Here is a 57,671-nt window from a genome sequence, read left to right as displayed (position 1 = left end):
AGTTAGCGACAAAAGGAAATCATTATTTCTTTCATACAGCAGATGATTATCCATGGAAAATAAAAGGAGTGAATACACATGATTAACGAGTATCTTCGAGTTTTTAAAGCAAGAGGATGGATGAAGAGGAATATGCCTTTTTTGTACAGTTGGCATGCTTATGTAGGCTATGAACTAGATTTATATGAATCTTTTAAAAAGCCCATAACGATTGAAGAAGTTGCTTACAAAAAATCATTGCGAGAAGATTTACTTCAACGGTGGGTTGAAGTCGGTATCTCAATCAAGTATATGAAAGCTTTGTCGAAGGGGCGATTTAAAACGGTGAGAAGCTTTATGCTTCCTTCTAGCAAGAGTAACCCTCGTTCTACTGGTGTAATTTTAAAAGAAATGATGGAGCTTCATATCCCAACACTATTAAGCTATCCAGACATAATGAAAAAAAGCCAAAAACAAACATTCGATCATGATGAACATGGTGAAACGGTCGCTCAAACTTCGTCGCTGTTAGAACAATTAGCTTTACCTACACTTTCTCGCATGATAAAAAAACAAAATATTCAATCTTTAATTGATGTAGGTTGTGGACATGGTGGTTATTTACAGCGTTTAGCTGGTGAGTTTCCCGATGTTCAAATGATTGGTATAGAGTTAAATGATGATGTAGCGAAAGAAGCGATAAACCGCTGTAAAGATTTTAACAACATAGAAATTAAGTGCCAAGACGGTAACACTTGGACACCAGATGAAAAAGTCGATCTTGTGCTAGTCAATAATTTGCTCCATTATATTTCTTTAAACGATCGACAATCCTTGTTTCATCAGCTAAGTAGCTGGTTGCATGACAAAGGTGTGATTTCAGTGATTACTCCTATTCAAAACCCTAAGCACGGTAAGCAATTTTCCAGTGTATTTAATAGTTTTTTTACGGCATTCGATAACTTATACCCCGTGCCAACTGAAAAAGAGATTAATCAATTAGCTGCTCGTGCAGGCTTAACCGTAAAAGAATTCCGACCGCTTGTTAAAGAAGGTGGATGGTACCGTATCATGATGGAGAGATAAATCGCTTATCTATTTTTGATTACGGGCAAGCCGAAGTGCCCGTAATCAAAAACATCCAAAAACCTTACTTTTCAAATCTGTCTACAAAGTCTGCTAACGTACGAACCATGACGCCAGTTGCTCCTGCTGGACCTAATTCGTGAGCCGATGAAGTGGTGGCAGTACCTGCGATATCTAAGTGAACCCACGGTGTATCTTCTGCAAATTCCCCAATAAATGTTCCAGCCATAATCGCATGACCTTCACGACCAGGTGAATTATTTAAATCCGCTACTTTGCTATTGCGAACACGCTTTTTATCTTTTTCTGTAATTGGTAAACGCCAAATTGGTTCACCTGCTTCGGAACTTGCTTCTACTAGTTGCTCAAAAAGCTGCTCATTATTTGTCATTGCTCCTGTAATGTGTGTACCAAGCGCAATAATAACGCCACCTGTTAATGTTGCAACATCCACAAGATACTCTGCACCATGATGCTTGGCATACGTAATCGCATCAGCAAGTGCTAAGCGCCCTTCAGCATCCGTATTTAAGACTTCAATTGTTTTTCCACTCATTGCTGTAATCACATCATCTGGCTTTAATGCAGCGCCGCTAATCATATTGTCTGTCGATGGAATCACAGCGACTACGTTTTGTTTTGGACGAAGCTCACCGATAATTTCCATCGCACCTAATACAGATGCAGCGCCTCCCATATCTGTTTTCATCCCTACAATTCCATCCTTAGGCTTAATCGAATATCCGCCTGTATCAAAGGTAATTCCTTTTCCAATCAAACCAATGACATCTTCCCATTGATCTTTTCCTTGATATTTTAAGACAATCATTTTAGGAGGCTCCACAGATCCTTTATTAACCGCTAAAAATGCACCCATTCCTAGCTTTTCCATTTCATCTTTTTCTAAAATTTCATATTCAAATTCATATTTTCTAGCTAGCTCGACCGCATAGTTTGCCATATCTGTCGCTGTTAGCATATTACCTGGCAAATTGACCAGTGTACGTGCAGAATTGGTTGCTTTTCCATATGTATATCCTGTTGTTAAGTTGTTTAAAATAGCTTGTTCATCCGCCTCGGTTAACACGTCTACTTTCTCAAGATGCTTTTCTGGTTCATTTGATTTCTTTTTATAATCGGCAAACTGATACGTAGAAATAGGCTGTGCTTCCGCAAGTAAATGAGCTGCTTGCTCTACATCAATACGATCTGTTACAAAGGTATCTAATGCAATCGTCACTTCTTTTAACCGATCTTCTTTCAATGTTTTGAACAGCGTTCCTAATGACTCTTGAAGTGCTTCTGCTGTTAAGGCTTGTTTTTTTCCTAACCCAACAAAATATAAACGTTTTGCCCCTATTTTATGAAACGTATGTACTTTTGATATTTTTTTTAATTTAACGGATACGTCTCCTTCTTTAATAAGCATCATAATATGGCCGTTTAACTGTGCATCAATTTCACCTATTACTCCACTCAATTGCTGATTTTGATTAAAAACACCAACAACCAATCCTTCTGCTGGTTGATGAACTTCATAGTGATTTACGACTGAAAACATAAGAGAATCCTCCTTATTCTTCTAAATATAAGATTAAACTAGGTAACTCCGGCAACTGATCAATCTCTTCAAACGGAACCCTATCCACCTCTGCTGGCATCCGCTGAAGACATTGATCGATAAACCATTGGACTTCATTCACATTAATACCCCAGTAAGACGGCTCATACGATTTTAAGTAAACCTTTCCGGCCTTCATCATTGTACGTGCACCTTTTACATTTCCATATCCATAGTGATACAGAGCAACCGTCATTTGAAGCAAACCTTTTAAAAACAAATTCTGCTTATCCGTCATCCATATCTCTTCTAATAAGTCATGACAGGTATAATAGTCTCCTTCGTTGAATTTCACGAAGAACTCGTAATATTCAATCGGATAAAGGGGCAAGATGATTTCCTCCTAGACAATCATTCTTTATGACTATATGCTAAAAAGAGTACACATTTATCATAGCAAATTTCAAAATAATCTTATATATATAAATCTGCTTACGCAGACCTTTGAGAAAATGTTTAGGGAATTGTGGAATCAAGGGGTGTGAAATAGTCTCTTTTCCTAGAGGGGGAAACTAGGTTATTGTGTGATTGATCTATACATAACATAAATAAAGAGGTGTAAAACAAAAATGGATTTATTTAATAACTTTCCACTTTGGAGTGCGCTAATTGCCATCGCGTTTGCACAAATTGTTAAAGTACCTATTGAATTTATCGCAACGCGTAAATTAAACTGGGGATTAATTTTTAGTACAGGAGGAATGCCAAGCTCACATTCTGCAGCGGTTACATCCTTAACCACAGGAATTGGACTTATTGAGGGTGTTGATTCTCCTTTATTTGCTGTTTCAACTGTTTTTGCGGTCATTGTGATGTTTGATGCCACGGGCGTAAGACGTCATGCAGGAGAACAAGCAACGGTTTTGAACCGATTAGTTGAAGATTTCAATCGAGCAGTGGAAGAAGCAAAAATGTGGCCTACGCAAGCAGAAAGAGAAAAACAAGAAAAACTAAAAGAATTGTTAGGTCATCAACCTATTGAAGTATTCTTTGGGGCCATAACTGGAATTGCTGTAGCTTTCCTCGTTTATTTACTTTGGTACATGTAAAGACAAGTTATGATCATAAAAACAAAAAGCTCTTGTATGCAATATCCCTTGCCATTTATCGATTGATATGACTAGATTGCATAGGCAAGGGAATGTTGCATGCTGTATCAAGTGGGACGTTTTTCTTCCGACACCGCTTCGTTTTATTTAAGTTGTTGACGGAATACTTGCTGAGCTTTATCTTCATTAAGCATTGTTAATTCGTCTTCTGTTAAAGTACCCGTTCCCTTTTTCACTACATATACTTGTAACTCTTTTTTGCCCCAGCTTTCATACACATCACTTACCGTTTCATAGTACAAATCGAGTCGATTACCTTTTATGGCTCCGCCTTTGTCTGCCACAACTCCATAGCCGTATCCTGGAATAAATAAAATAGTGCCAATTGGAAAAACATTCAAATCTGCAGCAATTGTTGAATATAAATCTCGTTTTACTTTAACGCCCGAATAAGTAATTCCATACTCAGGATGACCTGGTTGTTTACCTGTTGATTCATACCCCGCTGTATAGCCAGTTGCTAAAACGTTATGTGCAGGATATTTCGACCAGTCATAAGCCTCTTCTAAGGTTGTAACACTCTCATTTACATCTAAAGAAGCAACCGTAGTCAGTTGACTTTCATTATACATCGCCATGCCATTCCAATAATGGACAGAACGATTGTATAAGAAAGAGAGTACCGTTTTCGCCTCTACTCCTGACACAGATTCATACGTCGTTAATAATGCTCCAACAAACAAAATACTCATCAATATTCTTCTTGTCACATTAATCATCATTGACCATTGGACAACTCCTCTCACGAATCTATTTGTTTCCAACAATGAAGCAAATTATTCGTGAGAGGTGCTTTTAATTCGGGCATTTGATTACAGTGATATGAAAAAAAACCACAGTTTTACATACTGTGGCATCCTTATTATTGTGCTATACTAATAAATTTTTTAAAACATACGATACCCTCTGGCGCGTAACAAACGGATGACAATACCCGACATAATTGCACCAGCTAATCCAGATAACAAAATAATTAAGTCTGCTGCTGAAATAGCTGCAAATCTGCTTCCTAAATGTGAAAATGAAGTTGCTGGATTTGTAAAATACTCAATAAACCTTATATCATCAATGATGAACACAAAGATAATAGGATAAATAATGGCCATAATCCAAGACATACGCAACAGCATATTTAATAAGAAACCGATACCAAAAAACAAAACAAAAAACAATAGAATAGAAATTAGTAAAACAGGTAAACTCATTTGCACGGCTTTCACCCCCTATACACACATTTTTAAGTGTACTGAAAGCAGAAAAAACCGTCAATATAAATCATTGGTACATCATTAATAGAACAATTTATACGATGTGTAGCCAAAATGATTGCCAGGATTTAAATCGTTATGTATTGGTAAAACCGCTAACGTTTGGTCAATAATTTGGTGAAGAAGTAAAGAGGAATCCGGACTTTCAAATAGTTCGTCCTTTGTCATAAACGCCACATGAGATAATTCTCGCTCTTGAATGACGATGTTTTCTGTCAATGGTTCCAATAAAAAAAGAACCATATTGTCACTAACTTCTCCTTTAATCACACCAGAGCGTAGACCAACGATACCTAAAGGATTTGCTTTAATCCCTGTTTCTTCATACACCTCTCTTACAACCGCTTGATCAATGGTTTCATCTTCGTTGACAAATCCAGCAGGAAATGACCATTTCCCCTTTAGCCCACCATATTTCTTCTTTACAACGAGATAGCGATTGTCCACTGTTTTGACAATACCAGCTACCGCTAACCATACATTTCCTCTTTTATGTTTCATTGTTTATCATCCCCTTTCTATTCACTGTATCATACCTGCACAGGGGGAGGTATCCTAACAATATGAACACAAAAAAAAGGCAATAGGATTGCTCCCACTGCCCTTTGATTAGCTATTAAAAGAAATTAAATTTTCCTTTTTTCATTACTAGACCTGCGCCACCTTGTAAGTAAAGAGCACGGTTGTCTACTACTTTCTTCATGAATGATGCGCTTGAACCGAATAACTTACGACCAAATACAACACCAATTGCATCGTCATGACCTAGTGAACATACAGTACCTTTTAAATCTGGTTTAAACTCTTGCATTTCACCTTGTCCACGTACTAATACTGCTAAGTTATGTGCACATGTTTCACCTTGTTGCATAGCAATTTGCGCAGTTGGTGGATATGGACGCTCAGTTTCTGGGTTAATCATTAATGAACAATCTCCAACGATAAATACGTTGTCTAATCCTGGAGCGCGTAACTGAGGGTCAACTTTCACACGACCACGCATGTTTTCAAAGCCTGCTTTTTCAATTAGATAACTTCCACGTACACCTGCAGCCCAGATAACCGTTGCAGCTTTGATTTCTTCTACTTGATCATCTTTTGCTACAATGATACCTTCTTCTGTTGCTTCTTTAATTGCTGTACCAATTTTAAATTCTACTCCCTTACGCTCAAGTTGTGTTACAGCATACTCAACTAATTCCGGATCAAAACCAGGTAGTGCAGTTGGAGCTGCTTCCACACAAATGACGCGTACTTTTTCACGAGGAATATCAAACTCTTTGCAAAGTTGTGGAACGCGGTTTGCTAATTCACCTACAAGCTCAATACCAGTGAATCCAGCACCACCAACAACAATTGTTAATAGCTCATCACGCTTTTCAACTTCATTGTTGTATGTTGCGAATACATAATCAATGTGCTCACGAATAAGACGTGCAGAATTAATGTTAGCAATCGAGAAGGCATGCTCTTTTAATCCTTTAATACCAAATGTTTCTGATTCATAGCCTAGTGCAACTACTAAGTAATCATATTCTAATTCGCTGTTTTCTAAGATTACACGCTTTTCTTCTGTCTTAACATCAACAACTGTATCTTGTACAAAGTTTACTTTGCTTGTATTAATTAAGTTTTTTACCGGAACGCGAGAACGATCATGATGTAGAGTTCCTGCAGAAACTTCATGTAACCACGTTGTCTCATAGTGGTAATCATTTTTATTTACAAGTGTAATATCCGCTTCACTTACACCTAATTTCTTTTGTAAGTTTACAGTAGTCATGATGCCGCCGTATCCAGCACCTAGAACAACAACCTTTGGCTTTCTCATTACGATGTCATCCACCTTTTCTTAGTTTATAGTTGCGAGGGATTATAAGTATAAAAACAATAATAATGTCATAATTGCAGAAATATCTTTTTGCTTAGTTTGAGCATGAAACTATGCTCCTATCCATCGCATAGCACAAATTTATATACTATAAGTTTGTGAATTACTTCACGTACTTTTGCATGAAAGTACATATTTTTGTTAGAAAAATGTCATAAAAAATTAACAATATGTCTATCAAACATCATATTCTTTTTTGCAAACTTTTTCAAGCCCTATTCCATGATTTGAAACGTTTAAAATTTTCATTCTTCTCCTAAAAATTCCCCTGTTGTTTGCAGGGTTAAACAAATTCTTATCGAAAAAACTATAATAAAGAAGCCTTATTTTTTAAAAGCAAGAGATGCAATCGTAATAGATGATAAATAAGGAAGCTTCCTAAACGTTTAAATTGCCTTATGTTATCATAAAGTAATAAACTATTTTATACATAATTATAGAGGTGATCATGTTGAGAGAAGATAAAAACGTATACGATATTACCATCATTGGGGGAGGACCTACTGGACTATTTACCGCTTTTTACGGTGGTATGAGACAGGCAAGTGTGAAAATCATTGAAAGCCTGCCGCAACTTGGTGGACAACTCTCCGCTCTTTATCCAGAAAAATACATTTATGATGTAGCTGGTTTTCCAAAGATTCGCGCACAAGAGCTTGTTGATAACTTAAAGGAACAAATGAAACAATTTAATCCTACTGTTTCCTTAGAACAAGCAGTAGAAAAAGTAGAAAAACAAGCTGACGGTGTATTTAAATTAACAACAAATGAAGAAATTCATTATTCAAAGACTATTATTATTACAGCCGGAAACGGTGCATTTCAACCAAGAAAAATTGAACTAGATAATGCTGTTCAGTTTGAGAAATCAAACCTTCACTATTTTGTAGATGATATGAATAAATTTAAAGGTAAAAAGGTATTAGTTTGTGGCGGTGGAGATTCTGCTGTTGATTGGGCATTAATGCTTGAGCCAATTGCTGAAAAAGTAATTCTTACGCATCGTCGAGACAAATTCCGTGCTCATGAGCATAGTGTAGAAAGCTTAAAGAACTCCGCTGTGGAGATTAAAACACCTTATATTCCTGTAGAGCTAATTGGTGACGACCGAATTACACAAGTAGTATTGGAAAACACAAAAGATGAGGAAAAAGAAGTGATCGATGTAGATGATGTCATTGTAAACTTTGGATTCGTCTCGTCATTAGGACCGATTAAAGAATGGGAATTAGACATTGAGAAAAATTCCATTGTCGTGAATACGAAGCAAGAAACCAATGTACCAGGTATTTACGCTGCTGGTGACATTTGCACATATGAAGGAAAAGTGAAATTAATCGTTGCTGGATTTGGTGAAGGCCCAACGGCTGTTAATAATGCGAAAGCTTACATTGATCCAAAAGCACGTCTACAGCCAATGCATAGTACTTCAATGTTTAGCTAATGAAAAAACTGTGTCAGAAGAATGATTTCTGACACAGTTTTTTTCATTTATTTAGTAAAGCAATAGGCTCTCTATTCGTAACTGTATCGCGTTCAATGATGCGATGTGGATAGATAAGATTAACCTTTCTTTCTCCTTTAATGAGCACTTCAAATGCCCTTCTTCCCATTTTATATAAAGGTTGTTCGATAGTTGTTAACGGTGGAATTGCTTTTTGGGCGGTAGCCGTATTATCATAACCAAGCAACGATATTTGCTCTGGAACTTTAATGCCCTGCTTATATAAATAAGATAATGCACCGATGGCCATTTCATCACTTGCACAAAAAACAGCTGTTAAATGTTTCTGATGGCTTAATAGTTGTTGCATGCATTCTATCCCACTTTGAAATCCAAAATCACCATATGCAACAGCATTCTCTGTAAAGGGTAGCCCAGAATCAATTAACGCTTGTCGATATCCATGTACACGAGGAGTTGTTGTCATCTTGTCGCTTCTTGTACCTGAAATCATTCCGATATGTATATGCCCTTTGTCAAGAAGATATGTTACTGCTTCATAAGAAGCCTTAAAGTCGTCTACTTTAATACACGGGATATCGTAATTTGATTGAGTTGCAACCAAAACAACTGGGATATTCATTCTTGTTAACATGTCATAATATTCTTTTGTAATATATTCACTAACAATGATAATCCCATCTACTTGCTTTTCTCGTAATGTCTGCAAATACTTCATTGTTCGAGTACCATCTTTATCTGTTTTACAAATGATAACGCTATGATCAAATTCATGTGCAACATCTTCGATTCCAGCTAATATTTCACTAGCAAACAAATCAGAAACCTTTGGGAGTAGAACACCCATTGTGTTTGTTTTCTTGCTAATCAACCCTCTCGCAATAGCGTTTGGCTGATAACCAAGTTCATCAATGACTTTCACTACTTTTTGTTTCGTTTCTTCTGAATAGCCCGGCAGATTATTTAGAATTCGAGATACTGTTGCAACAGATACATTTGCTTGTTTTGCTACGTCCTTAATTGTCACCGACATACCAGATCAGCTCTCCCTGTAAACGTTTTCTATGCCTAATTTTACCATTATATAAAAGCGCTTTCAATACTATCCTAATTAAAAAAGCCTGCGTACTTTAAGACCGTACACAGGCTTCGTATTAACACTCTTCGGGCTTCCCGGCATTTGTCGCCGTACGGAACGAAGAGCCACAACCACAGTTGGCAATGGCGTTTGGATTATCGATGGTAAAACCGCCACCTAGCATAGACTGTTTGTAGTCGATTTTCACATCTCGTAAAATAGGGGCACTTTCTTTGTCTACTAATACGTTAATGCCATGCTGTTCAAATAACATATCCTCATCTTGAACTTCATGATCAAAACCCATTCCATATGACAAGCCACTACAGCCGCCACCTTTAATCGTTACGCGCAGATACGCGTTCTCCTCACCATGTTCTTTCATCATATCTTTTATTTGAAAGCTTGCTGCTTCTGTAATTGTTAGGATAGCTTCACTCATATGATCAACCTCCTTCTTATCATTTTAGTATACTCTTGAATCGTAAAAGTCACAAATGATGTGATTTCATTAATAATAGTATTCACCTTTACAAATGATTTCAGCAGGACCTGTCATTAAAACAGCTCCTTCGTTCGTCCATGTGATGGTTAAATCTCCTCCAGCTAAGTGGACGATTGTTGGGATATCACGCTTCGTGTAATGATTTAAAACCGAAGCCACAACCGCTGCACAAGCACCTGTTCCACATGCTTGTGTAACTCCTGAGCCTCTTTCCCATACGCGGAAATGTAGCTCTTGCTCGTTTACCACTTCAACAAATTCAACATTTACCCCATCAGGAAAACGCTCATCTTTTTCTACAATTGGACCAAGTGTGGTTAATGGTGCTTCTTCAATTTGATCAACATAAAAAATAACATGTGGATTTCCCATGGACACCGTTGTAATTTCATAGGTTTGATTTGCAAATACTGCTTGCTCAGACACAATCATATCCTGATTTTCACCAATCATTGGAATCTCTGCGCGTGATAAACGCGGCTGGCCCATATCAACTGTCACTTGATCGACGACTTCATCCTTCACATGTACCTCTGCTTGTACAACCCCTGATAGTGTTTCAATTGAAAATCTATTTTCTTCTACTAGCTTATGCTCATACGCGTATTTGGCAACGCATCGTAACCCATTTCCACAATTCTTTGCCTCAGAACCATCATTATTAAATACACGCATTTTTACATCAGCTACATTTGAAGGACAAATCAGAATTAATCCATCTGATCCGATACCCGTATATACATTTGCAACCTTTATTGCTAAAGATGGTAATTCCTCTTCTTTAATTTTTTCTTTAAACATATTTACATAAATGTAGCTGTTCCCTAAGCCATGCATCTTTGTAAACTGAAAGCTTTTCATCTCATCACCTATTCGTTTTACTTTTCTATAAATTTGTTAAGTATAGTATAAAATGATTCTCAAACGTACACAATGATAACATCCCCCGTTTTTGACTCCTTGATTATATTGTATCGAGGAGTTTTTTGTTGTGTTCTCCTTTCTACACACTAAAGAGAGTGAAGACATACAACTCTCAAAAAATCCGCTAACTATCTATAACTTTATTACCAAAAAGATGTATAATTAAAATAGTCTTTTAAGACTATCACCAGGCTATTAATCCTAATTTTGAGGAGGATATTAAAAATGGAACCTCTCACCCCTCTTTATGATAAAACAATCACATGTGCGCTATGCAAAAAAGAGTATACGACTAAAAAAATCCGCTCACGCTTTGTTCGTCCTATTAAATATGACACTGATTTTTTTACTTTTTATGAAAATGCACATTTAAATCCACTGTTCTATCATGTACATGTTTGTCCAACATGCGGATACTCTGCCACAGAAGATTTCTCTCCATCTTTTCTCCTAAACACTGATTTGGAGTTAAAGGAAAAAGTGAGTGCTCATTGGATTGAACAAGACTACGGACAAGAGCGTACGATTGAAGATGCAATTAAAGCTTACAAGCTTGCTCTTTTTTGCTCCGTTATCAAAAAGGAAAAGCATATAACCATCGCTAGTATATTGCTTCGATTATCATGGCTCTATCGAATAAATGAAGATAGTAAACGTGAAGCACATTTCATGAAGTATGCTCTACATCACTATGAAGAATCTTACCTTGTTGATGATTCCCGAGATAGTCAAATGAGCATTGTAAAGATGTTATATATGATTGGTGAGCTTTATTTACGATTAGATAATGAACAACAAGCTACGTTTTATTTTTCTCAAATCATTCAAAAGCATGGACAGCACTCTGACCAGAAAATTATTTCAATGACAAGAGAACGATGGTACGAATTAAGAGAACGAAATAAAAAAAGAGCATAACAAAAGCGGCAGACAAAAGAACATTATCTTTCATTCTGCCGCTTCATTTATGAATGTAAAGTGAATCATGACTCATAGCCTGTCCTAAAAAAAGCGCCTTTTCATTAAGTTTAACCAAACAGAGATTAAAACATAGGATTTTCTTCGAGATGAATATAGATATTGTCAACTAACTCATCTGGTGTTTCACCCATTACAATTTCTCCATTGACAAGTGCAAAGAGTGACTGTGCGCACTTCCCACAATAACCAAGGCAGCCATATTCAATAATGTCTAAATTAGAGTCTTTTTCTAGCTTTTCTAAAGCTTTTTGAGATCCACTTGCTAAATTGCTAATACAAAACTCAATAATTGGCTTAATCAAATTTCTCACCTCGCTACTTAATTTTAATCTAACTTGTTTCAATACATACGTCAAATACAAAAACTGACGTGCGCTTTCATAAGTTTATGTCGAAATTATGTTGAAACATATTGTGGTTTTACACTAATTTAGTTATACTTTTAGGTACATAATCACTAATCATGTCACCACAAAATGCTATTTTAATAAAATATGCTACTTCATAGAAAGTGCTTACATTAAGCTTCTATACATGAAGTTCTTTCTATTTATAAAGAGATAGAGAAAAATAAAAGTACGAAGCTAAAGGAGAAATCCAAATGAAGAACCTTGTTATTCTAGGCGGTGGATACGGTGGGATGCGTATCTTACATAGACTTTTTCCAACTCAATTACCCAATGATATTCAAGTAACACTTGTTGATAAGGCTCCTTATCATTCTCTTAAAACAGAGTTTTATGCATTAGCAGCTGGTACAATTTCAGATCAGCATGTGCGCGTCGCTTTTCCAGAACACCCTCAATTATCAATCCGTTACGGCAGTGTCACACATGTCGACTTAGATGAAAAGAAAGTTCACCTAGAAAACGAAGATCCTATCCTGTATGACGACCTAGTTATCGGTCTAGGCTGCGAAGATAAATATCACAATGTTCCAGGAGCGCCAGAACATACGCACAGTATTCAATCAATTGATTCTTCAAGAAGAACCTATCAAATGCTTAATAACTTACCTGCTCATGCAACCGTTTCGATTGTTGGTGCAGGGCTAAGTGGTGTAGAACTAGCAAGTGAATTACATGAAAGTCGCCCTGACTTAAAAGTAAAGTTATTCGATCGAGGTAACTTAATTTTATCAGCATTTCCTGAGCGTTTAAGTAATTATGTTCAAGGATGGTTTACTTCTCATGGAATTGAAGTGATTAACAAAGCCAACATAACAAGAGTCGAAGAAAATATCCTTTATAATCATGATAATCCTATCCATAGTGATGTAATTGTGTGGACAGCTGGCATTCAACCAAATAAAGTTGTTCGTGATTTAGATGTGGAAAAAGACCTTCAAGGTCGCGTTATTTTAACAAAGCATCATCATTTACCAAATGATGAACATGTCTACGTAGTGGGAGATTGTGCAAGCTTACCACATGCACCTAGTGCTCAATTAGCAGAAGGTCAAGCAGAGCAAATTGTGCAAGTTTTGATGAAACGCTGGAATAACGAACCTCTTCCCGAAGAGCTTCCAACAATTAAGTTAAAAGGCGTGTTAGGATCCCTTGGTAAAAAGCATGGTTTTGGACTTGTTAATGATCGAGCAATTACAGGGCGCGTAGCTCGTCTTTTAAAATCAGGTATTCTTTGGATGTACAAATACCATAATGGATAAATGTAAACCAAAGGAGGCTATCCAATTTAACTGGATAGCCTCTTTTACTCTATAACACGATATGATGGTTTAAATTAGAATACTTGCTCTACTTCTACAACACCTGGTACTTCTTCTAAAAGCGCACGTTCAATACCAGCTTTTAATGTAATTGTAGAACTTGGGCAGCTACCACAAGCACCAAGTAGACGTAATTTTACAATCCCATCCTCGATATCTACTAATTCACAATCTCCACCATCACGTAATAAGAATGGACGAAGTTTATCTAATACTTCTTGTACTTGTTCTTTCATTTCGATTTCTGTCATGTTTATCGACTCCTTTCTTTATATTTATTATAAACTGTCTTCTTAAAAAAATCTATTCATCTATACCCGGTAATGTTCCCCTCTTTAATCAAGAACGTATTGTGCAGCTTATTAAGATGAGATTCGTTCCTATTTTGCAAATGATTTTAGAGAGTACTCTGCTTAATGGATAATGTATAATGAATATAAGGGGGAGATCACGATGGTTGCACCACAAGTAGAGATTTGTATTTACGGAGCGGATGTTATTTGCGCTAGCTGTGTTAATCTACCTTCTTCTAAAGATACGTATGAATGGTTAGAAGCTGCTTTAGCAAGGAAGTTCCCAAACCAATCCTTTCATATTACGTATGTGGACATTTACAATCCACCAGAAGATGAGAATAAACAACAATTTTCTCAACGAGTCATTGAGGAAGAGATGTTTTATCCAGTTGTTGTGATTAACGGAACCGTCGTTGGCGAAGGAAATCCTAAGTTAAAAAGCGTGTACAATGAATTAGAAAAATACGGTTTTTCTTCTGCAAACACCTAACGTAAAAAAGGATTAAGATGTGGCTGAAGGTATCTCAAAAAGGGCAATTCCTTTCTTTTGAGATATCCTCAGCCCCCATTCTGTGAATTAGTTACATGTTGTGATGGCTTCTTTGTGAACTTGCACGCCACGATGGTCAATTGTTAACACATCTACTTCACAATGAGGAACGATTTTGCGCAGTGAGTTCACAATACGTTCGCCGTCTCCCTTACGAGCTAAACACAAAATGCTTGGTCCTGCCCCGCTTAGTGCCACTCCATATGCTCCTATCTTTTTTGCTTCTTCTCTTACAATCGGTAATTCTGCCACTAAAGACATTCGATAAGGCTCATGATACAAATCTTTTTCCATTAACGTACCGACTAACGGCCAATTCCCTTTCATTAGTGCAGCAACTAACATATTACCTACCGCTCCTGCTTCTACTGCCTCCTGATAGGAAAGCTGCTTTGGTAACACATCACGCGCATCCGTTGTTTTTAATTCGTATTTAGGAATAACCATCACAACATCTACGTCTGCATAAGGAACTTGTGTGATATATGTATCGTCTTTATGGTGATATCCAACAACAATTCCTCCATATAAGGATGGACTCACATTGTCAGGGTGTCCCTCCATCACACTTGCGATTCTCAACTTTTCATCTATCGAAAGATTTAATTGACATAGTAAACTGGCTAACTCTATACCCGCTACAATCGCTGATGCACTACTTCCTAATCCTCGAGCTAATGGGATATCACTACTTACATACACTTTCGCTGCTGGAAGATTCACTTTGTATGAAGTAGCAACTTCTAGCGCTACTTCATACATCAAATTATCTTTTCCTGTTGGAATCGATTCAACTTCCTCTGATTGGGGGATAAACACCCACTCGTCCGCTAACTCTATCTTCAATGTTAAATATCTTGATAATGCCATACCAATAGAGTCAAACCCTGGCCCAATGTTAGCAGAGCTTGCAGGGACTTTAATGATGGCTCTTTCGCTACCTAGCATGATGCCACAACACCTTGAATATGTTCAAACACCTTTTGATCATCGTTCGGTAATACCGTTGGAGACACCTCATTCACATCAATGGCAACGTTAGGGTCTTTTAAACCATTACCCGTTAATACGGCCACAACCGTCGAACCTTGTGGAATCTTTCCTGACTTTACATCTTTTAAAACGCCAGCGATAGATGCACAAGAGCCTGGCTCGGCGAATACACCTTCACTTTTAGCGATTAGACGATATGCTTCAATGATTTCTTCATCTGTTACTTCATCAATCTTGCCTTGTGATTCATTGGCTGCTTGAACCGCATACTCCCAACTTGCTGGATTGCCGATGCGAATGGCTGTCGCAATCGTTTCAGGATTTTCAATGACTTCGCCACGAACAATTGCCGCTGCTCCTTCTGCTTCAAATCCGTGCATTTTAGGAAGACCTGTTTGATGATGGTCATTGTATTCTTTAAAACCTTTCCAGTAAGCTGTAATGTTGCCTGCATTTCCTACAGGGATTGCTAGAACATCTGGCGCTTTACCTAATTGATCACATACTTCAAAAGCTGCCGTTTTTTGGCCTTCAATTCGATAAGGATTCACAGAGTTTACTAGCGTTACAGGTGCTGTTTCACTTAATTTACGTACCATCGCTAATGCTTGATCAAAGTTTCCTTCAATCGCTACAATTTCAGCACCATACATAACTGCTTGAGCAAGCTTACCCATTGCAATTTTGCCGTTTGGAATAACGATAATACAGCGCATACCTGCTCGTGAAGCATAAGCTGCCGCTGCTGCTGACGTATTCCCTGTTGAAGCGCAAATTACTGTATGACTGCCCTCTTCTTTTGCTTTTGCTACAGCCATAACCATCCCACGGTCTTTGAATGAACCTGTTGGGTTTGTACCTTCTACTTTTACGTGTAGATTGATTCCTAGCTGCTTTGACAAGTTGGCTAAATGAATGAGAGGTGTATTCCCTTCATGTAAAGTCAGCATCGGTGTTTGTTCTGTGACTGGTAAATACTCTTTATACTGAGCTAATAAGCCTTTCCACATCATACTTCTCCCACTCCCTCAACTCGGTAACTACTTTTTACACTTTCTACAATGGATAAATCTCGTAACTGCTGAACAATTTCTTCATAATCTTTTAATGATGATTTATGCGTAACAACTACAATTTCAGCTAATTCACTATTTTTCACTGGTAACTGAATGATTTTTTCAAAACTTACACCTCTTTCAGAGAACAGTGATGTTAATGTTGCAAATGCACCAACTTGATCTTTTACGTGAATACGTAAGAAATATTTTGAATACACATCTTTTGCTTCTTTTAGTTGCTTTGGATATTGTGGTGTAACGGCGCTTTTCCCGTTCACACCTAGACGCATATTTTTCATAACTCCAACTAAATCAGACACAACCGCTGTTGCTGTTGGAAGGCTACCTGCACCTGGTCCATAAAACATCGTTTCACCTACTGCTTCTCCGTACACATACACAGCATTGTATTCATCATTTACAGAAGCAAGCGGATGTGCGTTTGCTAGTAACGTTGGCTCTACGCTTACTTCGACGTTTTCACCATCTCGATGTGCATACCCAATTAATTTCATTGTATAGCCTAATTGCTTACTATATTGTAAGTCTTCTTCTGTGACATTCGTGATTCCTTGAACCCGTACATCATCCAAGTCAATTTTCATCGAGAAGCCTAACGTTGATAGAATCGCCATTTTTCGTGCTGCATCTAATCCTTCTACATCGGCTGTTGGATCGGATTCTGCATATCCTAAATCTTGCGCTTCTTTTAATACTTCTTCATATGCACTACCTTCGTTCATCATCTTCGTTAAAATGAAGTTTGTTGTTCCATTTACAATCCCCATCATTTTTGTAATACGATCTGATGCTAATCCTTCTACTAAACTACGAAGAATTGGAATGCCTCCGGCTACACTTGCTTCATAAAACAAGTCACACCCACTTTCAGAAGCGACTGTTAGTAATTCCGATCCGTATAAAGCCATTAAATCTTTATTTGCTGTTACAACGTGCTTTTTATTTCGTAACGCCGTTAAGATATAATCTCTTGTATGTTCAATGCCACCCATTACTTCAATAACAACGTCTACATCCGGATTATGTAAAATGTCTTCTACATTAGTTGTTAGCTTTTCAGAAGGGATGTCTACACCCCTTGCCTTAGATAAGTCCTTTACAAGTACTTTTTGGACTTCTACTGGACACCCAACTTGATGCATTAATTTGTCTTGATGATTTTCAATAATTTTTACAACACCACTTCCAACCGTTCCTAGACCTAATAAACCAATCTTGATGCTATTTGCCATGTTATCCACCCCTGTGTATTTTATACGTAAACAAATGTTTTCTTATAGAGGACATTATAGAACCTCTTCTGTTTTTTTACAAGACCCTTCTTTTTTGAAAAGTATCTTATAACTGCTGTAGACTACGGTATATCAAGATAGTTTAAAATTTTAAAAATATTTTATTTATTATCATACCATGCTTCTTTCCTCTTTTTAACAGAAAAAAGACATTTTCAGCAATTGAAAATGCCTTTTACAAATCTTTAACAATTTTGTGAAAGTAATTCTTTATTCACAATGGTTTTGGGATCTTGATTTTGTAACAAGCGAATAATGTTCTCAACGCATAATTTCATCATAACCGTGCGCGTCTCAATACTCGCACTCCCGATATGAGGAAGCGCTACAACGTTTGATAATGATAGTAACGGGTGATCAACATCTATTGGTTCTTTTGTAAAAACATCTAATCCTGCAGCTGCAATGTCACCTGTTTGAAGTGCTTCAACGAGAGCTTCCTCATCTACGACAGCACCACGTGAAGCATTAACAAAAATGGCTGAGGATTTCATCTTTTGAAACGCTTGTTTGTTGAATAGATGCTTTGTTTCGTTCGTCAAAGGTGTTAAGCAAACCACATAATCTGACTTTGTTAATAAGTCATCGAACGAACAATACGTTGCGTTTAATTGTTGTTCTGCTACTTCATTACGACTGCGGTTATGATATAAAATTTCCATCTCAAAACCCGTTGCACGTTTGGCTAGCGCCTGCCCGATTTTCCCCATCCCTACGATACCAATCGTTTTATGGTGAATATCATGCCCTGCCAATAAATAAGGACTCCAGCCTTGCCATTTACCTTCTTTTACGTAATTTGCAGATTCAATAAGACGTCTTGCCGTTGCCATTAATAAACCAAATGTTAAATCTGCTGTCGTATCTGACAACACATCTGGTGTATTGCAAATGACAATGTTTCGCTTCGTCGCAACTGGAACGTCAATATTATCAAATCCTACGGCTAAGTTTGCAATAACCTTTAAGTGAGGAGAAGCATCTAATAATGATTCATCAATGGTATCTGATAGCATCGTTAACAGTGCTGTTGCACGGTTTGCCTTCTCACGTAATAACTGAGCTGGAACAGGCTCTTCCTCCTTATTCCACATCTCGACTTCCGCTACATCCATTAAAGGCTTTACTAATTCATCTGGTAATTTTCGTGTAATGAATACATATGGTTTCATTTGTTCTTCCCACCTCGTTGTCAAAAGTAAGCGTGTACATGACAACATTGTACCATAGATGAATATCTTACTTATCGTTAACTGCTTAACCATGTCAGTTCTGGAATGTTATAACGTGTAGCGGTAATGCCCACAAATGAATAAAATTGCTTTAGAAATTGCTCGTATGCATTAGAGTGCTGTAAGATGCTTTCTAGCTGCTTAAAATACCCGTGTTGAACGTTTTTATCTCGGCTACTATAATACCCTTCAATCACCTCAAAATAATGAACAGGGAATAATAATCGAGCGTATAAAAGTCTCCAAGCAAAGGAAGATAGTGGGCTCACCGTTTCATATTCACTTAAGAACTCATGAATGGTTTGCTTATGAATACGGTGATTATGTTTCATATAATTTGCCCTAATGTATTCAGCTAGGTCTCGACTAGGGTGATCAAATACCCAATCAATTGGCAATTTGTAATAATAATTTTCGCCCCAAGTTTGAGCGGTAAATCGATGATGACAAATCGTGGCGGTATCGATAGTACGTGGTAAATCATCGATTTCTGTATCGACTAAGTACTGAATCGCATTCTCTGTCAATCCTACATAGTAAGGGAATGACTCAATAAACTTCTTTTCCATTTCATGATTCGGATGTTCTTGTACTTTGCTATACCAAAATTTCTCCATCTGATCGAGCCGCGTTTCCCACATTGACTTCCACTGCCCTAAACGCTTACACTTTTCAACTTCATAAGGAAGCATTCGTCCTCTTTGGTGAAACAAAGCAAGCTCTTTACCAATATTAGAGGATGAAACTGGATTGAAAATAGGACAGCGACACACGATAAAGCGCTGATCATCCGTTTCAGTAACTCCTGTACCTTGCTGGTTAGCCATAAGAGTAGCTACTTGTCGGTCACCTTGCGTCATTAAAAATTGGCTCATTTGATGTAACTCCGTTAGCTCTTCTTGTTCCATATTTCGCACATTAATAATAGTATATAGTATATTTCGGTACTGAAACCCTTTATGCTGGCCAATCGTCATTAATTCTGTTGGACGTACCCCGTAGTGTTCATAAATGGTCTCTAACATATCCATCCCTCTTTCTTTTATTTCATAAAATTATATGTAAAGTAGCATGGATACTTGTCATAATCTTTCCCCTTTTAAGAATACAGTAGAATTACACACTTTATTTCCAACTGATATTTTGCATGAGATCATCCTTATGATTTAAGCAATCTTAGTAATACTAATAGAAAGAAGCCAGCCATGTAGAAGACATTAACTAAAACATGATGAAATTAGGTGAAATCATTTGGAGAAAAAAAATGAGATGAGTGCAGTAGAAAAGAAAGCAAGACAATGGTTACAGGAAAGAGGTGTCACCATCCAAGATATCGCAGATCTTGTCTATTATTTGCAACAAAAATACCACCCAAACCTAGACATGAAAGAATGCATACACAACGTTGAACGAGTGATTGCTAAACGAGAAGTACAAAATGCCATTTTAACTGGCATTCAGCTAGATGTATTAACAGAAAAAGGATTAATTGAAGAGCCACTTCAGTCCATTTTATCAGCAGATGAAGGGTTATATGGCATTGATGAAATCTTGGCTTTATCCATTGTGAATGTCTACGGATCAATTGGATTTACAAACTATGGATATGTAGACAAACAAAAGCCAGGAATTTTAGAGAAATTAAACTCTAAGTCCTCTGGTGCTTGTCACACGTTTCTTGATGATATCGTTGGGGCCATTGCTGCAGCTGCTTCGAGTCGACTCGCTCACCGCGCAGCTAATGTTGAATAGTGAAACGAGAGCAATAAAAAATCCTCTGCCCATCCATTTATGGATAAGCAAAGGATTTTTTATGGTTTAAACACCGTTTAGCTTCATTTTCAAATACGAGAAATCCATTCTTTTAATGAGTCGACAACATATGTTGGTTTTTCTTTGTATCCAGTTAACAACTCTTTTGTTGTCACACCAGTATGGACAAGTAATGTATCTAATCCTGCTCTCATACCAGCCAAAATATCTGTGTCATAGTTGTCACCAACCATTAATGTTTCTTCTTTTGGCGTCCCTAACACTTGTAAAGCTTGCTCCATAATAATACTTTCAGGCTTTCCAATAAAAACGGGATTGGTTTGAGTTGATACGGTAACCACCGATGTAATTGAACCATTTCCTGGTAGCAATCCTCTCTCCGTCGGAATGGCAATATCTCCGTTTGTAGATACGAAAAATGCACCATTGCGTACATTCAAGCATGCTTTTGCCAATTTTTCATACGTAATCGTTTGATCCAGACCTACTACGACAAAATCTGTACCCTCATCTTCAATCGTCAATCCCTTTTCTGTAAGAGCATGACGAATGCCATCTCCACCAATGACATATGCAGAGCCATTTGGCTTACGATCATGTAAATAGTTTGCGGTTGCTTGACTCGTTGTAAAGACTTGTTGTTCTGTTGCTGGAATCCCAAATGTTTCAAGCTTCATCGCTACTTGCTCTGGTGTTTTCGTTGAATTGTTTGTAACAAATAAATAAGGAATTTGTTTTTCTTTTAATGCTATGACAAAATCTCGTGCTTCTTGAATTAGTTCCGTTCCTTTATACATCGTTCCATCAAGATCAATTAAATAACCTTTATATTGCTTCACCAAATTGGCCTCCTTCAATAGCATGTATCTTCCCTTATCATAACCAAAACCTTTTTATTATGTATGTAACACGATAAAAAGGGGCTGACTATCTTATTGAAAGTCAGTCCCCTATTACTTGCGTATCATAGCTTATTTCTTTAGAAAAAACAACCATTGTGCTTGTTAGTTGCGAAAAGCTGAAACAGGTCCTAATTCATTTTCAAGGTAAGCCCTTACACGGTTAGGAAAGTCTTTTATGACATCAGAATGACTCTCCATACATTGTTGAACTTCTTTGTGATTAATCTCTAGATAATCTTGAACTAACTGCTTGCGTAGCCCAATAATTTCTTTTAACGGTGCATCCTGCTCTTTCGTGACCACTTTCTCATCGACTAAAATATCAATGATGTCTTCATAACTGCCAGGATCACGCATAATAAACCCGTCAATCATCGCATTCCCTACATCTAATATGGATTCAATCATTAAATGAGAAAGGCGTTCTAGGCTCTTTTTTTCCAACGTACTTTCCCAGTGATTTTGTGTAGAGAACAACTCCATATTCGTTTCTAGAAATTTAAGTATCGCTTCAATTTTTTCACGATCTACAAAATACATGATGAGGTTCCTCCTTGTTTAGCTTATGTCTATCTTAGCATGTTTTAAATGAGAATTTATAATTAATCATGTTGGTTTCAGTAACTGTTTGATATGATAAAAACAAAAGCAAGCAGGAGGCGTTTTTTAATGAGTGAGCGTTTTTATTTATATGATGACCTTGTAGATACAAAAACAAGGTTCGTAAGCTTTGTTGGAGAAAGGCAACGGTTTGATTTAGCCATCATTCAATCAGATCGTTATTATGGAAAACATCTTGTACTAGATATTCAAGGCGGACGATTTGCTATCATTGGTCAAGATGATTTAGAAGAACCTGGTTATTTAGAATATGCTTATAAGCTAGATGAAGAAGATGCACAAGAACTTCGTGAATTTTTATATGAAATTGTTTAAATAAGCCAAAATAAAAAGCAAGAAGAAGGACAAAATGTCTTTCTACCTTGCTTTTTTTATTTATGTACTTTTCGCAATACGAAATGCGAACAGCCAAAATTACAGTATTCCTGTAAATAATCTTGTAGCGTACTAATTTTTGTATCATATGTCGCTTTTTGATTTTGATCGTCAAAAAAGCCACGAAGTCTTAGTTGATTGTAACCCCAATCTCCAACAATGTAATCGTATCGGGCCAATACATCAATATAACGCCCTCTAAAAGCTTCTTCATTGAACCCTTCTTTTTCTTCTTTTACGATTTCATAGCAAGTGCTACCTACACAAATCATTGTCGTCACCTCGTTTCTTCAAATTTACCATACCATAATTATGATGCTTAAACCATCAATTAACAGGAAAAATTTCAGACAATCTCTGCACTCTATATAATAGAGGAGGTGCTTTTCATGCACAAATATATGCTCATAGCAATGCTAACAATGAGTATGCTTATTACAGGTTGTCAAGGTCAAGATAATGCGAATGAGAACGACGGTCAAGCCCTATACGAGAGCGGAAACACCATTAACGTTTCCGAAACAAATGACATGTATAATCGCGATGAAAAGAAAAACAATCGTTACGGTTACGTACGACATCAGAAAAGCCCTGTTGCTAATGAAAATCAAATGGCGCAAAATATTGCAACCTTTGATCGCGAGCAGGCAGCTGATTCTATTAGTCGCTTAAGCACGGCAATTCCAACTGTAGACGATGTAGCTGTTTTAGTAACAGACGAAGAAGTGTTAATTGCTTACAAAGCTGATACAAAGAACCGAAATGAAACAGCCGATCAAGTGAAGCGAACAGCTATGTCTGTTGTGCCTCGCTATTATCACGTATATGTTTCTGATAACTCAACTCATTTTGCTGATATTGAACGGTTTAGTCAAGTAGATATTCGAGATAAAAATATCCAAAGCTCAATCGATCAAACAATTAAAGAAATGCTTCAATCTCCTCAAGGCCGAAAAATGACGGATGGGGAAGATGCAAACGGTGAAGGTCAAAACGAATTGAATGAGCCAATGACGGACGATCGTGATAAAGCGTCGACAAGAAAAAATATGATGGAATAAACGTAAGATATAAAAAGGTTGACTCACAATGCGTGGTCAACCTTTTTATTATTATGAAGTTTTACTATCTACATCATTCTTTTTAGCAGCGTTTACTTGCTCATCTGCATGGTAAGATGAACGAACTAGTGGACCTGCCTCTACGTGACTAAATCCTTTACTTAACGCAATTTCTTTTAGCTCGTCAAACTCTTTTGGATGATAATATTTTTGAACTTTCAAATGTTTCTTTGTTGGCTGTAAATACTGACCAATTGTCATAATATCAACATTATTAGCACGTAAGTCATCCATTGTTTCAATAATTTCTTCTTTTGTTTCTCCTAAGCCAAGCATGATACTTGATTTAGTAGGGATCGTCGGTTGCATTTCTTTCGCACGACGTAAAAATTCTAACGAACGATCGTATTTTGCACGAGCACGAACGCGTGGTGTTAAACTACGAACTGTCTCGATGTTATGATTTAAAATATCTGGCTTTGCATCCATCACCATACGTAAATTTTCTTCGACTCCACCCATATCAGAAGGAAGAACCTCAATTGTTGTAAATGGATTTTTACGACGAATTGCACGTACTGTTTCAGCTAGCACACCTGCTCCACCATCTTTTAAATCGTCACGTGCTACTACCGTAATAACTGCGTGCTTTAAGTTCATTAATTGAACAGAATCTGCTACTCGTTCTGGCTCTTCCCAGTCTAGTTCTGTAGGTAGACCTGTTTTTACCGCACAGAAACGACATGCGCGTGTGCAAACTTCCCCTAATATCATAAACGTTGCTGTACGACGAACAGCCCAACATTCATGAATATTTGGACACCTAGCTTCCTCACAAACGGTATGTAAGTTCTTTTCACGCATCATTTTCTTTAAGCCAGTGTAATTTTCATTTGTATTTAATTTGATTTTTAGCCAATCAGGTTTACGAACATGTTCTTCTTTTGTTGCCATCTCCATCAACTCCATACATTCACAAAATGTCGATAACCTCTATACGAATACTTTGTGTTTAAGATTACACGTCACTACATGTCACTTTATCATATAAAACTTATTTTCGACAAGTTCCCTGCTTTTTATTTCCTGTATTTTCTATGTTATACAACTTCCAATGAATCGTACACACCTTATCGTTCTAAATGGATTTTTTCCATTTTTTTATATTTATGAATTTTTTCATCTATCGCCAAACTAACAGTACGAATATGCTCGAGAGGAGGAGACTTTGTTGCGTTCATTTATTTTACTAACTTTTGTTAGTGTATTCTTATTTAGTAATATGCCGCACTCTTATGCGAGTGAAACGAAACAAGACGAAGTCCAAATTAATAAACGAAGAATGGAATTATTTCATCATATGGAATCAGTTACTCATATTCCTTGGTACTACTTTGCTGGAATTGATCAATATGAACGTAGTACACGTCGGGCTCGAAAAGATCTACCTAAAGAAAGAGGCGCGATTTCTATTTACTATGAAGATGAAAAATGGTCAGGCCCTCTAAATCCAACAAGACAAGATACAAACCCGATAACAATTGCTTTATTTGGAGGTCTTGGAAAAGATGGAAATGGTGATGGAAAAGCAGATATAAACGATGACGAAGATTTACTATTCACAATAGCTAATTACCTTCAAACCTTCGGCGTTACACACGCTCAAATTAAAATTGGAATATGGGACTACTATAAAAGGAGTCGAACCGTCGATGCTGTATTAGGAAATGCGAAGCTATTTAAAACATACGGAAGGTTAGACCTTCAAGAAAAGGCATTTCCTGTTCCTATTCGTTCGAACCATAGTTATCGAAGCACATGGGGAGATGCTCGAGGTTGGGGAGGTCGTCGCGTTCATGAAGGTACTGATATCTTTGCTGATTATGGTGTACCCGTTCGTGCAACATGCTATGGAGTATTAGAAATTAAAGGCTGGAATCGATATGGTGGTTGGCGGATTGGAATTCGAGACATTAATAATACGTATCATTATTTAGCTCATTTAAGCGGGTTTTCAAAAGGACTACAAGTAGGTCAAATTGTAGAGCCCGGTATGATTATTGGAGGCGTAGGAAGTTCAGGATATGGACCACCTGGCACATCGGGAAAATTCCCTCCTCACCTTCACTATGGTATGTATAAAGATAATGGCAGGATTGAATGGTCATTTGATCCGTATCCACACCTAAGAAACTGGGAGAGATTGGATCGAATGAAGTTGAACAAGAAGAAGTAAACTGTTAAACAAACGTTTGATTAACTTGCCAAGAATGTGTCAACAGAGGCAAAAAACAGCTTAATTGATAAATTCTCAAAAAAAAGAAACGAAGCATTTGCTCCGTTTCTTTTTTTATTACGCTTTGCTTGCTCTTGCCTTCTTAACAGCATGAACAATACTTGCTGCTAATCCGCCCCATATAACGACCATCCCGACTACCATCATTACTAATGCGCTTGCTTCCATTAGCTTGAAACCTCCTTATCGTTAGATGGTAATTCAATTGTTTCTTTTTTCCATCCTTTTAATGAGAATAACACCCCGATAACGATTGCTCCGATGGCTACTGCCCAACCAGACGCAATAACGAATGACGTATCATAACCGCCATAATTTTCTGAAATATTAGTGCGGATATTATCAAACATCATGTATCCTAAAACGACTGGTGTAACAAACGCTAAGCAGATTTTCCACCAAGCACCTAGCATAATGTCTGATACAGAGTTTGCATGCTCTTGAAGATTTTTCAATTCTTTTAATACCCAAGCTACAACAATAACTTCTATTAAGCCAGCTAATGCTACTCCAAAGTTATTAATGAAATAGTCTGCTACGTCTAAGAAATATAATCCACCTTGTGTAGCAAATAAAACCGAAATAACTGCTGATAATCCTCCACCGACTACTACCGCTTTTGTACGAGACACGTTAAATTTATCTTGAACACCTGCTACGAATGTTTCTACAATTGAGATGAGTGAACTTAAACCAGCTAAAACAAGTGACCCAAAGAATAAGAATCCAAAGAATTGGTTAAATGCTGGGAATTCATTAATGATTTGAGGGAAAACAACGAACGCTAATCCCACACCACCTGTTACCACTTCATCAACGTTAACGCCTTGTTGAACCGCCATGAATCCTAGTACACTAAATACTCCAATACCTGCTAGTAATTCGAACGCTGAGTTACCGAAACCTGTAATAAATGCGTTGTTTGTAATATCAGATTTCTTTGGTAAATAACTTGAGTACGTAACCATGATTGCAAATGCAATGGATAAGCTAAAGAAAATTTGTCCGTAAGCCGCTACCCATACTTTTCCACTTGCTATAGCATTCCAATCTGGTTTAAAGAATGCATTTAAGCCTTCAACGGCCCCATCTAATGTTAAAGCACGAATAACAATGATTAAGAATAAAACGATAAGTGTTGGTAAGAAAATTTTATTGGCAATTTCAATTCCCTTTTTAATTCCTTTGAATAATACGCCTAACGTAATGATCCAAACTAAGATAAGTGGAATAAATACGCCTGGTACAAGACTACCTGTCTGCCCTGGAACTTCAGCTAATTTTAAATAGTCACCAAATAAGAATCCCTCTGTATCTGATCCCCACTTTAAATTCAGTGAGAAGACGGAGTATGACATAGCCCATGCGATAATAGCTGCATAATAAACAGAAATTATAAACGATATAGCAACCTGCCACCAACCTAACCATTCTGTTTTTCGATTTAATCTCGCAAAAGAAAGTGGTGCAGAACCTCGATATTTATGACCAATGGTAAATTCCATGATTAACAATGGAATCCCTGCTGTTAATAATGCGAATAGATACGGTAAGAAGAATGCTCCCCCTCCGTTTTCATAAGCCGTAGCTGGAAAGCGCCAGATGTTTCCTAATCCAATCGCTGATCCTGCTGCAGCTAAAATAAAGCCTGCTCTTGTCCCCCACTGTGGGCGATTTTCCATTTGTATTTCCCCCTTTTATTTCTTTTCCAACGTAGTCTTTGTTTATTGTTGGAAATTTTTATACTTTTCTGATAATTTAGTTTATTATATCATATAGACAGTATAGCTAGTCTTATTCCTTCTGTCAAAACAAACTTTTCCAAAAAGTTAAACAAACTTACATTTACATAGAAAAAGCACCTATGTAATCACATAGATGCTTTTTTCTTTACGCTGTTTGTTGTAACTCGTCCGTATTTCCTTTCTTGCGGACAATAAAGACAAATAGTGCTAATAATACAATCGTTGTCACGAAACCAATGACTGTGCTACCAGTAAACCCTAAAACAAGGTAACCAATAACAGCAATAACAGCCGAAGATATCGCATATGGTAGCTGTGTAATCACATGGTCAATATGATGACTTCCTGCCCCAGTAGAAGATAAAATCGTTGTATCTGAAATTGGTGAACAGTGATCTCCGAATACAGCTCCTGCTAATACAGCTGATAACACTGGCAATAAAAGAGTAATATCAGTAGCCGCTGCAATGTCCCCTGCGATTGGAAGCATAATCCCAAATGTTCCCCATGATGTTCCAGTAGAGAAAGCCATCACACCAGCTACTACAAATAAAATGGCTGGTAAGAAGGCAATATTCACATTTGAGCTTTCTACAACCCCTGCTAAATATTCACCTGTTTTTAATTGACTAATTAAATCAACAATTGTCCAAGCCATCACAAGAATATAAATCGCTGGTAACATTGACTTAATTCCAGCATAAATACCTTTTGGTAAGATACCCATTGTAACGGCAGATGTTTTTTGCGTCTGAATCATAAATAAAATAAGCGTTACAAGTAATCCTAAAGATCCACCATATACAAGTGAAGTTGGAACATCTGTATTTTCAAACATCGTAAAGATGGTTACAGCACCCTCTGTTGCTTTATACCCCGTCCACATCATGGCTGAGATTGTTCCAACTGCTAAAGCAATAATAGGTAACGCTAAATCTAGCACACGACCTTTATCACTCGTTGGAAGATCGTCTTTCAATTCACCGGCTACTTCACCTTTTGATGAGTCTACGACTTCACCTGTTTTTACTGCTCGCTCTTCATGGATACGCATGCTACCAAGATTAATATTGTAAATACTTACAGCAAACACAAGCAGAAGTGACACAAATACATAAAAGTTCATTGGAATCATCTGTACAAATGCAGAGAAAGGAGAATACTCGGTTACTCCATGTGTTGCTAAAATCGATCCAATAACAGTAATGATGTAGGCACCCCAGCTTGAAAACGGTGCAATCACACATACAGGAGCAGATGTTGAATCAATTAAATAAGCAAGCTTCGCACGAGAAATACGTTGACGATCCGTTAATGGCTTACTTACTTGACCTACTGCTAATGCATTAAAATAATCATCAATAAAAATAATAACACCAAGCATAGCGGTAGTTAAGTGAGCACCTCTTCTTGTTTTGACACGCTTTAACGCCCACTCACCAAATGCTCGACTTCCACCAGAAATTGAAATAAATGCAGTAATAACACCTAAAATAAGTAAAAAGAGCAAAATATATAAATTATACGTATTTAGTTCGCCATCTGCGTAAAAAATGGCAGAAAAAGCACCCCATACTTTTTGTAATGATGCTCCTATTGCAAACTCCGTTAACACAAGAGCTGCCGTTAAGATTCCTACGCCTAAAGATAGAAGTACACGACGCGTGAGAACCACCATGATGATTGCTAACAATGGTGGTAAAAGAGAATAGATTGTTCCTTCCATTTCATTAACCTCCTTTAGTTCTAAACTTGTCTTTCATAAAAGGGTTACTTTAAGCGTACGAGATAACATGAAAAATTAGTATAAAAAAACGCAAAAAAGAGTAATGATAGAAAATAACTATCATTACTCTTTTGTAATGTTATGTTATCCTCCATCACGATCAGTAGCCCTCCATTATGAAAACAAGCATTTCTTTCATAATGACAGTGTTACCCTTATTCAAGGTAACCCCAGCGAATATCAATCCGACAATTGATGTTCACTTCGGCAAAAAACCCTTTCTACTATGGTCAACGTTGTCATCCTCACATAGCATACTCATGTTTTTCGCAGCCTCTACCTCATCGATCCGATAAGGTGATGGTATTAAATTAAAATGAATATAGTTCATTATATCTATGATTGTTCGTTTTATCAACCATTATTTAATTGCTCTTTTTTGGAAGTTGAATCGATGGACTTGAGTTAGCTCCTCGATTATAAAAATCGGGCACTTCACCTTGAATAGCTTGCATAACAATTGGAATATCTGTCGTAACGGTTGTCATTCTTGTTGAAAAAGGAATAATGACTTGCACGTTTACTTCTACATGAATCACAACTTTATAAACAACATTATTAATCCCATACTCTTCAATCAATTCTTTTACATCTGAATTCACATAACCAATTGCGTGAAATTTAACAGGAACAAGAGGTCCTAAGTTCCCTAATAAAGCATTATTTGTCGCTTGACCTAGTGGAACTTGATAAATAATCCCTTTCTCTCTTAACGTTTCATCCGTTTCAATTTCAACATCCATGGGAAGGTCTAGTGTATCAACTTCACCTTTCTCAACAGCTCTTAAGTTAGCTTGAACAAGATTAGTCGTTTGAGCTAAAGCTCGACTAACCATTGGGGCGTTAATACTCATCGATGTGACTTTTCCATTTGCATCTGTCTCTATGTTAACTAGTTCATTTACATCTAAGTCTTCTGTAATTTGTTTATTGACAGCTTTGTTAATAACTAGCGTAGCAATTCGCTTTGTTTGAGCTTCAGCATAATTCATCAAAGTGGGTTCAATTCCTTTATTAATAAACCAAAGTCCGGATGCAGTTGAAAAGATAAAAAAAACAAAGGTTAATAAAAAGACATACCGGAATGGCAAAGGACCTTTTCTGAATAGTCTGCGACGACGTTTAGGCACAAAAAATCCCTCCTTACAAGCTATATGTATGCATGTAAATAGAGGGTTAACGCTTTTTTGTTTACTTTTTTCTTAAATTGTTGTCTCCGACGCTGTAACAAGAATATCCATGTGCTCTTTTAAGTCTAAATCATAGGGTTCATGTAACTCATTTTCATTCTCTTCTAAAATCCTGACAATTGGGCGGTCACTTATTCCTTTATTTTGCCCAACTACAACCCCTTTGCGCCCATCGTTTAACGTCACTCCTAAGCCGATAGGATAAATAATAATGGCTTTACGAAATGCCTCAACCATATCACGATCAAAGTGTGTACCTGCTCCTGCATATAAAATTTCAAGCGCTTCATGTGGCAATAAAGCTTTTCGATACACACGATGGGAGGTAACCGCATCATACACGTCAGCAATCGCTAGTATCTTGCTGAAATAATGAATTTGTTCTCCTTTTAATCCATATGGATATCCTGTCCCATCTAAGCGTTCATGGTGCTGTTGTGCACAATAAGCAGAAATGATGGATACAGTAGGCATCGCTTTTAATAGGTCAAAACCATATGTTGTATGTTTTTTAACCATCGCAAACTCTTCATTCGTTAGCTTTCCTGGCTTATTTAGAATTTCGTTTGGAATAAACATTTTCCCAACATCATGAAGCATACCACCGACGCCTAGCTTCTCTAATTCTTTTTGAGACAATCGTAATTCTATTCCAAGCGCAAGTGCGTATAACGTAACATTAACAGAATGAGAAAACACATAATTATCATACACGTATACATCTGTTAATAACGAAAGAACATCGTCATCACTTGTAAGGTCTTTCACAAATTCATCGCTAATACGAGTAATCTCTTTTACTGATTGTTCAAAAAGAGAAATTTGTTTACGTCCACTAGGTTGATTTTTCAATTTTAAAAATGAGTCTTGAACCGTATTTATCGCTCGATTGCGCACTTCTGATATAACCGACGCATGAAACGTGATGTCCTTCATTCGCTCATCTTGAATATATACAAAAGAAATCCCTAAGAGCTTCAAACGTTTAATGATAGTAGTGGTCAACATAATTCCTTGATTCACAAGTACATTTCCCTGTTCATTATAAATAGGTTTACCTAAAAAGACTCCTGGCTTTAAAAATTCAACAGCAACTAATTTCATGGTAACTCCTTTTGTAAATTTATCATTGTCCGGCTGAAGACGCCACGTCAACCGTTAAATACGTGAGGATAGTAGTATCTAAAGACTCTTTGTAAAACTTGTCTAACATCACTTTTTAAAATAAGAAAGGTAACAATCACTTCCACCTTTCTTATTTTAAAAAGTTAACGCCTATTTTTCATTTAAAATTGAAGGCATTGGTTGAATACCTGACTTTAGCAAGCATTACCTAACAAATAGTCACTCAATATATGAAATCATTTGATACATACAAATCGTAAAGACACCTTAAGTCATCTTTAAAAGCGCATCTCTTCCTCGCATACCTGCAAAAATCCCTAAATCCTCTGCTTCAACTGTTACAGATTCTAAGGGAGCATCCAGTAACTGTTCAATTGTTCTTACACCAACCGCTCTACCTGCAACAATTTTACGATCTCTTAACTTTTCATTTAACAGCCCAACATCTAGTGCTCCACACATGATGTACCCTTTGTCAGACGAAACCGTAAGTAGTGTTGTTTTTGGTAATAATACAGTTACAGCTGTAAAAGGCTGTCCTTCAATTATTATCGGTGTTACTGTAACCACGTGGTCCCACTCCTTTCCCTATCAACTTATGACAGAGAATAAAAAGAGTGATTGTACATCTCAATTTATTAAGTAATCCCTTCGTAAATCAAACGGAAGCCAACTACTATTAAAATGATACGGAATAAGTGGATAACCGTTTTACTTTTCAATCTCGTGTTTAACCATGCTCCTGCTTGACCTCCAACCCACGCTCCAGGTATTAAAAAGAGAGCAAAACTCCAATCAATGTTCCCCATCGTCATATGGGCAATAGAGCTTAAGATGGAAGAAAGAAAAATCATGAACATTGACGTCGCAACCGCGACATGAGCTGGGAAAGCAAAGAGTAAAATCATCGCTGGTACCATTAGGGAGCCACCACCAATGCCGAATAGACCAGAAGAAAATCCGACAATAAATGAAATGACAATGGCAGTAATAGGGTGGAAGCCATAAATATGCGTCACGCCTTCTTTATCTTTATATTCACGTTGAAAAGGAAAATGATTACGCTTTTTCCTCGGCTTCAACTTATCACGAAACATAAGGATAATTGATGTAAAAATGACGAAAAGACCGAAGTAAATTGAAAATGAGTCTACTTTTAAATAACTATTCACGTAGGCTCCTATTATACCTCCAGGCCCACTTCCAATAAAAAAGAGCAATCCGCTTCTGTAATCTACTTTTTTATGCTTCATATACATTAAAGTAGATGAAAGACCTGTAAAAATAATAACAAGCAAAGAGGTTCCGACAGCAACTTGAGGAGACACTTCACTTATTAACACAGTGTATGACCCAAAAAATAGTAACGCTGGAACGACGATAATTCCTCCACCAAGCCCTACTAAGCTACCAATTGTACCTCCAATTAGACCAATAAGTATCAAAACAAACCATTCCATTTTCTCACCCCTTTTCGAACTTTAGCCGCGCATGACGAAATGGCTTATGCTCTCGTTAACATGCGAACAGCTAAAAATAACAAAGCAAATCCTCCTGTAAATAAAAGAAGTGATAAAATGAGCATCACCATTTTTTTTCGTTTAAAGCCTAAAAGAAGCAGCAAAAAGCCAATAAAAAACAAGGCTAAAATCCCCATTAAAGGAGCTGTCATGTTGTTTCCCCACCTTTTCACAATACGTTCGTTCCGCTTATCTAGTAAGGTAAACAAACTAAGTATTATTCTCTTTGTAACCAATTATTTTACTTATAAGCCTTCAAAAAAATCGAGCTGCTTTGGAGCTAACCCTTCATACTCTAAACCTAATAGCTGAATCATTTGCTTTGCATTATCCACGGCATCTCCGCCTGAATTGTTGTTAAACAAAAGATAAATATCTTTTGTCTGCTTTTGTAAAGCTGTTAATCGTTCCTTCCATTCCATCAGTTCTTTCTCGTTATATCGATATAAAAATCGAACTTCACGCCAATTTCCTTCAGCTGGCTTATTCCACCCATGAACATTACGTCCGTGAAATCGAATCAATGTTTTCTCTTTATCTGTTGGATGAAGCACAATAGGAACAGAGCCTTCTCCTGCTTGAGGCTCATCACAAATACCATGAATCCAGTTTTCTTGTTCCATAAAAGTTAATGTACGGTCATAAAATGTTGGTGAAAACCATGTCTGATTGCGAAACTCTAATGCGACCGGAAAATCACGCAACTTTTCTCTACTATATCGCAAATAGTGAACGTTTTCTTTTGTACAATCAAACCAAGGTGGCGTTTGAAATAAAATCATCCCAAGTTTTTTTGCGCGCACGTATGGTTGGATTGATTCAATAAAGGCTTCAAACATGTCATCTTTGCTTTTATAAAAGCTTTGTTCACGTTGATGTCCAGTCATCCCTTGATAAGCCTTCACGATAAACTGAAAGGAATCAGGGGTTTGTCCTATCCACTTTTCTGCGTTTGATGTAGGTTGAATGGCGTAAAATGAAGCATCTACTTCCACAATAGGAAAATGACCTGCGTATATCGCTAGTTTGTCCCTTGCCGGCACACCTTGCTCATACAATACATCATGATCTCCCCATCCTGTCACACCTATATATATCAACTTGATCACCTCAATAAAACTTAATAGGTATACAATCTGTAAAATCGCTCATCCATTTTACGAATCTTTTAAACAAAACACATATCCTTATTATAATCACTTTCTTCTGTTTTTGGTAATTGTTACATACATTTTTAATTAGTTTGAAAATTGAACATAAAAAAAAGAAGGTATAGGGAGAAATAAAGCATCTCCTACCTTCTTTTTTATTTATCCGATTGAACCTTCCATCTCGAACTTGATTAAACGGTTCATTTCAACCGCATATTCCATTGGAAGTTCTTTCGTGAATGGCTCGATGAAGCCCATAACGATCATTTCAGTTGCTTCTTCTTCTGAAATTCCACGGCTCATTAAATAGAATAACTGCTCTTCTGATACTTTCGATACTTTCGCTTCATGCTCAAGTGAAATGTTATCATTTAAGATTTCATTGTAAGGAATTGTATCAGATGTTGATTTGTTATCCATAATTAATGTGTCACACTCAATGTTTGAGCGAGCTCCGTCTGCTTTGCGGCCAAAGTGAACGATACCACGGTATGTTACTTTACCACCTTGCTTAGAGATTGATTTCGACACAATTGTTGAAGATGTGTTTGGTGCTAAATGAATCATTTTTGCACCTGCATCTTGGTGCTGACCTTTACCTGCAAGAGCAATAGAAAGAGTCATACCACGAGCGCCTTCACCTTTTAAGATAACGGCTGGGTATTTCATCGTTAGTTTTGAACCGATGTTTCCATCAATCCATTCCATCGTTGCATTCGCTTCACAGACCGCACGCTTTGTTACAAGGTTATAGACGTTGTTTGCCCAGTTTTGAATCGTTGTGTAACGGCAGTATGCATCTTTTTTAATGATGATTTCTACAACCGCACTGTGTAACGAGTTCGTTGTATAAACTGGTGCTGTACATCCTTCTACGTAATGAACGTGTGCACCTTCATCTACGATAATCAGTGTACGCTCAAATTGCCCCATATTTTCAGAGTTAATACGGAAGTATGCTTGTAATGGTGTATCTACTTTTATACCTTTTGGTACATAGATGAATGATCCACCAGACCATACAGCCGAGTTTAATGCTGAGAACTTGTTGTCTGTTGGTGGAATTACTTTCGCCCAGTGCTCACGGAAAATATCTTCGTTTTCTTTTAATGCTGTATCTGTATCTTTAAAGACAATTCCTTGTGCTTCAAGATCTTCTTTCATGTTGTGATACACAACTTCAGACTCGTACTGAGCAGATACACCCGCAAGATATTTTTGCTCCGCTTCTGGGATACCCAGCTTATCAAACGTTTGCTTGATTTCTTCTGGTACCTCATCCCATGAACGCTCAGACTTCTCTGATGGTTTTACGTAGTACGTAATCTCATCAAAGTTTAGACTAGCTAAATCGCCACCCCATTGTGGCATTGGCATCTTGTAGAAATGTTCTAGTGATTTCAAACGGAAGTCAAGCATCCACTGAGGCTCTTCCTTCATGCGTGAAATTTCTTCTACAATCTCTTTTGTTAAACCGCGTTTTGAACGGAAAATGGATACGTCTTTATCGGAGAAACCATATTTGTAATCGCCGATTTCTGGCATTTTTTTAGCCATTCTTAATACCCCCTACGTAATAGGATTGGGAATGAACAAAGGCCTTTACTCAGCCTCTGGCTGATTCTTTAGGCCTTTTTCCATCGCTTTCCAAGCTAATGTTGCACATTTTATACGTGCTGGAAACTTTGCTACACCTTGAAGTGCTTCAATGTCTCCTAAGTCTATGCTATCATCATAATCTTTACCCTGCATCATATCTGAGAAGATTTGAGACATTTGTAAAGCAAGTTCAATTTCTTGACCTTTAATTGCTTGTGTCATCATTGATGCAGAAGACATTGAGATTGAACATCCTTCACCTTCAAACTTCGCATCAACTACTTTTCCATCTTCAACTTTCAATGCTAGCTGAATACGGTCACCACAAGTTGGATTATTCATATTAATCGTCACTGTGTCCTCTGATAGAACCCCGCGATTTCGCGGATTTTTATAGTGGTCCATAATGACTTGACGATAAAGAGTATCAAGGTTGTTATTAAAAGACATTTGAAAAATACTCCTTCGTTTTGATTAATGCAGAAACAAACTGATCAATCTCTTCTTCTGTATTATACAGATAAAAGCTTGCACGAGCGGTTGCAGAAACCTCTAAATATTTCATTAATGGCTGAGCACAATGGTGACCTGCACGAACGGCTATACCTTGTGCATCTAACACTGTCGCTACATCATGAGGATGAACATCTTCAATGTTAAATGTTACGAGTCCTGCACGCTCTTTTGGTCCATAAATTGTCATACCTTCAATTGTACTCATACGCTCTAATGCGTATTGAGCCAATTTATGCTCATGCGCTTCAATATTTTCGAGCCCTATACCCTCAAGAAAGTCAATGGCTGCTCCTAAACCAATTGCACCCGCAATGATTGGCGTCCCACCCTCAAATTTCCAAGGTAGCTCTTTCCACGTTGAGTCATATAGGTTTACGAAATCAATCATTTCGCCACCAAACTCAACAGGCTCCATCTTTTCAAGCAATGCTTTCTTTCCATACAATACCCCAATACCAGTCGGCCCACACATTTTGTGACCAGAAAACACGAAGAAGTCACAATCTAAATCTTGTACATCAATCTTCATATGTGGTGCACTTTGTGCGCCGTCGACAACCATAACCGCACCATTCTCATGGGCAATTTTAGCAATCTCTTTAATTGGGTTAATTGCACCTAACACGTTTGATACCTGCATAACAGATACAATTTTTGTATTTGGTGTAATCGTGCTTTTAACATCTTCTAACGAAAGTGCATGATCTTCTGTTAAAGAGATGTATTTTAACGTCGCGCCAGTTTGTTTTGCAATTTGTTGCCAAGGAATAATGTTACTGTGATGTTCCATATACGTAATCACAATTTCATCACCCGGCTGCAAGTTTGCACGTCCATAACTAGCTGCAATTGTATTTAGCGCTGTTGTTGTTCCTCTTGTAAAGATGACTTCCTCCGTTGATGACGCGTTAATGAACTTTCGAACCTTTTCACGTGCTCCTTCATACCCGTCAGTCGCTTTTGTACCAAGAGTATGAACGCCACGGTGGACGTTCGAATTATACTCTCGATAATAGTTATCTAACGCTTCAATAACAGGAAGTGGCTTTTGAGATGTTGCAGCACTATCAAGGTATACCAATTTATGCCCATTAACTTCTTGATCCAAAATCGGGAAAAGTTGACGAACATCTTGGATATTCATTACTTAACTTTCCTTTCAATTAGCTCCGTTAACTGCTTTTTCACTGTGTCAATAGGTAATTCATTAACCACTGGTGCTAAGAATCCATGAATGACTAGGCGCTCTGCCTCAGTTTGTGAAATCCCACGACTCATTAAGTAGTAAAGCTGAAGTGGATCTACACGACCTACTGATGCAGCATGTCCTGCCGTTACATCATCTTCATCAATAAGAAGAATTGGGTTCGCATCTCCACGTGCTTTTTCACTTAACATTAATACGCGAGATTCTTGCTCAGCGTTTGATTTTGATGCACCATGCTCAATTTTACCGATACCGTTAAAGATTGAAGATGCACTATCTTTCATAACACCATGCTTTAGAATGTAACCTTCTGAATTTTTACCGTAGTGAACAACACTTGTTGTTAAGTTTTGCTTTTGCTCTCCACGACCTACTGTTACAGTTTTCGTGTCACCATATGAACCATCACCCATTAAGTACGTGATGTTTTCAGAAATCGTATTTCCTTCATTCATTAAGCCAAGCGCCCACTCAATGCGACCATCTTTGCCAGCTACACCACGACGGTTTACGTACGTTGTTGTACCTTCTGCTAAGTAGTCTACTGCACCAAATGTTACTTTTGCATTTGCATTAGCAAACACTTCTGTAATGATGTTTACAACACCTTCTGATTGTTGAGAAGTCGCAATGTAGTTCTCTACATACGTTACTTCACTGTTATCTTCAGCTACAACAATTACATGGTTAAATAGCGCCGCTTCTTCATCTTCACGCACGAATACAGCTTGAAGTGGTTCTTTTACTTCTACGTTTTTCGGAACGTATACAAATACCCCACCGTTCATTAATGCTGCATGAAGAGCAGTTAAGCGATGCTCATCAACTTTTACTCCGTCTTTCATGAAGTATTTTTGAACAAGGTCGCTATGCTCTTTAGCTGCAGTGCGAATATTAGTGAATATAACACCTTTATCTTTTAACTCTTGAGATAAAACGCTATATGCTGGCGCTTGATCACGTTGTACATACAGATTGTTTGCTTCTTCTGTATTAATAAGTGCCTTTACCACTTCAGGTAGCTCATCAATTGAACTCACTGTTTTTGCATCTGCCATATGCTTAGCAAATGACGTAAAGTTCCACTTTAAAATGTTTGTTTTATCTGGCTTTGGTAGTGAAAGACCATCCGCCTTCGCAAGAGCTTGTAAGCGAAGATTTAAAAGCCAGTTTGGTTCTGCAGCCTCTTTTGAAAAGTTGCTAACATACTCCTGATCAAATGGTAGTTTCGTATCGATAGTCATACAAATCCTCCTAACGCTTACGCTTCTTGCCCTACAGTTTCGTCTTCAATACCTAATTCTTTCTTAATCCAGTCATAACCTTCTGCTTCAAGACGTTGCGCTAATTCAGGTCCACCTGATTTTACAACGCGACCTTGCATCATTACGTGTACATAATCTGGTGTGATGTAATTTAATAGACGTTGGTAGTGAGTGATAATTAAGCAACCAAAGTCTTCTCCGCGCATTTCGTTAATGCCTTTAGATACAACTTTTAACGCATCGATATCTAAACCAGAGTCAATTTCATCTAAAATTGCAATTTTAGGCTCTAACATCATTAATTGAAGAATTTCATTACGCTTCTTTTCTCCACCTGAGAAACCTTCATTTAAATAACGCTGTGCCATGTCTTGGTCCATCTCTAAGAAGTCCATGTTCTTATCTAATTGACGAATGAATTTCATTAATGAAATTTCTTCGCCTTCTTCACGACGTGCGTTGATTGCTGAACGTAAAAAATCCGCATTCGTTACACCACTAATTTCACTTGGGTATTGCATTGCTAAGAAAAGACCTACACGAGCGCGCTCGTCTACTTCCATTTCTAATACATCTTCCCCGTCAAATGTGATGCTTCCTTTTGTTACTTCATACTTAGGGTGTCCCATGATTGCTGAAGAAAGTGTTGATTTACCAGTACCGTTTGGCCCCATGATTGCATGGATTTCGCCGCCCTTAACTTCTAAATTTACACCTTTAAGGATTTCTTTACCTTCAATCGCAACATGAAGATCTTTAATTGTTAAAGTTGAACCTGCCATGTTAAAACCTCCAGTTATATACGTATATACTCAATAAGTTGGATATACCTACATGATTTTAATAATTCTCATTTTATTCTCATTACAATCTTATACTAAATGAAAGATGATAGCAACCTTTTGGAACAGTAAAGTACGAGTATATGTCATACGCTATCAAGTGAATCTAAAATCGATAAAAGTAGCACATATGTATGCACTAAAAAAGAAAGCTAGCTTCATCTTCTTTTTAGCAATTAACATAATTTTACTGATATTGAAATCAAGATGCAAATCAGCTCCATTTACATACAATAAAAGCGGTTTAGGGAAACCAATCTAAAAATCACTTATTTAAGTAACTAAAGCATACTCTACGTCTGTGATATATAAACTGAAGGTTGAACATCCCATTGTGTAGCCATTCCTCATTAAAATACCCTGTACTTTATCCATTGATTTAATGGATTGAAGTAACAGGGCATTCTTATGGATTATACGTACTGATTAATGCGTTGGGTGATCAAGCTCTTGGATACATTCTTGTACAAGTGTAACAGCTTGACTCATCGCAGCTCCTCCACCAAACGCAGCAGCCACACCGCAAGCTTCTAGAATCTCTTGTTCACTTGCCCCTTGGTCTAAACAACCTTTTGTGTGATAAATCATACAGTATTCATCTTGCGCAACTAAGCTAATGCCAAGCGCAATTAACTGCTTTTCCCTTTTAGATAGTTGACCTTCTTCAAAGCATGCTTCTGTAAATGCATTAAATGTTTTTGCAACTTCAGGTAACTTCTCAGTAAAATTGCCGATTCCTGCCTTATAATCATGTAACGCCTGATCTGTTGAATTACGTGGCTCTTGTTGCATACGTAACGTCATCTCCCATCATGTTAAAATTTCAACGTTAGTATGCGTAGTTATTTATCAATCTATGATACGTTCGTGCAGAAAAATGAGCCTGATCACATAGGAATCAGGCTCACTTATTATTGTTCAAAGTTATTTAGATGCTGGAAGGACTGCGCCTTTGTATTCTTCTTTAATGAACTCTTGAATTTCTTTTGAATTTAGCACTTCCACTAATGCTTTAATTTCTTCACGCTCTTCGTCACCTTTACGAGTTGCAATTACGTTTACATAAGGATTGTCCTCTGCAGACTCAACCGCAATTGGGTCTTTCGCTGGGTCTAAATCTGCATCTAACGCATAGTTGGCATTAATTAAAATCGCGTCACCTTCGTTGTTTTGGTAAGCTTGAGGAAGAAGACCTGCTTCAACGTCTGCTTTAAAGTTTAAGTTTTTAGGATTCTCAGCAATATCATCAACTGTTGCTTTCGTTTTATCAACGCCTTCTTTTAGCTTAATAACGCCTTTTTCTTCTAGCATTGATAAAATACGCCCGTGGTCAGCGACTGAGTTACTCATAATCACTGTACCGCCTTCTGGTAAATCTTCTAAGCTTTTATGTTTGCTTGAATACACACCGATTGGCTCAATATGAATACCACCAGCGTTAACAAAATCATAGTTGTTTTCTTTCATTTGCGCTTCTAAATATGGAACGTGTTGGAAATAGTTTGCGTCAATTTCACCGTCTGCTAACGCTTTGTTTGGGAAAATGTAATCCTGGAACGGTTTGATTTCCATTTCGATGCCTTTTTCCTCTAAAAGCGGCTGTGCTTCTTCTAAAATTTCAGCATGCGGTACGTTTGAAGCACCCACAATAATTTTTTTATCTTCACCAGATGCTCCGTTACCGTCGCCTCCCGTACCACAAGCCGTTAAACCTACTACTAATGCAGATGATGCTGCAATTGTTGTTAACCATTTTTTCATTGTTTAAATCCCCCTGGTTGTTTTATCGTTTATCAATTCGAGATGTGACCATATCACCAATAAATTGGATAATAAATACGATTACTAAAATTAAAATTGTCGCTAAAATTGTTACATCATTATTGTTTCGTTGAAATCCTTCTAAATATGCAAGGTTTCCTAATCCACCAGCACCGACTACACCAGCCATTGCTGTGTAACCGACTAGTGCAATCGCTGTAACTGTAATACCTGAAGCCAATGCAGGCATCGACTCTGGAAGTAATACTTTAAAAATGATAGTGCTTGTTTTCGCACCCATTGATTTGGCTGCTTCAATGACACCTTTATCAATTTCTCTTAAACCAATCTCAACCATACGTGCGTAAAATGGTGCGGCTCCAATAATTAAGGCTGGAAGAGCTGCATCTGCACCAAGCATCGTGCCTACTATTACTTTCGTGAATGGGATAAGCAGGATAATCAAAATGATAAATGGAATAGATCGGAAAATATTGACCAATGCAGCAGTTACAACATTCACAAATTTATTTTCCCATAATTGGCCTTTTGACGTTAAAAAAAGTAAAAGTCCTAACGCAATTCCGAAAATAAACGTAGCTAACACTGAAATACTTGTCATATACAACGTTTCAACAGTTGCATCCCACATCCGATCTAGTTTTACATTAGGAAATAGCTGCTCAAGCATTCGCCATCACCTCCACTTCCACTTGCTGATCACGTATAAATGAGATGGCTTGTTGAACCACTTCTTTATCACCATCAATATGAATAAATAATGTTCCATAAGACCCTGTTTGAGTATGCGAAATTTTACCTTGTAAAATATTAATTGTTACATCAAACTTTTTTAATATACTTGTCATAAGTGGTTGTTCTGCCTTATCACCTACGAACGTTAATTGAATAATTTGACCACTAGGATACAGTTCTAGTACATGCTCCATTGTTTCAAATGTTTCTTCAGGCTCTGTCACTTGTTGAACAAAGCGTTTTGTAATTGGCTGTTTCGGTTTTCTAAATACATCAAGTACGTTCCCTTGTTCCACTACAAGTCCATTTTCCATAACCGCCACACGATGACAAATCTTACGAATGACATGCATTTCGTGCGTGATAAGTACAATGGTTAACCCTAATTTTTCATTGATATCAACCAACAGCTCTAAAATAGAGTCTGTCGTTTGTGGATCAAGTGCAGATGTCGCTTCATCACACAATAACACTTTTGGATTATTCGCTAGCGCTCGTGCAATCCCGACACGTTGCTTTTGTCCACCACTTAATTGAGAAGGGTACGCATTTTCTCTCCCCTCAAGTCCTACTAACTTAATAAGTTCATCTACTCTTTTTGCTCGCTCTGCTTTTGACATCCCTGTAATTTCAAGTGGAAATGCGATGTTTTCACGAACAGTACGGGACCACAACAAGTTAAAATGCTGAAAAATCATGCTAATTTCTTGTCGAGCTTTTCGTAGCTTTTCTCCTCGGATATTTCCAATGTCATTTCCAGCTACCTCTACCGTTCCTTTTGTTGGTGTTTCTAATCCATTTAGCAAACGAATCAATGAACTTTTACCCGCTCCACTGTATCCGATAATCCCAAATATTTCTCCTTGGTTAATAGTTAAATCGATATTATTAACAGCTGTAACCGTTCCGCTTTTTGCTTCGTATATTTTTGTAACACCTTTTAACGTAATCATGATGTCTCACCTTCTTTTTTCTAAAATCACTTTACATTTACTGTACCCTTAAGCAAATGTGTTTTATTATCTTTTGAGATATAAAAAAACCTTTCTGCACAGATAAGCAGAAAGGTTTAACATTCTATTCCTTTCTCTCATCTCTCAAAGCATATGCTTTGCAGGAATTGGCACCATTTCAGCTATGCTGACGGTTGCCGGGCTTCACAGGGCTCAGTCCCTCCACCTCTCTTGATAAGAGTCAATACGACAGATTATTTAATTAAAAGATAATATTCTTAAAGTTATGTCAGTGATTGTAGCACGGTTAAATTACGGTGTCAACAACTAATATTATTTTAGCGCAACAGACTTTGAAGACAGTCCTGTGGCTTTTTTTATGGCTTGCTCTAAGTCTTCTTTAATGTCATCAATATGTTCAATACCAACAGAAAGTCGAATGAGATCTTCAGATACTCCAGCCAATTGTAGCTGTTCTTCATTTAACTGCTGATGCGTTGTACTAGCAGGGTGAATAATTAAACTCTTTGCATCTCCAACGTTTGCCACATGTGACCATAATTCCACAGAGTTAATTAATTTCTTGCCTGCTTCACGTCCTCCTTTAATGCCAAAAATAACAACGGCCCCCGCTCCTTTATCTAAATACTTTTTCGCTTGTTCCACTTGTGGATGATGAGGTAACTCTGGATAAGATACCCACTCAACGGCAGGGTGATTTTCTAAGTATTCGACGATTTGCCTTGTATTTGCGATATGTTCTTTCATTCGAACATGTAACGTCTCTAACCCTAAACTAAACTGATAAGCATTAAACGGACTAATAGAAGCACCGATATCACGTAAAAGTTGTACTCTTGCTTTCACAATATACGCAAGTGGCCCTAATGCTTCGGCATATACAAGATTATGGTAACTAGGGTCTGGTGTTGTAAAATGAGGAAACTTAGGTGAATTCCAGTCAAATTTACCACCATCTACGATAATCCCACCTAAGGTCGTTCCATTTCCTAATAGCCATTTCGTTGCGGAATGAATGACGATATCCGCTCCGTACTCAATTGGTCTACATAAATAAGGCGTTGCAAATGTATTATCAATAATTAAAGGAATTCCCGCTTCATGTGCTATGTTTGCTACTTTTTCAATATCCAACACATTTAAGCTTGGATTTCCAATGGTTTCTGCATAAATCGCTTTTGTATTTGGAGTAATCGCATGTCTAAAATTCTCTACATCATTTGGGTCAACAAAGTGCGTCTTAATGCCGTACTTCGGTAACGTCGTTTCAAATAAATTGTACGTTCCACCATACAGCGTGGATGAAGATACAATATCGTCCCCGGCCCCCGCTAGGTTTAAGATAGCAGTCGTAATTGCAGCCATTCCGCTCGAAACCGCTAAAGCGCCTACTCCTCCTTCAAGCTGCGCTACTCGTTCTTCAAAGGTTGTAACAGTAGGATTATGAATGCGCGTATAAATGTACCCTTGCTCCTTTAAAGCAAACAAATCTGCTGCATGATCTGTATTCTGAAATTGATACGCATTTGACATGTAGATAGGTAATGCTCTTGCTCCTGTTTCTTTCTCTGCTTGTAATCCCCCATGTATGTTCAGTGTTTCTAAACGATATTGCTTTGACATGCTTTTCTCCCCCTTTTTCAAAATAAAAAACTCCCTTCAGCAAAGAAGAGAGTTCTCTTACTCATAATCTCCGCTTATCTTTCAGAGCCTTTACTCTGCTGGATGTAGCACCGTGTTTCAAACCGGTTGCCGGGCTTCAAAGGGCCAGTCCCTCTGCCTCTCTCGATAAGGTTGTGTGTAAATATGTACAAGTTCATCATACTATAGTTCAGAAAATTTAATCAACTTTTATATTTCATCAATTTTCGCATGATTTCCGAGGAAATTTGTCCGTTCATGTCAGAAAAGGAGTTGCTTCTCTATCCCTCAACAGGCTTAAGAAACAACTCCTTTTATTCATTATGTATCAAAGTGTATGTGGTATCCATTACTCCTTTAACTCATTAAGCAAATATTCGACCGAATGAAAGGCATACAACTTTTTTTGAACCTTATTCTTGTCTAAAACAATCAAACATGGAACACTTTCAATTTCATATACCTCTGCTTGATTGGGCATATAGTTTAAATTACACATCCCCACGTTTAAATGGGGAAGTAGCTGTTCAACAACCGCTAACATCTTTTTCGATACTTGACACGTCCCACATAAAGGAGTGTAAAAAAAGATAACCAGTTGTTCATGTTCATTTTGTTTTTCCTTAAGCTGCTGTTCTGTCCACTCTTGCATAGTTTTCATCCTTTTATATCAAAAATTCCGTATTTACATCAATATTAGCACTTAGTAATACAGTGGCTATGTGATTCCTTGGTGCGGCTGCTACTTCTCGATACATTTTATCAATATAAAGGTGTTCAGCCTCTGGTAGTTCACGTTTAAATTGTTTACGAAGTTTGTTTCCTGAATCATCAGAGTCCACTAAAATATAGACTTCTTTATGATAAATCGAATCAATAATTTCATCAAGCTTGGCAACACTAATTGTGCCGTTTGTACATATAATCTCAATTGGCTCTTTAATAATGCCTTCAATCCTTTTTTTATCTGATCTGCCTTCTACAATGATCACTTTTCCAATTTCTTCTATTGTCATTGTCATCACCCATACTCATAAGTTGTGTACTAGAGCAAGGACTTACTCTATATTATAAACTATTCGTTAATACGCCATAGTTCCCCTGTTTTTTTTAGTAATTTACAAAAAATATCGTTCATTGTAAATAAAACAGTGGCTCTTCATCTGCTTACTTTATAAAATATAATTGTTTTTCTATTCCATTCATCACTCTATCTACTGTTCACTAGTCATAAAAGAGCCATAGAAAAAAACAGTGGAGTTATCTCCACTGCAATTCACTAACACCAGCCTTCTTCCGAATCACAATCTGTATACTTTTGATCATTACCTGTTTGAACGTCTGCATACTGATAGAAGCGATTGTTTTCCATCATATAGCCCGTTTCAAGATGATAATGATTGCCTTGTTCGTTTGATTCAACATTTCCAATAGGCTGTTTATCTGCATATAATTTCATCCCGTTTTCATTGAATTTTGCTGTTACACGGTCTGTTATATCAATCTTTTTTCGTTCAAACATAATAAAAAGACACCCCTTTAGTCAACTGTGATACTAATAGAGTGTCCTTTGAAGTTGTTAATCAATCTGTACAATTTTTGGCTAATCTAGAAAGAATTTATCCTTGATTTACCATATTTTCATATTCTTCAGCCGTCATTAGCTTGTCTACTTCACTCGTATCAGATGGTTTAATGACAATCATCCAAGCTTTTTCATATGGAGATTCGTTAACATGTTCTGGACTATCGTCTAAGTCTTCATTCACTTCTACCACTTCACCACTGATTGGTGCATATAGCTCAGAAACCGTTTTTACCGACTCTACGCTACCAAAAGGCTCATCCGCTTGTACAGTTGCTCCTACTTCTGGTAGTTCAACGAACACGATATCACCAAGTTCAGACTGAGCAAAATCTGTAATTCCAACACGAACAACATCGCCTTCTACTTTTACCCACTCATGTTCTTCAGAATAACGCAATTCTTTTGGTGTACTCATCTTAATCCCTCCAATAAAGTATGTATACTCTTTTATGACGAACATAAAAGAAGAATTTCCATTTTTAGTGTAACGTAAACCGTTTCATTTTTCTATTCGAAACATTTTTATTTATTTAAAAAGTTTTACGCCCACACTTGTTCAAACTGTTCTTCTTTAAATCCAACCGTTACTTTGCTTCCATTCGTTAATAATGGCCGTTTTAAAAGCATTCCATCAGAAGCAAGTAAATCTAACAGCTCATCCTCACTTGCCGTCTTCATTTTATCTTTTACGCCTAATTCGCGGTATTTTTGTCCACTTGTGTTAAAAAACTTTTTCAACTCTAAACCACTGTTTTCATAATAAGACTTGATTTGTTCACGTGTTGGAGGATTCTCTACAATATGAATTTCTTCGTATGTAAGACCTTGATCGTCTAGCCATTTTTTTGCTTTTCGGCACGTACCGCATTTAGGATAGGAGTAAAAAATGAGAGACATGTTAAAACCACCTTTACTATTTTGGACTTTTTTCGTATTTTAACACATCTATTCTTAAAATACCTAAACAAAGAAGTTGTCCCAAAAGTCATTACACCTAAAAAAACGCTTTAACGTAAAATCCCTTGCTCATCTATCTATAGATTTTATGAGCAAGGGATGTGGCAGACTAAGTGAAAATGAGGGACTTTCTCCCGTTTTCACTTAGCCTCTTTCAAAAATATATGTTAACTCATTGGGGGTGAGTCAAACAGCAAGTAAATGATTAAACGAGAAACTTATCAGCTTCAATTAATACTTTTGCAGCTTCACGCTTTGTTGCAATGACGTTAATTGGCGTATAACGAGTAAGCTTGCGTAGCGCTGATAACATCATACGCAGCATATCACCTTGTTCAGCTGCAACAAGAGTTTCTTTTGCATCTGCTTCAATTTTATTGAATGCTTCTTGACAGAAGATTTGTGTGTAGAGAACTTTTAAATTATTTTTCTCTAATCCTGATTTTTCAATTGCTTTTTCTGTACGAAGTAAAGCAGACTCCATTGCATAAACGTTACTGATGACATCAGCAATATTCACTAAAATTTCTTGTTCTCTCTCAAGTGCTTTTCCATACTTCTGAGCAGCTAATCCAGCCATTAATAGTGCAATTTTCTTTCCATTACGCACTAAATATTTTTCTTGCTCTAATGGCCCTTCTCCAAGTTCTTCTGGCATCATCATCATTAATTCTTCTTGCAATGCTTGTGCTTTTTGAAGAAGTGGAAGCTCTCCTTTTAATGCTTTACGTAAATACGTACCTGGCACTAATAGACGATTGATTTCATTTGTTCCTTCAAAAATACGGTTAATACGTGAGTCACGGTACATTCTTTCAATTTCATACTCACTCATGAATCCATATCCACCGTGAAGTTGAACACCTTCATCGACAATATAGTCTAGTACTTCTGTTGCAAACACTTTGTTTAATGAACACTCAATTGCATACTCGGCAATAGATGCTGCTACATGCTTTCCGTCTTTTTGCTCTTCTTCTGATAAACGACCCATACGCTCTTCAAATAAGCCAACTGTGCGGTATACAGAACTTTCTGATGCATAAAGCTTCGCAGCCATCGTTGCTAATTTTTCTTGCGTTAACGAGAATTTTGAAATTGGTGTTTTGAACTGTTGACGTTGATTTGCATATTGAACAGATAATTCAAACGCACGTTTCCCTGCTCCAACAGCACCTACACCTAATTTATAACGACCAATATTTAGAATGTTAAATGCGATAATATGACCTTTACCTGCTTCACCTAATAAATTTTCTTTTGGAACAAGTGCATCTTCTAAAATCAGTGTACGAGTAGATGAACTCTTAATCCCCATTTTCTTTTCTTCTGGACCTGTTGATACTCCTTCATATTCACGCTCAACAATAAATGCTGAGAACTGCTCGCCATCAATCTTTGCATATACTACGAATACATCTGCAAAGCCAGCATTTGTAATCCATTGCTTTTCACCATTTAATACATAATGTGTACCTTCAGCATTTAAGCGAGCTGTCGTTTTTGCACCTAGTGCGTCTGATCCTGACCCTGGCTCTGTTAATGCATAAGCAGCAATTTTTTGACCTGTTGCTAAAGCCGGTAAGTATTGTTGCTTTTGCTCTTCTGTACCAAATAATACAATTGGTAATGAACCAATCCCAACATGAGCACCATGAGTAATAGAGAATCCACCTGCTTTAGACATTTTTTCAGCAATTAACGCTGAACTTACTTTATCTAATCCTAGTCCACCGTACTCTTCAGGTACATCTGCACCTAATAATCCTAAATCACCAGCTTGCTTTAACAGCTTAACCGAGCGATCAAATTCATGATTTTCTAAATGTTCTACTTGTGGAAGCACTTCATTTTCCACGTATTCTTCTGTTGTTTTGGCAATCATTTTATGCTCATCTGTATAGTCCTCAGGTGTATATACTTGACTTGGTAATACTTCCTCAATTAAAAAGCTTCCACCCTTAGTTACGTTTTCAGTTATCTTTGACATCGTTTTTTCCCCCTTAATCATGTAATTTATTATGCAAGTAATTCAAATACACCAGCAGCACCCATACCGCCACCGATACACATAGTAACTACACCAAACTGCTCGTTACGACGCTTCATTTCATGAATTAGACTTAATGTTAATTTGGCTCCTGTACACCCAAGCGGATGCCCTAGTGCAATGGCTCCACCATTTACATTCACTTTGTCTTGATCAATATGAAGTTCGCGCATCACTTGAATAGCTTGCGACGCAAATGCTTCATTCAGTTCAAATAATCCAATATCTGAAAGCTCAAGCCCTGCTAATTCTAATGCTCTTGGAATCGCAACGACTGGACCTACTCCCATCACTTCTGGTGGAACGCCACCAACTGCAAACGAGCGGAAGCGAGCTAATGGCTTTAACCCTTCTGATTCTGCTTGCTCACGGTCCATTAATAACACTGAAGCTGCTCCATCACTTGTTTGTGAAGAGTTTCCTGCTGTTACACTTCCTGTTACCGAGAATGCAGGGCGCAGCTTTCCTAGAACCTGTGCCGTTGTACCAGCGCGAACACCTTCATCTTGAGAGAATAAAATGCTCTCTTCTCTTAGCTTATTATCACTACCAACAGAACGCTTTTTCACTTCAACTGGAACAATCTCATCGTTAAATTTGCCTTCTTGTAGGGCTTTAGCTGCAAGCTGATGACTACGAACGGCAAATGCATCTTGATCCTCGCGAGAGATGCCATATTTGACAGCTACTTGCTCAGCTGTGTGACCCATGCCCATGTAGTATTCAGGTGCATGCTCAACCAATTGAATGTTTGGACGAATAACATGCCCTGTCATTGGTACAAGACTCATTGATTCTGCTCCACCTGCTAATACCGTCTTCGCATGACCTAACATAATACGCTCTGCACCATATGCGATACTTTGTAAGCCCGATGAACAATAACGATTAATTGTGATGGCTGGAACGGTATATGGTAAGCCGGCTAATGCACCAATGTTACGTGCCATGTTTAAGCCTTGCTCTGCTTCTGGAATGGCACATCCAAAGATTAAGTCATCAATTGGACCTTCATAGCCACCTGCTCGTTTTAACGTTTCTTTTACTGCAATTGCTCCTAAATCATCTGGACGAACATTTGCAAGTGTTCCTTTCTTTGCTCTTCCAATCGGTGTTCTAGCACCAGATACGATGACCGCTTCTCTCATTTTTTCTCCCCCTTAGTTACGAAGTGGCTTTCCTTTTACTAACATGTGCTGCATACGTTGCTGTGACTTTCCTTCTCCAACTAGACTTAAAAATGCTTCACGCTCTAAATCTAATAAATATTGCTCGTCAACTTCTGTTCCGTACGGTATATTTCCTCCAGCAATAACGAATGCTAGTTTTTGAGCAATTTTATAGTCATGCTCTGAAATAAAACCGGAGTATTTCATCGCTTGTGCACCTAATAACAGTGTTGCGTATCCTGTCTCACCTACAACTGGCACTTTTCGACGAACCGGTGCTTTATAACCGTTATCAAACAATTGAATAGCTGCTTGTTTTGCATCGTGCAACAAGTGATCGCCATTGATACTAATACCATCTTGAGCATTTAAGAAGTTTAACTCCCGAGCTTCTGCCCCAGATGTTGACACTTTCGCTGTAGCAATCGTTTCAAACGTTTTGTTCGCAACTTTTTGAAGATCAAATTCGACACCTTTTGGCAGGCTATCGAGCTGTTTGATATAGAGCTCTTTGTTACCGCCTCCTCCAGGGATTAGACCGACTCCTACTTCGACAAGGCCCATATATGTCTCAGAAGAAGCTTGAACATGAGATGTTGGTAGACAAATCTCTGTTCCACCACCAAGCGTCATACCAAATGGAGCTGAGACAACAGGCTTGTCACTATATTTGATATTCATCATCGCTTGTTGGAATTGGCGGATAACAAAGTCAATCTCAAAGAAATTATCATCTTGTGCTTCCATTAAAATCATCGCAAGGTTGGCACCTACACAGAAATTCTTTGCTTGATTCCCAATCACAAGACCTTTGTAATTTTTCCCGACTTCTTCTACCGAGTAGTTAATCATTTGAATGATATCTAGCCCAATTGCATTGTTTGGCGATGTAAACTGCAAGCATGCAACATCGTCACCTAAGTCGATTAAGCTAGCCCCACTGTTTTTCTTAATGATATGATCTCCGTTACGTAATTTCTTCAGATGAATCACTTTTTTGTTTTCTTCTAGTTGCTTATATTCACCATTATTGTAATAGTGAAGATTTCCATCCAATTCGCTATAGAAAGAAGTCACTCCACTTTCAAGCATTTCTGTTACCCAACTTGGAATCTCTTTTCCTTCTTGCTGAAGCTTTTCAACAGACCGAGCTACCCCAATTGCATCCCATGTTTCAAACGGACCTAGCTCCCAACCAAAGCCCCATTTCATCGCACGGTCAATCGCTACGATATCATCTGCAATTTCGTCTTTTAATTGAGCTGAGTAAAGAAGAACTGGACTAATAATATTCCATAATAACGAACCTGCTTTGTCATCCTCATATACAAGCGCTTTCATTTTATTAGCTAAGCCTTTTTGTTGTTTACTCATTTCAGTTGCTGCTGTTTTTAATTTCTTTCTTTGTTCATATTCAAGTGTTGTCGGATTCAGTTCTAGAATTTCTTTTCCTTTCTTTAAAAAGAAGCCCTGACCTGTTTTACTTCCAAGCCATTTATTTTCTAGCATCGCTTTCATAAATACCGGTACGTCAAAAACTTCTTTTTCAGCACCTTCTACTTTTTCATATACGTTGTTTGCTACGTGGATAAAGGTGTCTAGCCCGACAACGTCTAATGTACGGAATGTCGCACTCTTTGGTCGACCAATTAAAGGTCCTGTAACGGAGTCTACCTCCCCTACACTGTAACCACCTTTTAACATTTCTTGAACCGTCACTAATAGCCCATATGTTCCGATTCGGTTTGCAATAAAGTTCGGTGTATCCTTTGCTAACACAACACCTTTGCCTAGCACATCTTCACTAAATTCCTTCATATATTCAATAACTTCACGATTTGTATCATTTGTTGGAATGATTTCTAATAACTTTAAGTAACGAGGTGGATTGAAGAAATGTGTTCCTAAAAAGTGAGCTTTAAAATCATCAGAACGTCCTTCAGCCATTGCCTCTACAGAGATACCTGATGTATTTGAACTTACGATACTGCCTTGTTTGCGCACAGAATCAATCTTGTTAAATAGCTGTTTCTTTACTTCTAAGTTTTCAACAACTACTTCGATAATCCAATCACATTCCGCTAACTTTTGTACATCGTCTTCTAAGTTTCCTGATTGAATGAGCGATAAATTTGCTTTTGATGTAAGTGGAGCGGGTTTTTGCTTTAATAACTTTTGTAATGCTGTAGCGCTAAAGCGATTACGAACTTGCTTATCCTCTAACGTTAATCCTTTTGCTTTTTCTTCTTCTGTTAACTCCTTTGGCACGATATCAAGAAGTAATGTCGGGATGCCAACATTCGCTAAATGTGCAGCAATTCCTGATCCCATTACTCCTGAACCAAGAACAGCAGCTTTCTTAATTCGTAGGCTCATATACATATCCCCCTTAATATATTGAATGAATAGTCATTCATTTTATTCTTAAAAAAAATAGAACTGCTTCCATCTCTATTTTTTACTATAAAACATTTTTTAAATTTTCGCAATATATTTACAAAAAAGAACAAGCCTATTTTTTCTTTAAATGGTTACTTTAATAGTAGGAGGTGAAGGAACGATGGCACGTTTAAAAAAGAACCCTTCTAAAGCAGGCGTAAGCGCAGCTAGCGTAAAAGGAAATGCAGGTCCAACTATCGAGATGGATGCAAGCGGAAAAAAGACCTCTCAAAATCAACAATATAAAAAGCAAAATATGCAACAAGACTAACATGCAAAATGGAGCTGTTGAACAACAGCTCCATTTTGCATGTTAATTATTTTTTTACAATTCCTTTTAATACAAACGCTACATTCGCAGGGCGCTCTGCTAAACGTCTCATAAAATATCCGTACCAATCTGTCCCATACGGAACGTACACTCTCATTGTGTATCCTTCACTCACTAATTGCTCTTGACGCTCAGGACGAATACCATACAGCATTTGGAATTCAAATTGATCATTTGAAATTCCATGTTCTTTTACAAGTTGCTTTGTGTACTCAATGATCGTATCATCATGTGTGGCAACAGCGGTATAATTTCCATTCAATAGATGTGTTTTAATAATCTTTTTAAAGTTATCATCCACATCTTTCTTATCAGGAAAGGCTACTTCAGTAGACTCTTTGTATGCCCCTTTTACAAGACGCAAGTTTGGGCTATATGCATTTAAATCATCCATGTCTTTTTCCGTACGATACAAGTACGCTTGAATAACGGTTCCAATATGATCATATTCTGACTTTAGTTGTTTAAAAATCTCAATGGTCTTTCCACAGCGTGAATAATCTTCCATATCAATGGTAACAAACACATCATTAGCTTGCGCAGCATCTAAAATTTTTCTCATGTTGCGTAGTACAATGTCATCTGAAATATCTAAACCCATTGACGTCATTTTTAATGATAATTGAGCATTTAGCTTTTCACGACCAATTGCACGAATCGCCTCCACACAATGGTCAGCCATTTCATTTGCTTCTCTTTCGTTATCAACAAACTCCCCTAAATAGTCAATTGTAACGGCTAACTTCTTTTCATTTAATTCCCTAATTGCTTTCACTGCTAAATCAATTGTTTCTCCTGCTACAAAACGAGAAGCTCCAAAGCGCAAACCGTATCTCTTCGCTAATTTTGTAAGCGTTTTATTTTTTGATAAAAATAAAAAGAAATCACGCATCGCTTGTTCCATAGCTCATCCCCCAGTTCCAATCAAGATGGTCATTATCTATAACTATATGAAACCAATAAATAAACGCCACAATGGGTCCTTTTAAACGAGACCCATTTAACAGCTACCTTATAGTGTTTCTTTCCTCTTAACAAGCAAAGCAAACTATTTATTTAAATTTTAGCACTTTTTTTATTATTTGAATATATTTTTTGAAAAAATTGTCGTTTCGTACACAAAGACCAGCCTTATCAAACGTTTCTCTCTCCTAGCCTTTAAAAAAGCAGACTTCAAAACAAAGAAGCAGACATGTATCCAATATAGGACTTGTCTGCTTCTTTGTAGGAGTTTCACTAGTTGGCACTCTCTTTATTTTTTAGAGCGATGCTGATCATTTAGTTCTTTAATCTCTTTAATGAGATTCATCATCTCAGCTTTACCATCTGGGTATTTTTCATTCCAATGCTTTGCCAGTGCTGGCATTGTCTTTGCAATATATGTATACATAGCCCACATTTGAATTTTTTCTTTTAGCTCATCTGTAGCATCGCCAACCATCAGCTCTGTGTACTTTTCGAGTAAGCCATCAAATTGTTCTTTTAACTTTTCATCCACTTTCATGACTCCTCCTTCACTTTGCACATAATTGGGCATGTTGTGCAATATTGATTTTTTGCCGCTGTTTGATATGAAAAGCAGCATGTTTTTCGTACTCTTATATCTTGCCCCAAACTTTTCACAAATTGTTTTGGTTCATTATACTTTGCTAAAGGATTGTAATGATATGAGCCAAATAAGGAGCCTTGAGCTTTTTCATATAAGTATGAAAAGTCTTCTTGAATTCGTTCTTTTATTGGCTCTAATGTTAAGTCATCTAAAAGTGTTTCATACATCCACATAATATACACTGAGACATTTTCCCACAAGATAAGCTTAGAGATTTTCGTCACATGGCGCACCTCTAACCATATCTTATCAACATGCTGTGCAAACAATTCCTGTAAAAGCTCTTCTCGCTTTTGAATATGATTCCCATCGTTCACTTCTTCTACATGGGTATTCTGCCAATAAATAGACGGTATCCACAGCCGATCTGTCATATCTAGTGTCTCTAATGAAGTATGACACTCATCAATATTTACTTTCTTATGAAGAATAGTAAACGAATACAGAGCCGCTAGTACAACAAAGCTATATCTCTTTGCAAAAATAGAAGCTGCCACTTTTGCATCAGGCGCTTCTATTTGTTGTTGAACGAATTGTAAGTGTGAACGTAACGTCTGCTCATTCATCAGCTCAGTCGCTGGCATACTTATAGAAGAAGGAACTTTTTCTGTCATCACACGAAATTTCTCTTTTAAAGTTTGAAGCTCTTGTTGACTAAATAGCTTCATTTGTTGTTCCCACCTTTTGCACAATGCAGCGCCCTCTTCCATGGGGGATACATAGTGGTGTACCGAATAAAGGATCAATGGTGACTTCACAATTCATCTGAAACACATTACGTACAAGATCACAACTAATTACGTCTTCAGGTTTCCCTTGAGCGTAGATTTGTTTATTTTGAAGAGCTACAATGTTATGAGCATAACGACAAGCTAAGTTTAAATCATGAAGCACCATAATAATGGTACGGTTTTCTCGCTCGTTCAGTTCAAATAATAAATCTAAAATCTCAATTTGATGCGTCATATCTAAATACGTTGTTGGTTCATCTAGTAAAATAATATCCGTATCTTGTGCTAAAGTCATTGCAATCCATGCTCGCTGACGTTGACCTCCTGATAACGAATCAACTGAACGATCTGCTAATTCTTTCATGCCTGTTGCTTCAAGCGCTTCATTCACTTTTCGCTCATCTTCTTCTGACCATTGACGGAACCAGTTTTGATATGGATATCGACCTTGCTTCACTAGCTGTAAAACGGTTAATCCTTCTGGCGCAACAGGGCCTTGAGGTAAGATTGCTAGTTGTTTTGCAATTTCTTTTGTTGGTAGTTTTGAAATTTTCTCTCCCTCAATTAAAATAGAGCCATCTTGCGGCTTTAATAATCGAGCTAAAGATCGCAATAGTGTTGATTTTCCACAACCATTACTACCAATAAAAACGGTAATTTCCCCTTTGGGAATTTTCAAGTCAAGCTCATTTATAATAATGGACTCCCCATAAGACAGCGTTAATGACTTCGTTTCGAGTGAGTTCATCTCAACCGCTCCTTTTAACAAAGAATATAGCTCCGCATTTGCGGGCAGTCATAACTCTTTGACTCTTTAATTTATGATGCATTTCGTTGCTTATATAACAAGTAAATAAAGTAAGGCGCTCCAATTGCAGCCGTGAATACTCCAGCAGGTACTTCAATTGGTAAAAACATCGTGCGACCAATTAAGTCTGCTACTAATACTAGAATCGCTCCAATTAGAGCCGATACAGGCAATAATGACCCAAACGAAGAGCCAACGAGCCTTCTTGCAATATGAGGCGCGAGTAACCCTACAAAGCTAATACCACCTGCAAATGCTACAGCACTTCCTGTCAAAGCCGTACTTATTAGTAGTAAACTTAAACGACTTTTTTGAACATGATGTCCCACATTTTTAGCCATGTCTTCACCAAGTTCTTGTATGTTCACATGTCTAACCATAATGAAGCTTATTACAACTAACAAACAGGTAACAGGCAACAGTGTATACACATTCTTCCAATTAGATCCGTATACACTACCCGTAATCCAAATGTTTGCCTGACTAGCTTGATAAATGGGACCCATAATCATGAACAAAGTCGTAAGCGATTTTGTTAAGGCTGTTAGACCTATACCTACTAATATGAGTGTAATGGGCGATACCCCACCTTTCCAAGCTAATACATAGAGTAATAGAGCCACTACAGAGGCACCTATAAAAGCACTAAGAGGCAACCAATGAATACTAACAGTGAGGGAGTGATTTTCGTCACTAAACAGTGTTAAAAATAGCACAACAGCTACCGAGGCTCCTCCTGTCAAACCAATTAAGTCAGGTGAAGCAAGTGGATTTCGAACGAGTCCTTGTAAAATAGCACCCGCAA

The 57,671-nt window shown here is 37.4% G+C and carries 63 protein-coding genes, 1 pseudogene and 3 riboswitches (2 of these 67 cut by a window edge); of the genes and pseudogenes, 12 read left to right on the top strand and 52 right to left on the bottom strand.

Annotation, left to right across the window (positions count from 1 at the left end; translation table 11 throughout):
• Both JOC83_RS17175 and JOC83_RS17170 read left to right on the top strand, forming a co-directional pair.
• A protein-coding gene (locus JOC83_RS17175; RefSeq protein ID WP_205188621.1) for an FAD-dependent oxidoreductase crosses the window boundary here: on the top strand, positions 1-86 show its 3' portion. Its footprint begins 1,240 nt before the window's first position; 86 of the gene's 1,326 nt are visible here — the last part of the coding sequence; the start codon falls outside the window, past its left edge; the stop codon is at positions 84-86.
• Positions 79-1,065 carry a class I SAM-dependent methyltransferase gene (locus JOC83_RS17170; RefSeq protein WP_205188620.1) on the top strand — a complete coding sequence of 329 codons (987 nt, stop codon included), beginning with the start codon at positions 79-81 and terminating at the stop codon, positions 1,063-1,065. The genes JOC83_RS17175 and JOC83_RS17170 overlap by 8 nt, the downstream gene beginning before the upstream one ends.
• A gap of 64 nt (positions 1,066-1,129) precedes the next feature.
• Here JOC83_RS17170 and JOC83_RS17165 read toward each other — a convergent pair whose 3' ends face one another.
• A complete protein-coding gene (locus tag JOC83_RS17165) occupies positions 1,130-2,626 on the bottom strand; it encodes a leucyl aminopeptidase (RefSeq protein ID WP_205188619.1) in 1,497 nt (498 codons plus the stop codon).
• 13 nt (positions 2,627-2,639) lie between these two features.
• Complete coding sequence (locus JOC83_RS17160; protein ID WP_378912754.1) at positions 2,640-3,020, bottom strand: DUF309 domain-containing protein; 381 nt, start codon at positions 3,018-3,020, stop codon at positions 2,640-2,642.
• Between the two features lie 235 nt (positions 3,021-3,255).
• Here JOC83_RS17160 and JOC83_RS17155 point away from each other — a divergent pair, with 235 nt between their 5' ends.
• The gene (locus JOC83_RS17155; protein ID WP_205188617.1) at positions 3,256-3,735 is read left to right on the top strand and encodes a divergent PAP2 family protein; all 480 of its coding nucleotides are present in this window, start codon (positions 3,256-3,258) and stop codon (positions 3,733-3,735) included.
• Positions 3,736-3,878: 143 nt separating this feature from the next.
• Here the strand turns inward: JOC83_RS17155 and JOC83_RS17150 are convergent, their stop codons facing one another.
• The 4 genes and pseudogenes from JOC83_RS17150 to JOC83_RS17135 all read right to left on the bottom strand — a co-directional run bounded on the left by JOC83_RS17150 (position 3,879) and on the right by JOC83_RS17135 (position 6,894).
• On the bottom strand, positions 3,879-4,514 hold the full coding sequence (locus tag JOC83_RS17150; protein WP_378912755.1) for a 3D domain-containing protein: 636 nt from the start codon (positions 4,512-4,514) through the stop codon (positions 3,879-3,881).
• 168 nt (positions 4,515-4,682) lie between these two features.
• Complete coding sequence (locus JOC83_RS17145) at positions 4,683-5,006, bottom strand: YuiB family protein (RefSeq protein WP_205188615.1); 324 nt, start codon at positions 5,004-5,006, stop codon at positions 4,683-4,685.
• Between the two features lie 218 nt (positions 5,007-5,224).
• A pseudogene (locus JOC83_RS17140) lies at positions 5,225-5,564 on the bottom strand (NUDIX domain-containing protein); the annotation flags it as partial.
• 115 nt (positions 5,565-5,679) lie between these two features.
• Complete coding sequence (locus JOC83_RS17135; RefSeq protein ID WP_205188613.1) at positions 5,680-6,894, bottom strand: NAD(P)/FAD-dependent oxidoreductase; 1,215 nt, start codon at positions 6,892-6,894, stop codon at positions 5,680-5,682.
• Between the two features lie 508 nt (positions 6,895-7,402).
• Between JOC83_RS17135 and JOC83_RS17130 the strand changes: the two genes are divergently transcribed.
• Positions 7,403-8,398, top strand: a complete 996-nt coding sequence (locus JOC83_RS17130; RefSeq protein WP_378912711.1) for an NAD(P)/FAD-dependent oxidoreductase — start codon at positions 7,403-7,405, stop codon at positions 8,396-8,398.
• Positions 8,399-8,441: 43 nt separating this feature from the next.
• On the opposite strand, the gene JOC83_RS17125 is transcribed toward JOC83_RS17130, so the two are convergent.
• The 3 genes from JOC83_RS17125 to dapF form a co-directional block, all read right to left on the bottom strand.
• On the bottom strand, positions 8,442-9,452 hold the full coding sequence (locus JOC83_RS17125; protein WP_205188611.1) for a LacI family DNA-binding transcriptional regulator: 1,011 nt from the start codon (positions 9,450-9,452) through the stop codon (positions 8,442-8,444).
• A gap of 121 nt (positions 9,453-9,573) precedes the next feature.
• A complete protein-coding gene (locus JOC83_RS17120; RefSeq protein WP_205188610.1) occupies positions 9,574-9,939 on the bottom strand; it encodes a HesB/IscA family protein in 366 nt (121 codons plus the stop codon).
• Positions 9,940-10,008: 69 nt separating this feature from the next.
• Complete coding sequence (gene dapF / locus JOC83_RS17115) at positions 10,009-10,863, bottom strand: diaminopimelate epimerase (protein WP_205188609.1); 855 nt, start codon at positions 10,861-10,863, stop codon at positions 10,009-10,011.
• A 288-nt stretch (positions 10,864-11,151) separates the two neighbouring features.
• On the opposite strand from dapF, the gene JOC83_RS17110 reads away from it, so the two are divergent.
• Positions 11,152-11,844: a DUF2225 domain-containing protein gene (locus tag JOC83_RS17110; RefSeq protein ID WP_205188608.1), complete on the top strand. Its 693-nt coding sequence runs from the start codon at positions 11,152-11,154 to the stop codon at positions 11,842-11,844.
• A gap of 125 nt (positions 11,845-11,969) precedes the next feature.
• Here the strand turns inward: JOC83_RS17110 and JOC83_RS17105 are convergent, their stop codons facing one another.
• Positions 11,970-12,209 carry a YuzB family protein gene (locus tag JOC83_RS17105; protein WP_205188607.1) on the bottom strand — a complete coding sequence of 80 codons (240 nt, stop codon included), beginning with the start codon at positions 12,207-12,209 and terminating at the stop codon, positions 11,970-11,972.
• 299 nt (positions 12,210-12,508) lie between these two features.
• Between JOC83_RS17105 and JOC83_RS17100 the strand changes: the two genes are divergently transcribed.
• The gene (locus JOC83_RS17100) at positions 12,509-13,576 is read left to right on the top strand and encodes an NAD(P)/FAD-dependent oxidoreductase (RefSeq protein ID WP_205188606.1); all 1,068 of its coding nucleotides are present in this window, start codon (positions 12,509-12,511) and stop codon (positions 13,574-13,576) included.
• Positions 13,577-13,650: 74 nt separating this feature from the next.
• Here the strand turns inward: JOC83_RS17100 and JOC83_RS17095 are convergent, their stop codons facing one another.
• A complete protein-coding gene (locus JOC83_RS17095) occupies positions 13,651-13,887 on the bottom strand; it encodes a NifU family protein (RefSeq protein ID WP_205188605.1) in 237 nt (78 codons plus the stop codon).
• Between the two features lie 202 nt (positions 13,888-14,089).
• Here JOC83_RS17095 and JOC83_RS17090 point away from each other — a divergent pair, with 202 nt between their 5' ends.
• The gene (locus JOC83_RS17090; RefSeq protein WP_205188604.1) at positions 14,090-14,422 is read left to right on the top strand and encodes a YuzD family protein; all 333 of its coding nucleotides are present in this window, start codon (positions 14,090-14,092) and stop codon (positions 14,420-14,422) included.
• A gap of 87 nt (positions 14,423-14,509) precedes the next feature.
• Here the strand turns inward: JOC83_RS17090 and thrB are convergent, their stop codons facing one another.
• The 5 genes from thrB to yutH all read right to left on the bottom strand — a co-directional run bounded on the left by thrB (position 14,510) and on the right by yutH (position 20,103).
• The gene (gene thrB / locus JOC83_RS17085) at positions 14,510-15,430 is read right to left on the bottom strand and encodes a homoserine kinase (protein ID WP_205188603.1); all 921 of its coding nucleotides are present in this window, start codon (positions 15,428-15,430) and stop codon (positions 14,510-14,512) included.
• Entirely contained in the window at positions 15,424-16,485 is a 1,062-nt protein-coding gene (thrC, locus tag JOC83_RS17080; RefSeq protein ID WP_205188673.1) for a threonine synthase, read from the bottom strand. Before thrC ends, thrB begins: the two co-directional genes overlap by 7 nt.
• Positions 16,485-17,786, bottom strand: coding sequence for a homoserine dehydrogenase (locus JOC83_RS17075; RefSeq protein ID WP_205188602.1), 1,302 nt, complete (start codon positions 17,784-17,786; stop codon positions 16,485-16,487). The genes thrC and JOC83_RS17075 overlap by 1 nt, the downstream gene beginning before the upstream one ends.
• 245 nt (positions 17,787-18,031) lie before the next feature.
• Entirely contained in the window at positions 18,032-19,018 is a 987-nt protein-coding gene (locus JOC83_RS17070; RefSeq protein ID WP_205188601.1) for a 2-hydroxyacid dehydrogenase, read from the bottom strand.
• Positions 19,019-19,095: 77 nt separating this feature from the next.
• Positions 19,096-20,103, bottom strand: a complete 1,008-nt coding sequence (yutH, locus tag JOC83_RS17065) for a spore coat putative kinase YutH (RefSeq protein WP_205188600.1) — start codon at positions 20,101-20,103, stop codon at positions 19,096-19,098.
• A gap of 244 nt (positions 20,104-20,347) precedes the next feature.
• On the opposite strand from yutH, the gene JOC83_RS17060 reads away from it, so the two are divergent.
• Positions 20,348-20,830 (top strand): phosphatidylglycerophosphatase A family protein, encoded by a 483-nt coding sequence (locus JOC83_RS17060; RefSeq protein WP_378912756.1) that lies wholly within the window; start codon positions 20,348-20,350, stop codon positions 20,828-20,830.
• Between the two features lie 89 nt (positions 20,831-20,919).
• Here the strand turns inward: JOC83_RS17060 and JOC83_RS17055 are convergent, their stop codons facing one another.
• The gene (locus tag JOC83_RS17055; RefSeq protein WP_205188598.1) at positions 20,920-21,690 is read right to left on the bottom strand and encodes a TIGR01457 family HAD-type hydrolase; all 771 of its coding nucleotides are present in this window, start codon (positions 21,688-21,690) and stop codon (positions 20,920-20,922) included.
• Between the two features lie 165 nt (positions 21,691-21,855).
• A complete protein-coding gene (gene hepT / locus JOC83_RS17050; RefSeq protein WP_205188597.1) occupies positions 21,856-22,293 on the bottom strand; it encodes a type VII toxin-antitoxin system HepT family RNase toxin in 438 nt (145 codons plus the stop codon).
• 129 nt (positions 22,294-22,422) lie between these two features.
• Between hepT and JOC83_RS17045 the strand changes: the two genes are divergently transcribed.
• Positions 22,423-22,689, top strand: coding sequence for a DUF3055 domain-containing protein (locus tag JOC83_RS17045; protein ID WP_205188596.1), 267 nt, complete (start codon positions 22,423-22,425; stop codon positions 22,687-22,689).
• A 56-nt stretch (positions 22,690-22,745) separates the two neighbouring features.
• On the opposite strand, the gene JOC83_RS17040 is transcribed toward JOC83_RS17045, so the two are convergent.
• A complete protein-coding gene (locus tag JOC83_RS17040; protein WP_205188595.1) occupies positions 22,746-23,021 on the bottom strand; it encodes a YutD family protein in 276 nt (91 codons plus the stop codon).
• Positions 23,022-23,138: 117 nt separating this feature from the next.
• Between JOC83_RS17040 and JOC83_RS17035 the strand changes: the two genes are divergently transcribed.
• Positions 23,139-23,810 (top strand): YhcN/YlaJ family sporulation lipoprotein, encoded by a 672-nt coding sequence (locus JOC83_RS17035; RefSeq protein WP_205188594.1) that lies wholly within the window; start codon positions 23,139-23,141, stop codon positions 23,808-23,810.
• Positions 23,811-23,861: 51 nt separating this feature from the next.
• Here JOC83_RS17035 and lipA read toward each other — a convergent pair whose 3' ends face one another.
• Positions 23,862-24,764, bottom strand: coding sequence for a lipoyl synthase (gene lipA, locus JOC83_RS17030; RefSeq protein WP_205188593.1), 903 nt, complete (start codon positions 24,762-24,764; stop codon positions 23,862-23,864).
• A gap of 328 nt (positions 24,765-25,092) precedes the next feature.
• Between lipA and JOC83_RS17025 the strand changes: the two genes are divergently transcribed.
• Positions 25,093-26,046 (top strand): M23 family metallopeptidase, encoded by a 954-nt coding sequence (locus JOC83_RS17025; protein ID WP_205188672.1) that lies wholly within the window; start codon positions 25,093-25,095, stop codon positions 26,044-26,046.
• A 117-nt stretch (positions 26,047-26,163) separates the two neighbouring features.
• On the opposite strand, the gene JOC83_RS17020 is transcribed toward JOC83_RS17025, so the two are convergent.
• The 27 genes from JOC83_RS17020 to JOC83_RS16890 form a co-directional block, all read right to left on the bottom strand.
• Positions 26,164-26,274, bottom strand: a complete 111-nt coding sequence (locus JOC83_RS17020; RefSeq protein ID WP_205188592.1) for a methionine/alanine import family NSS transporter small subunit — start codon at positions 26,272-26,274, stop codon at positions 26,164-26,166.
• Positions 26,274-27,788, bottom strand: coding sequence for a sodium-dependent transporter (locus tag JOC83_RS17015; RefSeq protein ID WP_205188591.1), 1,515 nt, complete (start codon positions 27,786-27,788; stop codon positions 26,274-26,276). The genes JOC83_RS17020 and JOC83_RS17015 overlap by 1 nt, the downstream gene beginning before the upstream one ends.
• Positions 27,789-27,996: 208 nt before the next feature.
• A complete protein-coding gene (locus JOC83_RS17010; RefSeq protein WP_205188590.1) occupies positions 27,997-29,577 on the bottom strand; it encodes a Na+/H+ antiporter NhaC family protein in 1,581 nt (526 codons plus the stop codon).
• 156 nt (positions 29,578-29,733) lie between these two features.
• Positions 29,734-29,924: riboswitch (Lysine riboswitch) on the bottom strand.
• A 78-nt stretch (positions 29,925-30,002) separates the two neighbouring features.
• Positions 30,003-30,767 (bottom strand): sporulation protein YunB, encoded by a 765-nt coding sequence (gene yunB, locus JOC83_RS17005; protein WP_205188589.1) that lies wholly within the window; start codon positions 30,765-30,767, stop codon positions 30,003-30,005.
• Between the two features lie 72 nt (positions 30,768-30,839).
• Complete coding sequence (locus JOC83_RS17000) at positions 30,840-31,931, bottom strand: HD-GYP domain-containing protein (RefSeq protein WP_205188588.1); 1,092 nt, start codon at positions 31,929-31,931, stop codon at positions 30,840-30,842.
• Positions 31,932-32,219: 288 nt separating this feature from the next.
• Complete coding sequence (locus JOC83_RS16995; RefSeq protein WP_205188587.1) at positions 32,220-32,522, bottom strand: DUF1805 domain-containing protein; 303 nt, start codon at positions 32,520-32,522, stop codon at positions 32,220-32,222.
• Positions 32,523-32,590: 68 nt separating this feature from the next.
• On the bottom strand, positions 32,591-33,412 hold the full coding sequence (locus tag JOC83_RS16990) for a sulfite exporter TauE/SafE family protein (RefSeq protein ID WP_205188586.1): 822 nt from the start codon (positions 33,410-33,412) through the stop codon (positions 32,591-32,593).
• A gap of 44 nt (positions 33,413-33,456) precedes the next feature.
• A complete protein-coding gene (locus tag JOC83_RS16985) occupies positions 33,457-33,624 on the bottom strand; it encodes a hypothetical protein (RefSeq protein WP_205188585.1) in 168 nt (55 codons plus the stop codon).
• Between the two features lie 93 nt (positions 33,625-33,717).
• Complete coding sequence (locus tag JOC83_RS16980) at positions 33,718-34,572, bottom strand: DUF72 domain-containing protein (RefSeq protein WP_205188584.1); 855 nt, start codon at positions 34,570-34,572, stop codon at positions 33,718-33,720.
• A gap of 210 nt (positions 34,573-34,782) precedes the next feature.
• Positions 34,783-36,180 (bottom strand): Fe-S cluster assembly protein SufB, encoded by a 1,398-nt coding sequence (gene sufB, locus JOC83_RS16975; RefSeq protein WP_205188583.1) that lies wholly within the window; start codon positions 36,178-36,180, stop codon positions 34,783-34,785.
• Positions 36,181-36,225: 45 nt separating this feature from the next.
• Positions 36,226-36,672 carry a Fe-S cluster assembly sulfur transfer protein SufU gene (gene sufU / locus JOC83_RS16970; RefSeq protein WP_205188582.1) on the bottom strand — a complete coding sequence of 149 codons (447 nt, stop codon included), beginning with the start codon at positions 36,670-36,672 and terminating at the stop codon, positions 36,226-36,228.
• The gene (locus tag JOC83_RS16965) at positions 36,662-37,882 is read right to left on the bottom strand and encodes a cysteine desulfurase (protein WP_205188581.1); all 1,221 of its coding nucleotides are present in this window, start codon (positions 37,880-37,882) and stop codon (positions 36,662-36,664) included. The genes sufU and JOC83_RS16965 overlap by 11 nt, the downstream gene beginning before the upstream one ends.
• On the bottom strand, positions 37,882-39,189 hold the full coding sequence (gene sufD / locus JOC83_RS16960) for a Fe-S cluster assembly protein SufD (RefSeq protein WP_205188580.1): 1,308 nt from the start codon (positions 39,187-39,189) through the stop codon (positions 37,882-37,884). The genes JOC83_RS16965 and sufD overlap by 1 nt, the downstream gene beginning before the upstream one ends.
• Positions 39,190-39,206: 17 nt before the next feature.
• On the bottom strand, positions 39,207-39,992 hold the full coding sequence (gene sufC / locus JOC83_RS16955; RefSeq protein ID WP_205188579.1) for a Fe-S cluster assembly ATPase SufC: 786 nt from the start codon (positions 39,990-39,992) through the stop codon (positions 39,207-39,209).
• A 486-nt stretch (positions 39,993-40,478) separates the two neighbouring features.
• A complete protein-coding gene (locus tag JOC83_RS16950; RefSeq protein ID WP_205188578.1) occupies positions 40,479-40,844 on the bottom strand; it encodes a carboxymuconolactone decarboxylase family protein in 366 nt (121 codons plus the stop codon).
• A 132-nt stretch (positions 40,845-40,976) separates the two neighbouring features.
• Entirely contained in the window at positions 40,977-41,813 is an 837-nt protein-coding gene (locus JOC83_RS16945) for a MetQ/NlpA family ABC transporter substrate-binding protein (RefSeq protein ID WP_205188577.1), read from the bottom strand.
• Positions 41,814-41,835: 22 nt separating this feature from the next.
• Entirely contained in the window at positions 41,836-42,504 is a 669-nt protein-coding gene (locus JOC83_RS16940) for a methionine ABC transporter permease (protein WP_205188576.1), read from the bottom strand.
• Positions 42,497-43,522 carry a methionine ABC transporter ATP-binding protein gene (locus tag JOC83_RS16935; RefSeq protein ID WP_205188575.1) on the bottom strand — a complete coding sequence of 342 codons (1,026 nt, stop codon included), beginning with the start codon at positions 43,520-43,522 and terminating at the stop codon, positions 42,497-42,499. The genes JOC83_RS16940 and JOC83_RS16935 overlap by 8 nt, the downstream gene beginning before the upstream one ends.
• A gap of 134 nt (positions 43,523-43,656) precedes the next feature.
• Positions 43,657-43,763: riboswitch (SAM riboswitch) on the bottom strand.
• Between the two features lie 92 nt (positions 43,764-43,855).
• On the bottom strand, positions 43,856-45,166 hold the full coding sequence (locus tag JOC83_RS16930; protein WP_205188574.1) for an O-acetylhomoserine aminocarboxypropyltransferase/cysteine synthase family protein: 1,311 nt from the start codon (positions 45,164-45,166) through the stop codon (positions 43,856-43,858).
• A 71-nt stretch (positions 45,167-45,237) separates the two neighbouring features.
• Positions 45,238-45,338, bottom strand: a riboswitch (SAM riboswitch).
• Positions 45,339-45,533: 195 nt separating this feature from the next.
• Positions 45,534-45,836 (bottom strand): thioredoxin family protein, encoded by a 303-nt coding sequence (locus JOC83_RS16925; RefSeq protein ID WP_205188573.1) that lies wholly within the window; start codon positions 45,834-45,836, stop codon positions 45,534-45,536.
• 13 nt (positions 45,837-45,849) lie between these two features.
• The gene (locus JOC83_RS16920) at positions 45,850-46,200 is read right to left on the bottom strand and encodes a toprim domain-containing protein (RefSeq protein ID WP_205188671.1); all 351 of its coding nucleotides are present in this window, start codon (positions 46,198-46,200) and stop codon (positions 45,850-45,852) included.
• 263 nt (positions 46,201-46,463) lie between these two features.
• On the bottom strand, positions 46,464-46,706 hold the full coding sequence (locus JOC83_RS16915; protein ID WP_205188572.1) for a YusG family protein: 243 nt from the start codon (positions 46,704-46,706) through the stop codon (positions 46,464-46,466).
• 97 nt (positions 46,707-46,803) lie between these two features.
• Positions 46,804-47,187 (bottom strand): glycine cleavage system protein GcvH, encoded by a 384-nt coding sequence (gcvH, locus tag JOC83_RS16910; protein WP_205188571.1) that lies wholly within the window; start codon positions 47,185-47,187, stop codon positions 46,804-46,806.
• A 125-nt stretch (positions 47,188-47,312) separates the two neighbouring features.
• Entirely contained in the window at positions 47,313-47,669 is a 357-nt protein-coding gene (locus tag JOC83_RS16905) for an arsenate reductase family protein (RefSeq protein WP_205188570.1), read from the bottom strand.
• 265 nt (positions 47,670-47,934) lie between these two features.
• Positions 47,935-49,719 carry an acyl-CoA dehydrogenase family protein gene (locus JOC83_RS16900; RefSeq protein WP_205188569.1) on the bottom strand — a complete coding sequence of 595 codons (1,785 nt, stop codon included), beginning with the start codon at positions 49,717-49,719 and terminating at the stop codon, positions 47,935-47,937.
• A 29-nt stretch (positions 49,720-49,748) separates the two neighbouring features.
• Complete coding sequence (locus JOC83_RS16895; RefSeq protein WP_205188568.1) at positions 49,749-50,927, bottom strand: acetyl-CoA C-acetyltransferase; 1,179 nt, start codon at positions 50,925-50,927, stop codon at positions 49,749-49,751.
• A 12-nt stretch (positions 50,928-50,939) separates the two neighbouring features.
• Positions 50,940-53,324 (bottom strand): 3-hydroxyacyl-CoA dehydrogenase/enoyl-CoA hydratase family protein, encoded by a 2,385-nt coding sequence (locus JOC83_RS16890; protein WP_205188567.1) that lies wholly within the window; start codon positions 53,322-53,324, stop codon positions 50,940-50,942.
• 184 nt (positions 53,325-53,508) lie between these two features.
• On the opposite strand from JOC83_RS16890, the gene JOC83_RS16885 reads away from it, so the two are divergent.
• Positions 53,509-53,658 carry a YuzL family protein gene (locus JOC83_RS16885; RefSeq protein ID WP_205188566.1) on the top strand — a complete coding sequence of 50 codons (150 nt, stop codon included), beginning with the start codon at positions 53,509-53,511 and terminating at the stop codon, positions 53,656-53,658.
• Between the two features lie 46 nt (positions 53,659-53,704).
• Here JOC83_RS16885 and JOC83_RS16880 read toward each other — a convergent pair whose 3' ends face one another.
• From JOC83_RS16880 to JOC83_RS16860, 5 genes are all read right to left on the bottom strand, one after another.
• Complete coding sequence (locus JOC83_RS16880; protein WP_205188565.1) at positions 53,705-54,622, bottom strand: proline dehydrogenase family protein; 918 nt, start codon at positions 54,620-54,622, stop codon at positions 53,705-53,707.
• A 348-nt stretch (positions 54,623-54,970) separates the two neighbouring features.
• Positions 54,971-55,216, bottom strand: coding sequence for a DUF2573 family protein (locus JOC83_RS16875; RefSeq protein WP_205188670.1), 246 nt, complete (start codon positions 55,214-55,216; stop codon positions 54,971-54,973).
• A 2-nt stretch (positions 55,217-55,218) separates the two neighbouring features.
• Positions 55,219-55,995 carry a (2Fe-2S)-binding protein gene (locus JOC83_RS16870; protein ID WP_205188564.1) on the bottom strand — a complete coding sequence of 259 codons (777 nt, stop codon included), beginning with the start codon at positions 55,993-55,995 and terminating at the stop codon, positions 55,219-55,221.
• Positions 55,982-56,806 carry an ABC transporter ATP-binding protein gene (locus tag JOC83_RS16865; protein ID WP_205188563.1) on the bottom strand — a complete coding sequence of 275 codons (825 nt, stop codon included), beginning with the start codon at positions 56,804-56,806 and terminating at the stop codon, positions 55,982-55,984. The genes JOC83_RS16870 and JOC83_RS16865 overlap by 14 nt, the downstream gene beginning before the upstream one ends.
• A gap of 71 nt (positions 56,807-56,877) precedes the next feature.
• Positions 56,878-57,671 carry the 3' portion of a FecCD family ABC transporter permease gene (locus JOC83_RS16860; RefSeq protein WP_205188562.1) on the bottom strand. 259 nt of this gene lie beyond the right edge of the window, so the window shows 794 of its 1,053 coding nt (coding positions 260-1,053); the start codon falls outside the window, past its right edge; the stop codon is at positions 56,878-56,880.

Origin of the sequence: Priestia iocasae, assembly GCF_016909075.1 — a bacterium.
GTDB lineage: Bacteria > Bacillota > Bacilli > Bacillales > Bacillaceae_H > Priestia > Priestia iocasae.
Note: the sequence above shows the minus strand (reverse complement) of the source record. Positions and strands in the feature narration are given on the sequence as shown.

Excerpts from the sequence above, each read along its gene's own strand:
- JOC83_RS17170 (WP_205188620.1), top strand. The coding sequence starts at position 79 with ATGATTAACGAGTATCTTCGAGTTTTTAAAGCAAGAGGATGGATGAAG.
- JOC83_RS17165 (WP_205188619.1), bottom strand. The coding sequence starts at position 2,626 with ATGTTTTCAGTCGTAAATCACTATGAAGTTCATCAACCAGCAGAAGGA.
- JOC83_RS17155 (WP_205188617.1), top strand. The coding sequence starts at position 3,256 with ATGGATTTATTTAATAACTTTCCACTTTGGAGTGCGCTAATTGCCATC.
- JOC83_RS17150 (WP_378912755.1), bottom strand. The coding sequence starts at position 4,514 with ATGATTAATGTGACAAGAAGAATATTGATGAGTATTTTGTTTGTTGGA.
- JOC83_RS17135 (WP_205188613.1), bottom strand. The coding sequence starts at position 6,894 with ATGAGAAAGCCAAAGGTTGTTGTTCTAGGTGCTGGATACGGCGGCATC.
- JOC83_RS17130 (WP_378912711.1), top strand. The coding sequence starts at position 7,403 with ATGTTGAGAGAAGATAAAAACGTATACGATATTACCATCATTGGGGGA.
- JOC83_RS17125 (WP_205188611.1), bottom strand. The coding sequence starts at position 9,452 with ATGTCGGTGACAATTAAGGACGTAGCAAAACAAGCAAATGTATCTGTT.
- JOC83_RS17120 (WP_205188610.1), bottom strand. The coding sequence starts at position 9,939 with ATGAGTGAAGCTATCCTAACAATTACAGAAGCAGCAAGCTTTCAAATA.
- dapF (WP_205188609.1), bottom strand. The coding sequence starts at position 10,863 with ATGAAAAGCTTTCAGTTTACAAAGATGCATGGCTTAGGGAACAGCTAC.
- JOC83_RS17110 (WP_205188608.1), top strand. The coding sequence starts at position 11,152 with ATGGAACCTCTCACCCCTCTTTATGATAAAACAATCACATGTGCGCTA.
- JOC83_RS17100 (WP_205188606.1), top strand. The coding sequence starts at position 12,509 with ATGAAGAACCTTGTTATTCTAGGCGGTGGATACGGTGGGATGCGTATC.
- JOC83_RS17095 (WP_205188605.1), bottom strand. The coding sequence starts at position 13,887 with ATGACAGAAATCGAAATGAAAGAACAAGTACAAGAAGTATTAGATAAA.
- JOC83_RS17090 (WP_205188604.1), top strand. The coding sequence starts at position 14,090 with ATGGTTGCACCACAAGTAGAGATTTGTATTTACGGAGCGGATGTTATT.
- thrB (WP_205188603.1), bottom strand. The coding sequence starts at position 15,430 with ATGCTAGGTAGCGAAAGAGCCATCATTAAAGTCCCTGCAAGCTCTGCT.
- thrC (WP_205188673.1), bottom strand. The coding sequence starts at position 16,485 with ATGTGGAAAGGCTTATTAGCTCAGTATAAAGAGTATTTACCAGTCACA.
- JOC83_RS17075 (WP_205188602.1), bottom strand. The coding sequence starts at position 17,786 with ATGGCAAATAGCATCAAGATTGGTTTATTAGGTCTAGGAACGGTTGGA.
- JOC83_RS17070 (WP_205188601.1), bottom strand. The coding sequence starts at position 19,018 with ATGAAACCATATGTATTCATTACACGAAAATTACCAGATGAATTAGTA.
- yutH (WP_205188600.1), bottom strand. The coding sequence starts at position 20,103 with ATGTTAGAGACCATTTATGAACACTACGGGGTACGTCCAACAGAATTA.
- JOC83_RS17060 (WP_378912756.1), top strand. The coding sequence starts at position 20,348 with ATGAGTGCAGTAGAAAAGAAAGCAAGACAATGGTTACAGGAAAGAGGT.
- hepT (WP_205188597.1), bottom strand. The coding sequence starts at position 22,293 with ATGTATTTTGTAGATCGTGAAAAAATTGAAGCGATACTTAAATTTCTA.
- JOC83_RS17045 (WP_205188596.1), top strand. The coding sequence starts at position 22,423 with ATGAGTGAGCGTTTTTATTTATATGATGACCTTGTAGATACAAAAACA.
- JOC83_RS17040 (WP_205188595.1), bottom strand. The coding sequence starts at position 23,021 with ATGATTTGTGTAGGTAGCACTTGCTATGAAATCGTAAAAGAAGAAAAA.
- JOC83_RS17035 (WP_205188594.1), top strand. The coding sequence starts at position 23,139 with ATGCACAAATATATGCTCATAGCAATGCTAACAATGAGTATGCTTATT.
- lipA (WP_205188593.1), bottom strand. The coding sequence starts at position 24,764 with ATGGCAACAAAAGAAGAACATGTTCGTAAACCTGATTGGCTAAAAATC.
- JOC83_RS17025 (WP_205188672.1), top strand. The coding sequence starts at position 25,093 with ATGCCGCACTCTTATGCGAGTGAAACGAAACAAGACGAAGTCCAAATT.
- JOC83_RS17020 (WP_205188592.1), bottom strand. The coding sequence starts at position 26,274 with ATGGAAGCAAGCGCATTAGTAATGATGGTAGTCGGGATGGTCGTTATA.
- JOC83_RS17015 (WP_205188591.1), bottom strand. The coding sequence starts at position 27,788 with ATGGAAAATCGCCCACAGTGGGGGACAAGAGCAGGCTTTATTTTAGCT.
- JOC83_RS17010 (WP_205188590.1), bottom strand. The coding sequence starts at position 29,577 with ATGGAAGGAACAATCTATTCTCTTTTACCACCATTGTTAGCAATCATC.
- JOC83_RS17000 (WP_205188588.1), bottom strand. The coding sequence starts at position 31,931 with ATGAAATTAGTTGCTGTTGAATTTTTAAAGCCAGGAGTCTTTTTAGGT.
- JOC83_RS16990 (WP_205188586.1), bottom strand. The coding sequence starts at position 33,412 with ATGGAATGGTTTGTTTTGATACTTATTGGTCTAATTGGAGGTACAATT.
- JOC83_RS16985 (WP_205188585.1), bottom strand. The coding sequence starts at position 33,624 with ATGACAGCTCCTTTAATGGGGATTTTAGCCTTGTTTTTTATTGGCTTT.
- sufB (WP_205188583.1), bottom strand. The coding sequence starts at position 36,180 with ATGGCTAAAAAAATGCCAGAAATCGGCGATTACAAATATGGTTTCTCC.
- sufU (WP_205188582.1), bottom strand. The coding sequence starts at position 36,672 with ATGTCTTTTAATAACAACCTTGATACTCTTTATCGTCAAGTCATTATG.
- JOC83_RS16965 (WP_205188581.1), bottom strand. The coding sequence starts at position 37,882 with ATGAATATCCAAGATGTTCGTCAACTTTTCCCGATTTTGGATCAAGAA.
- sufD (WP_205188580.1), bottom strand. The coding sequence starts at position 39,189 with ATGACTATCGATACGAAACTACCATTTGATCAGGAGTATGTTAGCAAC.
- sufC (WP_205188579.1), bottom strand. The coding sequence starts at position 39,992 with ATGGCAGGTTCAACTTTAACAATTAAAGATCTTCATGTTGCGATTGAA.
- JOC83_RS16950 (WP_205188578.1), bottom strand. The coding sequence starts at position 40,844 with ATGCAACAAGAGCCACGTAATTCAACAGATCAGGCGTTACATGATTAT.
- JOC83_RS16945 (WP_205188577.1), bottom strand. The coding sequence starts at position 41,813 with ATGAAAAAATGGTTAACAACAATTGCAGCATCATCTGCATTAGTAGTA.
- JOC83_RS16940 (WP_205188576.1), bottom strand. The coding sequence starts at position 42,504 with ATGCTTGAGCAGCTATTTCCTAATGTAAAACTAGATCGGATGTGGGAT.
- JOC83_RS16935 (WP_205188575.1), bottom strand. The coding sequence starts at position 43,522 with ATGATTACGTTAAAAGGTGTTACAAAAATATACGAAGCAAAAAGCGGA.
- JOC83_RS16930 (WP_205188574.1), bottom strand. The coding sequence starts at position 45,166 with ATGTCAAAGCAATATCGTTTAGAAACACTGAACATACATGGGGGATTA.
- JOC83_RS16925 (WP_205188573.1), bottom strand. The coding sequence starts at position 45,836 with ATGCAAGAGTGGACAGAACAGCAGCTTAAGGAAAAACAAAATGAACAT.
- JOC83_RS16920 (WP_205188671.1), bottom strand. The coding sequence starts at position 46,200 with ATGACAATAGAAGAAATTGGAAAAGTGATCATTGTAGAAGGCAGATCA.
- JOC83_RS16915 (WP_205188572.1), bottom strand. The coding sequence starts at position 46,706 with ATGTTTGAACGAAAAAAGATTGATATAACAGACCGTGTAACAGCAAAA.
- gcvH (WP_205188571.1), bottom strand. The coding sequence starts at position 47,187 with ATGAGTACACCAAAAGAATTGCGTTATTCTGAAGAACATGAGTGGGTA.
- JOC83_RS16905 (WP_205188570.1), bottom strand. The coding sequence starts at position 47,669 with ATGTCTCTCATTTTTTACTCCTATCCTAAATGCGGTACGTGCCGAAAA.
- JOC83_RS16900 (WP_205188569.1), bottom strand. The coding sequence starts at position 49,719 with ATGTCAAAGATAACTGAAAACGTAACTAAGGGTGGAAGCTTTTTAATT.
- JOC83_RS16895 (WP_205188568.1), bottom strand. The coding sequence starts at position 50,927 with ATGAGAGAAGCGGTCATCGTATCTGGTGCTAGAACACCGATTGGAAGA.
- JOC83_RS16890 (WP_205188567.1), bottom strand. The coding sequence starts at position 53,324 with ATGAGCCTACGAATTAAGAAAGCTGCTGTTCTTGGTTCAGGAGTAATG.
- JOC83_RS16885 (WP_205188566.1), top strand. The coding sequence starts at position 53,509 with ATGGCACGTTTAAAAAAGAACCCTTCTAAAGCAGGCGTAAGCGCAGCT.
- JOC83_RS16880 (WP_205188565.1), bottom strand. The coding sequence starts at position 54,622 with ATGGAACAAGCGATGCGTGATTTCTTTTTATTTTTATCAAAAAATAAA.
- JOC83_RS16870 (WP_205188564.1), bottom strand. The coding sequence starts at position 55,995 with ATGAAGCTATTTAGTCAACAAGAGCTTCAAACTTTAAAAGAGAAATTT.
- JOC83_RS16865 (WP_205188563.1), bottom strand. The coding sequence starts at position 56,806 with ATGAACTCACTCGAAACGAAGTCATTAACGCTGTCTTATGGGGAGTCC.